Origin of the sequence: Mesorhizobium sp. M0998, assembly GCF_040318885.1 — a bacterium.
Taxonomy (GTDB): Bacteria; Pseudomonadota; Alphaproteobacteria; order Rhizobiales; family Rhizobiaceae; genus Mesorhizobium.
In genome coordinates this window covers 1-53,442 of sequence record NZ_JAMYND010000001.1, presented here as the reverse complement: position 1 = coordinate 53,442, position 53,442 = coordinate 1, and the positions used below count along the sequence as shown (strand labels likewise).

Annotated in this window: 61 protein-coding genes and 1 pseudogene; 33 read left to right on the top strand and 29 right to left on the bottom strand. The window is 63.8% G+C overall.

The features are described from left to right. Positions 1-126: 126 nt before the first annotated feature. Both NKH59_RS00310 and NKH59_RS00305 read right to left on the bottom strand, forming a co-directional pair. On the bottom strand, positions 127-348 hold the full coding sequence (locus NKH59_RS00310; protein ID WP_023675660.1) for an alkylphosphonate utilization protein: 222 nt from the start codon (positions 346-348) through the stop codon (positions 127-129). A 316-nt stretch (positions 349-664) separates the two neighbouring features. Beyond that, positions 665-952 (bottom strand): hypothetical protein, encoded by a 288-nt coding sequence (locus tag NKH59_RS00305; protein WP_352501220.1) that lies wholly within the window; start codon positions 950-952, stop codon positions 665-667. 260 nt (positions 953-1,212) lie between these two features. Between NKH59_RS00305 and NKH59_RS00300 the strand changes: the two genes are divergently transcribed. Next, positions 1,213-3,210 (top strand): AI-2E family transporter, encoded by a 1,998-nt coding sequence (locus tag NKH59_RS00300; RefSeq protein WP_353020489.1) that lies wholly within the window; start codon positions 1,213-1,215, stop codon positions 3,208-3,210. A 124-nt stretch (positions 3,211-3,334) separates the two neighbouring features. Here NKH59_RS00300 and NKH59_RS00295 read toward each other — a convergent pair whose 3' ends face one another. From NKH59_RS00295 to NKH59_RS00255, 9 genes are all read right to left on the bottom strand, one after another. Continuing rightward, on the bottom strand, positions 3,335-4,270 hold the full coding sequence (locus tag NKH59_RS00295) for a phosphatidate cytidylyltransferase (protein WP_353020699.1): 936 nt from the start codon (positions 4,268-4,270) through the stop codon (positions 3,335-3,337). Positions 4,271-4,292: 22 nt separating this feature from the next. Continuing rightward, positions 4,293-4,955, bottom strand: coding sequence for a lysophospholipid acyltransferase family protein (locus tag NKH59_RS00290; RefSeq protein ID WP_353020487.1), 663 nt, complete (start codon positions 4,953-4,955; stop codon positions 4,293-4,295). 8 nt (positions 4,956-4,963) lie between these two features. Then, positions 4,964-5,392 (bottom strand): hypothetical protein, encoded by a 429-nt coding sequence (locus tag NKH59_RS00285; RefSeq protein ID WP_352501219.1) that lies wholly within the window; start codon positions 5,390-5,392, stop codon positions 4,964-4,966. After that, the gene (locus NKH59_RS00280) at positions 5,389-6,732 is read right to left on the bottom strand and encodes a phosphatase PAP2/dual specificity phosphatase family protein (protein WP_353020485.1); all 1,344 of its coding nucleotides are present in this window, start codon (positions 6,730-6,732) and stop codon (positions 5,389-5,391) included. Before NKH59_RS00280 ends, NKH59_RS00285 begins: the two co-directional genes overlap by 4 nt. Positions 6,733-6,734: 2 nt before the next feature. Continuing rightward, a complete protein-coding gene (locus tag NKH59_RS00275) occupies positions 6,735-8,522 on the bottom strand; it encodes a bifunctional alpha/beta hydrolase/class I SAM-dependent methyltransferase (RefSeq protein WP_353020483.1) in 1,788 nt (595 codons plus the stop codon). A 26-nt stretch (positions 8,523-8,548) separates the two neighbouring features. Next, positions 8,549-9,151, bottom strand: a complete 603-nt coding sequence (locus NKH59_RS00270; protein ID WP_353020481.1) for a CDP-alcohol phosphatidyltransferase family protein — start codon at positions 9,149-9,151, stop codon at positions 8,549-8,551. Positions 9,152-9,260: 109 nt separating this feature from the next. Further along, entirely contained in the window at positions 9,261-9,938 is a 678-nt protein-coding gene (locus tag NKH59_RS00265; protein ID WP_352775650.1) for a hypothetical protein, read from the bottom strand. 63 nt (positions 9,939-10,001) lie between these two features. Continuing rightward, complete coding sequence (locus NKH59_RS00260; RefSeq protein ID WP_353015520.1) at positions 10,002-10,523, bottom strand: Hsp20/alpha crystallin family protein; 522 nt, start codon at positions 10,521-10,523, stop codon at positions 10,002-10,004. A 29-nt stretch (positions 10,524-10,552) separates the two neighbouring features. Next, a complete protein-coding gene (locus NKH59_RS00255; RefSeq protein ID WP_353015518.1) occupies positions 10,553-11,029 on the bottom strand; it encodes an Hsp20 family protein in 477 nt (158 codons plus the stop codon). A 344-nt stretch (positions 11,030-11,373) separates the two neighbouring features. Here NKH59_RS00255 and NKH59_RS00250 point away from each other — a divergent pair, with 344 nt between their 5' ends. Beyond that, positions 11,374-11,586, top strand: coding sequence for a hypothetical protein (locus NKH59_RS00250; RefSeq protein ID WP_245274651.1), 213 nt, complete (start codon positions 11,374-11,376; stop codon positions 11,584-11,586). 137 nt (positions 11,587-11,723) lie between these two features. Next, positions 11,724-11,993: a DUF982 domain-containing protein gene (locus NKH59_RS00245; RefSeq protein WP_352541165.1), complete on the top strand. Its 270-nt coding sequence runs from the start codon at positions 11,724-11,726 to the stop codon at positions 11,991-11,993. Positions 11,994-12,108: 115 nt separating this feature from the next. On the opposite strand, the gene NKH59_RS00240 is transcribed toward NKH59_RS00245, so the two are convergent. Further along, positions 12,109-12,378 carry an usg protein gene (locus NKH59_RS00240; RefSeq protein ID WP_352457304.1) on the bottom strand — a complete coding sequence of 90 codons (270 nt, stop codon included), beginning with the start codon at positions 12,376-12,378 and terminating at the stop codon, positions 12,109-12,111. Positions 12,379-12,717: 339 nt separating this feature from the next. Between NKH59_RS00240 and NKH59_RS00235 the strand changes: the two genes are divergently transcribed. The 4 genes from NKH59_RS00235 (at position 12,718) to NKH59_RS00220 (ending at position 15,665) form a co-directional block, all read left to right on the top strand. Then, positions 12,718-13,032, top strand: a complete 315-nt coding sequence (locus tag NKH59_RS00235; RefSeq protein WP_352457303.1) for a co-chaperone GroES — start codon at positions 12,718-12,720, stop codon at positions 13,030-13,032. 57 nt (positions 13,033-13,089) lie between these two features. Continuing rightward, positions 13,090-14,721 (top strand): chaperonin GroEL, encoded by a 1,632-nt coding sequence (gene groL / locus NKH59_RS00230; RefSeq protein WP_353020479.1) that lies wholly within the window; start codon positions 13,090-13,092, stop codon positions 14,719-14,721. Between the two features lie 103 nt (positions 14,722-14,824). Then, positions 14,825-15,040, top strand: a complete 216-nt coding sequence (locus tag NKH59_RS00225; protein ID WP_353015515.1) for a hypothetical protein — start codon at positions 14,825-14,827, stop codon at positions 15,038-15,040. Between the two features lie 292 nt (positions 15,041-15,332). Then, positions 15,333-15,665 (top strand): DUF982 domain-containing protein, encoded by a 333-nt coding sequence (locus tag NKH59_RS00220; protein WP_352501430.1) that lies wholly within the window; start codon positions 15,333-15,335, stop codon positions 15,663-15,665. A 196-nt stretch (positions 15,666-15,861) separates the two neighbouring features. On the opposite strand, the gene NKH59_RS00215 is transcribed toward NKH59_RS00220, so the two are convergent. From NKH59_RS00215 to NKH59_RS00195, 5 genes are all read right to left on the bottom strand, one after another. Next, positions 15,862-16,359: a GNAT family N-acetyltransferase gene (locus NKH59_RS00215; RefSeq protein WP_352457301.1), complete on the bottom strand. Its 498-nt coding sequence runs from the start codon at positions 16,357-16,359 to the stop codon at positions 15,862-15,864. A gap of 90 nt (positions 16,360-16,449) precedes the next feature. After that, positions 16,450-16,818, bottom strand: a complete 369-nt coding sequence (locus tag NKH59_RS00210) for an endonuclease domain-containing protein (protein ID WP_352472114.1) — start codon at positions 16,816-16,818, stop codon at positions 16,450-16,452. A gap of 241 nt (positions 16,819-17,059) precedes the next feature. After that, positions 17,060-18,076, bottom strand: a complete 1,017-nt coding sequence (locus NKH59_RS00205) for an ABC transporter permease (RefSeq protein ID WP_353015513.1) — start codon at positions 18,074-18,076, stop codon at positions 17,060-17,062. Then, positions 18,073-19,647, bottom strand: coding sequence for a sugar ABC transporter ATP-binding protein (locus NKH59_RS00200; protein ID WP_352541163.1), 1,575 nt, complete (start codon positions 19,645-19,647; stop codon positions 18,073-18,075). Before NKH59_RS00200 ends, NKH59_RS00205 begins: the two co-directional genes overlap by 4 nt. 228 nt (positions 19,648-19,875) lie before the next feature. Further along, a complete protein-coding gene (locus NKH59_RS00195) occupies positions 19,876-20,826 on the bottom strand; it encodes a substrate-binding domain-containing protein (RefSeq protein ID WP_352472200.1) in 951 nt (316 codons plus the stop codon). Positions 20,827-21,143: 317 nt separating this feature from the next. Between NKH59_RS00195 and NKH59_RS00190 the strand changes: the two genes are divergently transcribed. The 6 genes from NKH59_RS00190 (at position 21,144) to NKH59_RS00165 (ending at position 27,785) form a co-directional block, all read left to right on the top strand. Next, positions 21,144-21,368 carry a hypothetical protein gene (locus NKH59_RS00190; RefSeq protein WP_352472112.1) on the top strand — a complete coding sequence of 75 codons (225 nt, stop codon included), beginning with the start codon at positions 21,144-21,146 and terminating at the stop codon, positions 21,366-21,368. Positions 21,369-21,455: 87 nt separating this feature from the next. Then, entirely contained in the window at positions 21,456-23,954 is a 2,499-nt protein-coding gene (ligD, locus tag NKH59_RS00185) for a DNA ligase D (protein ID WP_353015511.1), read from the top strand. Positions 23,955-24,172: 218 nt separating this feature from the next. Beyond that, the gene (gene ku, locus NKH59_RS00180) at positions 24,173-25,087 is read left to right on the top strand and encodes a non-homologous end joining protein Ku (protein WP_353015509.1); all 915 of its coding nucleotides are present in this window, start codon (positions 24,173-24,175) and stop codon (positions 25,085-25,087) included. Continuing rightward, positions 25,084-26,178 carry a tetratricopeptide repeat protein gene (locus tag NKH59_RS00175; protein ID WP_353020474.1) on the top strand — a complete coding sequence of 365 codons (1,095 nt, stop codon included), beginning with the start codon at positions 25,084-25,086 and terminating at the stop codon, positions 26,176-26,178. The genes ku and NKH59_RS00175 overlap by 4 nt, the downstream gene beginning before the upstream one ends. A gap of 182 nt (positions 26,179-26,360) precedes the next feature. Next, positions 26,361-27,005, top strand: a complete 645-nt coding sequence (locus tag NKH59_RS00170) for an alpha/beta hydrolase family protein (RefSeq protein ID WP_352541160.1) — start codon at positions 26,361-26,363, stop codon at positions 27,003-27,005. Between the two features lie 9 nt (positions 27,006-27,014). Further along, a complete protein-coding gene (locus tag NKH59_RS00165) occupies positions 27,015-27,785 on the top strand; it encodes an exodeoxyribonuclease III (RefSeq protein ID WP_352472106.1) in 771 nt (256 codons plus the stop codon). A gap of 39 nt (positions 27,786-27,824) precedes the next feature. On the opposite strand, the gene NKH59_RS00160 is transcribed toward NKH59_RS00165, so the two are convergent. Beyond that, on the bottom strand, positions 27,825-28,289 hold the full coding sequence (locus NKH59_RS00160; protein WP_352541159.1) for a GFA family protein: 465 nt from the start codon (positions 28,287-28,289) through the stop codon (positions 27,825-27,827). 65 nt (positions 28,290-28,354) lie between these two features. Here NKH59_RS00160 and NKH59_RS00155 point away from each other — a divergent pair, with 65 nt between their 5' ends. From NKH59_RS00155 to NKH59_RS00145, 3 genes are all read left to right on the top strand, one after another. Further along, the gene (locus NKH59_RS00155) at positions 28,355-28,726 is read left to right on the top strand and encodes a WD40 repeat domain-containing protein (protein ID WP_352472104.1); all 372 of its coding nucleotides are present in this window, start codon (positions 28,355-28,357) and stop codon (positions 28,724-28,726) included. A 363-nt stretch (positions 28,727-29,089) separates the two neighbouring features. Next, positions 29,090-29,641: an isochorismatase family protein gene (locus NKH59_RS00150; RefSeq protein WP_352541157.1), complete on the top strand. Its 552-nt coding sequence runs from the start codon at positions 29,090-29,092 to the stop codon at positions 29,639-29,641. 161 nt (positions 29,642-29,802) lie between these two features. Next, positions 29,803-31,425: an ABC-F family ATP-binding cassette domain-containing protein gene (locus NKH59_RS00145; protein WP_352472101.1), complete on the top strand. Its 1,623-nt coding sequence runs from the start codon at positions 29,803-29,805 to the stop codon at positions 31,423-31,425. Positions 31,426-31,486: 61 nt separating this feature from the next. Here the strand turns inward: NKH59_RS00145 and NKH59_RS00140 are convergent, their stop codons facing one another. Continuing rightward, the gene (locus tag NKH59_RS00140) at positions 31,487-31,918 is read right to left on the bottom strand and encodes an SAM-dependent methyltransferase (protein WP_023675692.1); all 432 of its coding nucleotides are present in this window, start codon (positions 31,916-31,918) and stop codon (positions 31,487-31,489) included. Between the two features lie 491 nt (positions 31,919-32,409). Between NKH59_RS00140 and NKH59_RS00135 the strand changes: the two genes are divergently transcribed. The 3 genes from NKH59_RS00135 (at position 32,410) to NKH59_RS00125 (ending at position 35,131) form a co-directional block, all read left to right on the top strand. Beyond that, a complete protein-coding gene (locus NKH59_RS00135) occupies positions 32,410-33,531 on the top strand; it encodes a KamA family radical SAM protein (protein ID WP_502904297.1) in 1,122 nt (373 codons plus the stop codon). Positions 33,532-33,726: 195 nt separating this feature from the next. Beyond that, complete coding sequence (locus NKH59_RS00130; protein WP_352472098.1) at positions 33,727-33,981, top strand: exopolysaccharide production repressor protein; 255 nt, start codon at positions 33,727-33,729, stop codon at positions 33,979-33,981. Between the two features lie 325 nt (positions 33,982-34,306). Further along, a complete protein-coding gene (locus NKH59_RS00125) occupies positions 34,307-35,131 on the top strand; it encodes a hypothetical protein (protein WP_352490956.1) in 825 nt (274 codons plus the stop codon). Positions 35,132-35,350: 219 nt separating this feature from the next. Here NKH59_RS00125 and yghU read toward each other — a convergent pair whose 3' ends face one another. Further along, on the bottom strand, positions 35,351-36,238 hold the full coding sequence (gene yghU / locus NKH59_RS00120) for a glutathione-dependent disulfide-bond oxidoreductase (RefSeq protein WP_352453698.1): 888 nt from the start codon (positions 36,236-36,238) through the stop codon (positions 35,351-35,353). A 248-nt stretch (positions 36,239-36,486) separates the two neighbouring features. Between yghU and NKH59_RS00115 the strand changes: the two genes are divergently transcribed. Continuing rightward, positions 36,487-37,392 carry a S1C family serine protease gene (locus NKH59_RS00115; protein WP_023675699.1) on the top strand — a complete coding sequence of 302 codons (906 nt, stop codon included), beginning with the start codon at positions 36,487-36,489 and terminating at the stop codon, positions 37,390-37,392. Positions 37,393-37,407: 15 nt separating this feature from the next. Here NKH59_RS00115 and NKH59_RS00110 read toward each other — a convergent pair whose 3' ends face one another. The 5 genes from NKH59_RS00110 to NKH59_RS00090 form a co-directional block, all read right to left on the bottom strand. Then, a complete protein-coding gene (locus NKH59_RS00110; protein WP_352472095.1) occupies positions 37,408-38,019 on the bottom strand; it encodes a hypothetical protein in 612 nt (203 codons plus the stop codon). A gap of 41 nt (positions 38,020-38,060) precedes the next feature. After that, the gene (locus tag NKH59_RS00105) at positions 38,061-38,243 is read right to left on the bottom strand and encodes a hypothetical protein (protein WP_352638122.1); all 183 of its coding nucleotides are present in this window, start codon (positions 38,241-38,243) and stop codon (positions 38,061-38,063) included. A 224-nt stretch (positions 38,244-38,467) separates the two neighbouring features. Next, entirely contained in the window at positions 38,468-38,650 is a 183-nt protein-coding gene (locus NKH59_RS00100; RefSeq protein WP_023675702.1) for a DUF3606 domain-containing protein, read from the bottom strand. 11 nt (positions 38,651-38,661) lie between these two features. After that, the gene (locus NKH59_RS00095) at positions 38,662-38,970 is read right to left on the bottom strand and encodes a hypothetical protein (protein WP_352472092.1); all 309 of its coding nucleotides are present in this window, start codon (positions 38,968-38,970) and stop codon (positions 38,662-38,664) included. Continuing rightward, the gene (locus NKH59_RS00090) at positions 38,967-39,326 is read right to left on the bottom strand and encodes a hypothetical protein (protein WP_352541155.1); all 360 of its coding nucleotides are present in this window, start codon (positions 39,324-39,326) and stop codon (positions 38,967-38,969) included. Before NKH59_RS00090 ends, NKH59_RS00095 begins: the two co-directional genes overlap by 4 nt. 226 nt (positions 39,327-39,552) lie before the next feature. Here NKH59_RS00090 and NKH59_RS00085 point away from each other — a divergent pair, with 226 nt between their 5' ends. Next, positions 39,553-40,512 carry a prohibitin family protein gene (locus NKH59_RS00085; protein WP_352465360.1) on the top strand — a complete coding sequence of 320 codons (960 nt, stop codon included), beginning with the start codon at positions 39,553-39,555 and terminating at the stop codon, positions 40,510-40,512. A gap of 52 nt (positions 40,513-40,564) precedes the next feature. Here NKH59_RS00085 and NKH59_RS00080 read toward each other — a convergent pair whose 3' ends face one another. Next, positions 40,565-41,131, bottom strand: a complete 567-nt coding sequence (locus NKH59_RS00080; RefSeq protein WP_352541154.1) for an RBBP9/YdeN family alpha/beta hydrolase — start codon at positions 41,129-41,131, stop codon at positions 40,565-40,567. Positions 41,132-41,243: 112 nt separating this feature from the next. On the opposite strand from NKH59_RS00080, the gene NKH59_RS00075 reads away from it, so the two are divergent. Next, on the top strand, positions 41,244-41,717 hold the full coding sequence (locus NKH59_RS00075; protein ID WP_352472087.1) for an Lrp/AsnC family transcriptional regulator: 474 nt from the start codon (positions 41,244-41,246) through the stop codon (positions 41,715-41,717). Between the two features lie 5 nt (positions 41,718-41,722). Here the strand turns inward: NKH59_RS00075 and NKH59_RS00070 are convergent, their stop codons facing one another. After that, on the bottom strand, positions 41,723-42,199 hold the full coding sequence (locus tag NKH59_RS00070) for an Lrp/AsnC family transcriptional regulator (protein ID WP_352541152.1): 477 nt from the start codon (positions 42,197-42,199) through the stop codon (positions 41,723-41,725). 156 nt (positions 42,200-42,355) lie between these two features. Here NKH59_RS00070 and NKH59_RS00065 point away from each other — a divergent pair, with 156 nt between their 5' ends. Both NKH59_RS00065 and NKH59_RS00060 read left to right on the top strand, forming a co-directional pair. After that, on the top strand, positions 42,356-43,108 hold the full coding sequence (locus NKH59_RS00065) for a tryptophan 2,3-dioxygenase family protein (RefSeq protein WP_352541151.1): 753 nt from the start codon (positions 42,356-42,358) through the stop codon (positions 43,106-43,108). Positions 43,109-43,260: 152 nt separating this feature from the next. Further along, on the top strand, positions 43,261-43,692 hold the full coding sequence (locus tag NKH59_RS00060) for a DoxX family protein (RefSeq protein WP_352541150.1): 432 nt from the start codon (positions 43,261-43,263) through the stop codon (positions 43,690-43,692). 39 nt (positions 43,693-43,731) lie between these two features. Here NKH59_RS00060 and NKH59_RS00055 read toward each other — a convergent pair whose 3' ends face one another. Further along, entirely contained in the window at positions 43,732-44,037 is a 306-nt protein-coding gene (locus NKH59_RS00055; protein WP_352472199.1) for a hypothetical protein, read from the bottom strand. Between the two features lie 713 nt (positions 44,038-44,750). Further along, on the bottom strand, positions 44,751-45,578 hold the full coding sequence (locus tag NKH59_RS00050) for a class I SAM-dependent methyltransferase (RefSeq protein ID WP_352472084.1): 828 nt from the start codon (positions 45,576-45,578) through the stop codon (positions 44,751-44,753). Positions 45,579-45,952: 374 nt separating this feature from the next. On the opposite strand from NKH59_RS00050, the gene NKH59_RS00045 reads away from it, so the two are divergent. The 9 genes and pseudogenes from NKH59_RS00045 to NKH59_RS00005 all read left to right on the top strand — a co-directional run bounded on the left by NKH59_RS00045 (position 45,953) and on the right by NKH59_RS00005 (position 53,230). Further along, positions 45,953-46,357 carry a hypothetical protein gene (locus NKH59_RS00045; protein WP_352541149.1) on the top strand — a complete coding sequence of 135 codons (405 nt, stop codon included), beginning with the start codon at positions 45,953-45,955 and terminating at the stop codon, positions 46,355-46,357. 3 nt (positions 46,358-46,360) lie between these two features. Then, positions 46,361-46,765: a hypothetical protein gene (locus NKH59_RS00040; protein ID WP_352541148.1), complete on the top strand. Its 405-nt coding sequence runs from the start codon at positions 46,361-46,363 to the stop codon at positions 46,763-46,765. Next, a pseudogene (locus NKH59_RS00035) lies at positions 46,731-47,360 on the top strand (terminase large subunit domain-containing protein); the annotation flags it as partial. The gene NKH59_RS00040 and the pseudogene NKH59_RS00035, both read left to right, overlap by 35 nt. A gap of 433 nt (positions 47,361-47,793) precedes the next feature. Beyond that, positions 47,794-48,270 carry a hypothetical protein gene (locus NKH59_RS00030; RefSeq protein WP_353020468.1) on the top strand — a complete coding sequence of 159 codons (477 nt, stop codon included), beginning with the start codon at positions 47,794-47,796 and terminating at the stop codon, positions 48,268-48,270. Positions 48,271-48,456: 186 nt separating this feature from the next. Then, on the top strand, positions 48,457-49,212 hold the full coding sequence (locus NKH59_RS00025) for a phage terminase large subunit family protein (protein ID WP_352541146.1): 756 nt from the start codon (positions 48,457-48,459) through the stop codon (positions 49,210-49,212). Positions 49,213-49,293: 81 nt separating this feature from the next. Continuing rightward, positions 49,294-50,385 (top strand): methyltransferase, encoded by a 1,092-nt coding sequence (locus NKH59_RS00020; protein WP_352541145.1) that lies wholly within the window; start codon positions 49,294-49,296, stop codon positions 50,383-50,385. Positions 50,386-50,421: 36 nt separating this feature from the next. After that, positions 50,422-50,673 carry a hypothetical protein gene (locus NKH59_RS00015; RefSeq protein ID WP_352770657.1) on the top strand — a complete coding sequence of 84 codons (252 nt, stop codon included), beginning with the start codon at positions 50,422-50,424 and terminating at the stop codon, positions 50,671-50,673. 438 nt (positions 50,674-51,111) lie between these two features. Then, on the top strand, positions 51,112-51,705 hold the full coding sequence (locus NKH59_RS00010; RefSeq protein WP_353020466.1) for a hypothetical protein: 594 nt from the start codon (positions 51,112-51,114) through the stop codon (positions 51,703-51,705). A gap of 361 nt (positions 51,706-52,066) precedes the next feature. Next, the gene (locus NKH59_RS00005; protein ID WP_352541143.1) at positions 52,067-53,230 is read left to right on the top strand and encodes an acyltransferase family protein; all 1,164 of its coding nucleotides are present in this window, start codon (positions 52,067-52,069) and stop codon (positions 53,228-53,230) included. Positions 53,231-53,442: the final 212 nt, after the last annotated feature.

Here is a 53,442-nt window from a genome sequence, read left to right as displayed (position 1 = left end):
ACAAATCTAACGCAGTGCAACATAGGGGGAGGGCGCGGCTCCTCCAGTTCCTCGCGTGGGCGGTTCACTCACACGAGCGATTCGAGAGCCACTGATATGGAAGCGAAGCGAAGGGTGCCGAGGCGATCACGCCTTTTTCAAAAACTCGGTCTTCAGCACCAGGCCCTTCACCTGCCTGGTGCTGCATTCGATCTCGCCGGGATTGCCGGTGAGGCGAATATTCTTCACCAACGTGCCGCGCTTGATCGTCTCCGACGTGCCTTTGACCTTGAGATCCTTGATCAGGGTCACGGAATCGCCCTCGTGCAGCGCCGTGCCATTGCTGTCTCTTATGATCGCGTCGGTCATGGCAGGTCTTTCGTGGGACTCCGGTGGGAGGTGGTCGGGCCAGTCCCCGGCCTATCCCACGCTCGGCGACAAGGTCAAGCGTCAAGCGGGGTCAAGCGTCAAGCGGGCCGTCCGCCAATACTATGCGGGAACGGCCGACCGGAAAACCCAGGTTGCAAGCAGACGGTGCCCCTGGACCATAATGTCATTGCCGCTCCGGCCGGCGTCGCGATTTCAAATGGCTAGGCACCCGCCGGTATGAGTGCGGACTGGAAGGTCGCGAAAGGGCCGCCCGCCCTTTCGCTTGGCCCCATTTCGCTTGGCAAGAAGCCGACGGTTACTTGTTGAGCTGCTTGGCCATCTTGCAGAAGTCGGCATGCATCTTGGCAATGCCTGCGTCGCTGCATTCCTTCAACATCATGGCCCGGTCGCTCGTGGACATGGCCATCCATGCCGCCTTGAATTCGGCTTCCGACTTCATGGTCTTCATGCCGGCGTCGGTGAAGAAGGGCGTCATTTTCTGCGGATCGTCGAGCGCCGAAGTGCCAGTGGCACCGGCGGCAAGCGCTGCGCCGGTCATCATCGAAAGGGCCATCGCGCCCATGCAAAGCGTCTTGAAGTTCATGATCATTCCTCCTGAGCTGCTGCTTTGAGGTTGTCCATCAGCGATCTACGAAGGAACGGTGTTTTGACCCAAAAGTTCCACGTTCTGGCGCAGACATGGAACAGGATTGCCCGTGACGTCATTAATGCAAAAAATTCTACCATGACTGAATTTGCCGCGCTGCCGACCAGGGCAATCGGCGTCCAGCTGGGTGAGACGCTGCGAAGTTGCAGGCCGGCTCAATATGCCCGATCATGGCGACGGCGGAGCGGAGGTATCAAGTGGCGGCAAATCGTCGAAACGACGCGCACCTGTCGGAGCCCCGGCGGGCGGGCATCGTTTCCGCGGCCAGGGCGCTTCCGCGCACATCGTTGCCCAGCGTAGCGTCGGTCGTGACGGCCGTCGCGGCGCTCTATTTCGGGCGCGAGGTCTTTCTGCCGATCGCAATCGCGCTGCTGCTTACCTTTGCGCTCGTGCCCATGGTGTCGGCACTCAAGCGAGCCGGCATTCCGCGTCTTCCGGCCGTGATCGCCAGTGTGCTCGGCGCATTCACCGTGCTGGCGCTGTTCTCCTTCATCGTCGCCACGCAGGTCAGTGAACTGGCGCAGAACATTCCGCTCTACCAGGCGAATATCCTGACCAAGGTCCGGTCGCTCAAGGAAACCGGCGTCGGCGGCGGCATCGTTTCCAGATTGAGCCGGGTGATCGAACGCGTCGGCCAGGAACTCGACAGACCCGAGCCCGTACAACCCGCCGCCGATCAGCCTCCGCGGGAACCGATCCCGGTCGAAATCGTCGCGCGCGAACGACCGCTCGAGGTCCTCCAGAATCTGATCGGCCCGCTGCTGAGCCCGCTGGCATCGGCCGGACTGATCGTCGTGGTCGTCATATTCATGCTGCTCGAGCGGGAGGACCTGCGCGATCGCTTCATACGCCTCGTCGGCTATGGCGATCTGCATCGAACCACCGAGGCGCTGCAGGATGCCGGCAAGCGCGTCGGCCGCTATCTGCTCATGCAACTGGTCGTGAACATCGTCTATGCCGTCCCGATTGCAATTGGACTTTGGCTGCTGGGCATACCCAATCCATTGCTGTGGGGTTTGCTGGCGCTGGCGCTGCGCTTCGTTCCCTATATCGGCCCGGTCATCGCGACGCTGTTGCCTCTGTTCCTGGCGCTTGCCGTGGCGCCCGGCTGGTCGCTCGTGCTCTGGACCGCAGGGCTTTTCGTCGTGGTCGAACTGATCACCGGCAACGTGATCGAACCCTGGCTCTACGGCTCGCGCACCGGGCTGTCGCCATTGGCCATCATCGTTGCGGCGATATTCTGGACCTGGCTCTGGGGGCCACTGGGCCTGGTTCTGTCGACGCCGCTCACGGTCTGCCTCGTCGTGCTCGGCCGCCATGTGCCGCAGTTCGAATTCCTCGACGTTCTGTTCGGCAACGAACCCGTGCTCGAACCGCACGCCCGGCTTTACCAGCGGCTGTTGGCCGGCGATCCCGAGGAAGCGACGGACCATGCCGAGGAGATGCTGGACGAAGAATATCTGGTCGAGTTCTACGACAAGGTCGCGATTCCCGCACTTCTGCTCGGCGAGCAGGACCGGGTGCGTGGTGTGCTGAGCGACGAGCAAAGACAGCAGGTCGCGGGCAGCGCGCTGACGATGGTGGCGAACCTCGACGACAGCGCGCAGGAGGAGGCGGAAGCGGACGACACGGCCGCGGCCGAGGACAACGGCTCACGCGAGGACAAGCACGTTCAGGGGGAGGTTCAGGGCGAGGAGTACACCGAACTGCCGGATGGCACGGGCATGTCGGTGCTGTGCGCCGGCGGGCGCGGCGAACTCGACGACGCGGCGGCCGCCATGCTGGCCCAGGTGCTCGAGGTCCAGGGCGCTACGGTGTTGAGAGCGAGCTTCGCCGAGATGGAACCGGGGAGCATTCGCCGCCTTGAGTTCGACGCCGTCGATAGTGTCGTCATCGGATTTTTGAACCGGGATTCCGTCAAGCACGGGCGGTTCCTGGTCCGTCGGCTGAAACGCACCAAACCAAGGTTGCGAGTGGGCATCGTGTTGTGGTCGGAAGCCGACAGCGACAACCAGGAGGCAGATGCCAGATTGGCCAACGAGATCAACGCCGATTTCGTCGCACATGGCATGGTAGACGCGGTGCTCGGTGCGTTGTCCAGCGCTCCGCCGGTGGCGCTGAAGACCACCGCCAAACGCCGCATGCGCCGCCTGACGCCGGCGCGCAAGAAAGAGCCGCTCCCCGCGGCAAAATGAGTGCGGCGAAGACTGCGGCAGGTCGGGTTATTACCGCTTTCGCGAAAGTGGTAATAACGAAACGGATCAGGTTATCTTCGCAAGGTCGCCCTGAACCATCCGCCACTGCAAACGGCGCCAACCTTCATACAGTCCAGAAATAGCGCACCGTATGGAAGAAGACCGGGGCGGCGAAGACCAGGCTGTCGGCACGGTCCATCATGCCGCCATGGCCTTCGATCAGATGGCCCCAGTCCTTTACGCCCTGATCGCGCTTGATGGCGGAGGCGACCAGCCCGCCAAGGAAGCCCATCAGGCAGGCGATGAAGGCGACGCCGGCTGCCTGCAGCGGCGAGAACGGCGTCAGGAACGACAGCAGCGCGCCGAGCAGGCTCGACGCCGCCAGCCCGCCGACCAGCCCCTCCCAGGTCTTCGACGGCGAGACCGTCGGCGCCAGGAGATGCCGGCCGAACAGCTTGCCGAAAATATATTGCAGCACGTCGCTGCCTTGCACGGTGATGATCAGGAAAGCGATCAGCAACAGGTTGCGGCCTTCGAAGCCTGGCACCTCGAGCGTCAGCAGCGCCGGCACGTGGCTGACGCAGTAGACCGAAATCATCACCGCCCATTGCTGCGCCGAGACGCGCTCGAGAAAGCGTTCGGTGTCGCCGTGCAGCGCGGTGATCGCCGGCATCAGCAGGAAGCAGTAGACCGGGATAAAGATGGTGAACAGGCCATACCAGGCGGTCCACACCAGCCAGTACTGGAACGGGACGACGATGCCGAACATGCCGAGCAGCACCCAGTGGTCGCTGCGGCGGCTGTGCGTCAGCGTCACGAATTCGCGCAGCGCGGCGAACGAAATCAGCGCGAACAGGATGGTCATGCCGGGGCGGCCGAAGAAGAAGGCGACGGTGATCGCCACCACCATCACCCACCAGGCATTGATGCGCTGGGTGAGGTTGACCAGCGTCGGCGACAACGGCTTTGGCGCGCGCCATGACAAGACGCCGGCGACGACGCTGGCACTGATCAGCACCGCCAGCAGGCCGACAATCAGAATGAGGGTTTCGTGCATCATCGGCAGCATTTTGCCTTGGTCCTCAATCGTCTCGCTGCGGCCGGGGGTTGAGCGCCAGCAGCGTTTCGCGGGCGCGGTCGAGAAAGGCGCGGCGTTCCTCACCCGGTTGAATGGCGATCGGGGCGCCGAAGACGACGCGGCAAAGCAGCGGCACCGGCACGAATTGGCCCTTGGGCAGCACCCGCGACATGTTCTCGATCCAGCACGGGATGAGCTCGACATCGGGCCGCGCCATCGACAGATTGTAGAGGCCAGAGCGGAACGGCAGCAGCGGTTCGTCGGTCATGTTGCGCGTGCCTTCGGGAAACAGGATCAGCGAGTGGCCCTGGTCGAGCACCGACAGCATGATCGAGATCGGGTGCTGCGTTTCATCCGTCCACTGCCGGTGGATCAGCACGGAAGACAGCATGTCCTCGGCAATGAAACGGCGCAGCCGCGACTTGCTCCAATAATCGGCGGCCGCCACCGCATGGGTACGGGCGCGTTCCTTCTCGCTGAGGCAGGCCGACAGCAGGATGAAATCGCCGTGGCTGGCATGGTTGGCGAAGTAGATACGCTGCCGGTCCGACGGCTGGCTGCCGTTCCAGATCGGCCGCACGCCGGTGACCACCCAGGCCAGTGCCGACAGGCCGATCGAGGTCGCCGTCTGCAGCAGGGTATAGGTGCTGACGCGAAGCTTTGTCATGGACGGGCTCAAAAGAATGCCGCGACGACCGAGGCCGCCGCGAACAGGCTGAAGGCGATACGCTGCTTGGCGAGCAGACGGCGCGTGCCGGCCATCCGCTGGTCGAGCGAGCGGCCACCGGCCGCCGTGGGTTTCAGCCGCATGCGCGCCAGCACGTCGTCGATCGCCGCAGCGCCGCCTGCTTCGCTGGCGTGGCTGGCCATCAGCCGGAACAGCAGCGCGTCGAACAAAAGCAGGGCCGAGAGAATGATTGTGGCTATGGCACCCGCGGCGGCGATCAGCCAGGCCGCCGCGGACAGCGACGATGTTTGCGGCGCAGTCGCCAGGCCGATGACCGGCGCCGCCAGCAAGGCAGCAGCAATCAACAGCAGCGGCCACGCCACCTGCACCATCAGTCCGGCGGCGAACGTCTCGGCCTTATCTCGAAAGGCGGTCATGTCGCCGCGTCCATGCCAAGATGCACAGGTCGGCCCACGGCGGCGAGCTGGCCTCGCGCCTGATCCGGCGTGGCGGCCCGGCCGCTGGCGACCAGCCATTCGGCGACGACGGCGGCGCTGCGCTGGAAGCCGAGCGCACAGCAGACCAGCACCGTGCCCTGGCTCTGCGCCGTCTCGATCGCGGCCACCGCTTGCGCACGTGCCTCGCGAGACGGCGGCAAAAGGTCGACCATGGGCAGGCTCAACCAGCGGATCGAGGCGCCACGCGGCCGTTCCAATTCGCCGGCAAGGTCGATCACCGTGCCGAAGGCGTCGGCCTCGGCGGCGGTCGGAAAACGGCCAAGGGAAACACCGTCGGCGATGACGATCTGCGCCGGGAGCTTTCGCGTCCATGCCCACACATTGACCTTGGCGGCAACCCGGTAGGGCCACAGCAGAAGACGGCTGGCCAGCGACACGCCGCCATCGGCTGTTTTCTGGAACACCTTGGCGCCGGCGCCGGCATAGGCCAAAGCGACTATGGCCAGCGCCAGTGCCGGCCACAACAGGATGAGCCACAGCGCCGAGACCAATGCGCCGGCAGCAGCGCCGGCCAGCGCAAAGGCTGCGCCAAGCGCATAGAACAGCGCCAGGAGCCGCGCTTTCGGGTCCGCGGTCAGGCGGAAGCCGGCGAAAGGCAAGGCGCCGTCGCGCGGAAACAGCCACAGCGCGAAAAGGCCGAGCAGCGCGCCGGTCGGTATGTCGATGAAATGGTGCTGCCACGTCGTCAGCACCGAGGCGCCGATCAGGAAACACCAGACATGCCAGGCGACGCCGGCGATGCCGGTCAATCTGTGACGCCAATGGTCCCAGATGATGACCAGCAGCGCGATATGCAGCGACGGCGCCTGGTTGAAGGGTTTGTCGAAGCCGCCGAGCACGGCGAACATGAAGCCGGGCAGGCCGCTCGTCTGCGGGCGCACGAACGTGGCAGTCAGCGGGAACAGGATGAAGCAGGCGACGGCAACGATCTGTGCCGTCAGATACCGGCCGGCGAGGCGGTCGACGCCGCTCTTCGAGTTGTTCAACAGCAGCGACAAGCCGTAGAACAGGTTGATCGACCAGTAGGGCACGATCGTCCAGGCAAGGAACGGGATGCCGCGCTCCCAGCCAAAGACGATGCTGCCGACGTCGTCGCGCCGCGACGCCAGCCAATTGGCGAAGCCGTAGGTGGCGTAGAAGAACGGCGCCAGAAATGCCAGCCACAATGCGGCGCGCAGGACGATCCCGGGATACGGCTCGCGTGGCAAGGCCGGAAGGGCAGCGGCACCGCGAGGTGAGGCACAGGCAGGCAGGTCCATGCTCAGACGCGCCGCGCGACCGAAACGGTGAAGATGCCCCACTGGTCGATGCGCTGGTCGAGCTTCTCGAAGCCGGCGGCCGCCACCAGCTGGTCCATCTCGGCCTGCGTGCGGCGGCGCATCACCCAGGCCTGGCCGCCGCGGTGCGAGGTCAGGCTGCGCGCGATCATCTCGAGCTGCGGATGCCAGGGCTGGTTGGTGTAGACCAGCAGGCTTCCGGGCTGCATGGCGCTGGCCAGTCCACCGAGCGAGCGGGCGATCATGGCATTGTCGGAAAACAATTCGTAGAGCCCCGAGACGATGGCGAGATCCGGCGCCGGGTCGAGCCCGGCCAGCATCGTGGCGTCGAAGGCGTCACCTTGATGGAACGAGACGGTCGCCGGCAGCTTGCGCTCGGCGATCAGCTTGCGGCCGAGCGAGACGTTCAGCTCGGAGAAATCCTGCAGCCGTACGCTTGCCGGCGGCGCGGCGCCTTTCTGCACGGCATCGAGCACGTAGCGGCCATGGCCGGCGGCGATATCGACGATATGGACCGGCCGGCCGGCGGCCTTGAGCGAGGCGGCGGCGCTGCCGATCAGCTCCTCCAGATGCAGCTTGCGCTGGCGGATGCCGCGCCAGCCGACGGCATCGAGAAAGGTGCGGTCGATCATGCGGCCGATGGGGCTGATGCCGCGCGCCTCGTTCTCATAGACATAGTCGAGCGTCGAGCCGGAATCGAAGCCGGTGGCAATCCCCGTCTTCATGCCGGACGACAGCCAGGCGCCCATGCGGATCGAGGCGCGGCTCATTGCCCAGTAGAGCCCCCTGGGAGACAGCAGCGGCAGCGGCGAGGCCAGCCGGTCGGCCTCGTCGCGTGTGTAGCCGGCGCGGTCGGCCCAGGTCAGGTCGACCGGCTCTTCCGGCGCCGCGAACTGCTTTTCGAGGAAGGGCCTGATCAGGTCGAGTGCCTTGTGGCGGTCGCGCTCGCCCAGCGTGTCGTGGAAGAAGCCGGGCAGCACGTGCCGCTCCTTGGCCGGGCTCGCCAGATTGACGAAGAATTCGTGCTGCGGTCCATGCCGCACCACCCAGTCGCTGCCGGAGATCAGAAGCTGTGTCGGCACGGTGATTGCGCGGGCATCGGCGACGATGCGCGCGGCATGATCGTAGAGCTCGACCAGGATGTTGGAGGCGATCGGCCGGGTGATCAGCGGGTCGGCGTCGAAGGAGGCGATGCGCTCGGGATCATGCGTCAGGAATTTCGCCTTGACGTAGGAATTGACGAAGAAGCGGCCCTTCAGCTTCTGCCACAACGCAATGCCTTGCTTGGCGAAGGGCACGTAGAGCTTGACCGAGAACGCCGGCGAGGCCAGCACCAGGGCGCGAATGTCGGGCGCGTAATCGTGCACCCAGGCGGCGGCAAGCACGGCGCCGAAGGATTGCGCGATCAGCGCGATATCGCGCTGGGCAAAGCCGTCGCTGCCGATCTCGCGCACGAAGCAATCGATGTCGCGCACCAGCGCGGCAAACGACGGCGCATAGCCGCGTTCGCCGGCGGAGCGGCCATTGCCGCGCGCGTCCCAGGCATAGAAGGCGTGGTCGAGCATCTGGAGCTCGTCGACCAGATGCGCCATGCGGCCGCCATGCTCGTGGCCGCGATGGAACAGCAGGATGGCGCCCTTGCGGTTTTCCGACAGCCCCGGCCAATAGCGGTAGAAGATCTCGGTGCCGTCATGGCTCTTGAAGCTGCGCTCCTGCGCCACCCGCTCGATATTGGCTGAAGCCACTGCGGCAACCGTCTGTTGGTGAAGCATGTTGTTCTCCCTGGCGAGACCGGAATTCAGCTGCCGCTCCCGTTAAGACCGCTGCGTATCCGGTTGATGGCGGTCGCCAGCGAGAGTGTAGCCATGGCCGGAAACACGAGCGGCGTGAGCGCTGGGACCCACAGGCCGGACGCGATAAGCACGGCGAGGATGCCGAGCGCCAGCGCCCGGTCGCTTTTGCCGAACGGGCCGGCATAGTTGCGCCCGGTTCCGGCGGCGATGCCGAGCACGCCGGCGAATTCCGCGATCATAGCCGCGATAGCGAATGCAACGACGCCCCAGGCAGGAAAAATGACGGCAAATGCCAGGATCAAAGCGAGGTCGGAGATCATATCGCAGAGCTCGTTGAGATACATGCCGAGCTTCGAGGCCTGGCCATGTTCCCTTGCGAGCATGCCGTCGATCGCATTCAGCGCCATTCGCGTAAACAGCACGAGCGGCATCAGCAGAAAGACCACGCGGTGGCCGGCAAGGGCTGCCACCGCAAGGCCGGCGGCGAGCGAGAGGGCAGCGGCCAGGAGTGTGATCTGGTTGGCGGTGACGCCGGCCCTGGCCAGGCCGTCGGCAAGCGGCCGCAGCCTGGCCTGGAAGGCCGGTTTCAGCGCATAAAGCGTCGGCATATGCGAACCCCCCGGCCGCGGTGCAAATGATGTTGGCGAGGATGGTCAATTGGCGCGCAAGACGCAAGGGCGGCGCCCTGCCACTTTTCGACATCCGGATATGTCGGCGCTAGCTTTCCCTGCCATTGTCGCCCGGGAACCGTGCGGGCAAGCTTTCTTCGGCCGCCGCCCAGGCGCGACTATGATAGCGCCGCAGGATGAGAATGCATGTCGCGAAGACCGCCAGCCCGCAAATCACGCCGGGCGACATGCCCCCGCCGAAAGCGGACTTAACAACGATGCCGGTGAAGACGCCGGCAATGGCGCCGTTGATCGTGCCCACCATCCCCGCGGTGGTCATGAAATATTGCAGCGGCGAGGGTCTGAGGCCCTTGTCGACCAGCACCGCCGAGGGGTCGTCATGCGTGGAATTGACGAGGTATCTTTGCAGGACCGGCGCCAGTTCGACGAAATAGTGGCGGATCCTGGCCATGCCGCGGGCATGCACCATGTCCTCGATGGCAACCTGCACCGCGCGCACAAAGGTGACCAGTCCGATGAAGAAAAGGCAAGGCAGCAAGATCAGGCTGAACAACACGAACGGCCTGCCCATCTCCGTGACCTGCGCGACGAAGGACAAGGCAATCGTTGCGCTTGAGACCGAGGTCAGGAACAGATCGGCTCTCTGGTTCGCTTCCTGAATGGTCGCGGCGCGAGCGTTTTGCAGCACGAAATGCTCGGTCGTCAGGCACTGCAGGGCGTGCTGCGCCTGGTCAGGCGGAACCGGAGCGTCGGGAGAACGGGTCATCGACATTTGCCCGCTTCTGCCCGCCGGAACCGACAGGCAGAAGGGACGTCGTCCTACGAGCCGTCAGGACTTGCCGTCGCCGCCGGTGATGGCGATACGCTTGGCCTTTGCCTGGGCGCGCTCCGTCTTGGGCAGCGTCACGCTGAGCACACCGTTCCGGAACGCGGCGTTCACCTTGTCTTCGTCGACTTCGTAGCCGAGCGGGATACGCCGCTCGAAACGGCCATAGAAGCGTTCGGAGAACTGCCTGTCCTTGTCCTCGGTCTCTTCGCGCTTCTCGCCGCGCAGCGTCAGCACGCCGTCATCGAGCAGCAGCTCGACGTCTTTCTCGTCCATGCCGGGGATCTCGGCGGTGACGCGGATCTCCTTTTCGCTATCGGAGATTTCGACACTCGGCCAGCTGGCGCGGGCAGCGGAGAAGCCACCGAGCGACGGCATCCTCGTGTCGAAGCCGCGGAACGCCTCGTCGAACAGGCGGTTCATTTCGCGATGCAGCGTCAGGAAGGGATCGCCGTCGCCGTTGCGGAACAGGCTGGGGGGCTGATTGTTCTCCCGGCCCCACGGAATGAGATCACGAATAGCCATTGCATAGTCTCCTTTCTCGACTGGTGCATTCAGGCAGCCTGCTTGTTTGCTTCGCCCTGCGCGACCTTCGGCCCGGTCTTCGGCGAGGCGACATCGGTCGCGATGGCGATGCGCCGAGGCTTCATCTCCTCGGGCACCTCACGTACCAGATCGACGCTGAGCAGGCCGCTGTCGAGCGAGGCGCCTGCGACCTTGACGTGATCGGCAAGCTCGAAACGGCGGGTAAAGGGCCGTGTGGCGAGGCCATGATGCAGATACTCCGCGTTGTCCGGCTCCTTGTGCTGGCCGGAGACAATCAGGAGGTTGGGTTCATGGGTGATTTCGAGGTCGTCCTCGGAAAACCCGGCTACGGCGATGGTGACGCGGTAGTTGTTCTCGCCGCTGCGCGCGATGTCATAGGGCGGCCAGGCGTCGAAGGCCTGCGGAGCATTTTCCAGCAGGTTGAAGACGCGGTCGAAGCCGATGCTCGACCGATAGAGCGGGGAAAAGTCGAATGCGGTTCTCATAGCTACATCCTCCATCGAGCAACATAGATACGAGGGGCGCCAAAGAGCTGGCGCTCCCTGGTTCCGCCGGCCCCATTTCGGCGACCGGTGCCTTCGATCTGGTTATTGTCCGCCGCAAGTCAAGACCCGGTGGCTCTCGCGTTGCCGGTTTTTCGGGCCGGTTTTCGGTCGGTTCGGCGAGGCTGCCAATCTCGCCACAAGTGGGGAGATGTCCGGCAGGAGATTGCCTGTTGGTTTCAATTGCCAACGCTGACTTCCCCGGCCGGTTATTGTCTGCAGCAGGTCAAGACCCAGATTTCTTGTGTTGCCGGGCCCGTTCCCGGCACTCGCAGATGGAGCTGACCATGACACGCGACGAGATCATTTCTGTGCTGGGCCCGGTCGACGAAGCCGTGATCGCCGACATTGCGGCGACGGACGGGACGGTCCAGGAATTGCGCGAGGCCCTGGCCTGGATCGCCGCCGACGAGGCGCTGGTGAACGAGGGCCGACCGCTGCCGACGGCAAGGGTAGCGACGCTGATCGAACTGCTGCAAGGGCCGGACGAGGAGGAATAACCGGCTGCTGCCGCGATGCTCTTGAACCGCGCAAAGGGACGAACCATGTCCTTCAGCGGCGCCGGCCGGCCGCCGGTGCCGCCAGCATAACGTTGCTTGCTCAAACAAGAAGACGATCAGAAAACAAGGAGGAAGTGATGGACGACGTCCGCTTCGCCGAGCCGATCACGTTGAAATTCCAATCCAGCGAGCGCAAGGTCGCCAGCAGTTGGGAAGCCATCGAATGCATGCGCCAGCAGTGGCCGGACCGTGCACGCGGCCGGAGCTGGCGCGCCGCCTATCGGACCTGCCGCGACGCGCTCGACGGCTGGCGCACCGCGCGTGATGCGCGCAAGGCCTTCGTCAGGGCGGCGCGCAAGGCTGGATTGCTCGCAGCGGCCCGCAAGCCTGTCGACCACGCCGGCTAGTCCGGACGCCCTCCGATATTGTGAGATCCAAAACAAAGTGGGGGAGAGTCAGCTACCCCTCTCCCCCGCTTCGGAGGCACTTTGTTTGCTGTCTGGCGGCAGATCGGCTTGCTCCTCAGTGGACGGTGATAATGCCATTTACGGCCCGCCATTCGGACGGTTGGATCAGACGGTGATGAGCCACGCGCACCGAATGCAGCGGGCCTTCGATCTCGCGCTCCCAGAAATCGAGGAAATGCTTCAGCGTCGGGAAATCAGGGGCGATATCGTATTCCTGCCAGATATAGAGCTGAAGCAGGCTTCGATGATCGGGCAGGCGGTAGTGGATCTCCGCCGTGGTGAGGCCAAACCCTTGCATCTGGAGCTGAAAGTCCCTGCTGGTCATGCAATCCTTCCTTTCCCAATGAACCTCGGTCTGCAAAACGCCTCGCCTTCCACATAGGTTCCAGCCGCCGGCAAGCGGCTCAGGAGACGGACAGATTTGGAAATCCGGCCGGGTCATCGCGCCGGAAACGGCGAATGTGCGAACAATTACAGCGTATTGGCACTCTCAGGTGTCGAGTGCTAAAATTTTTGCATGATCCTCTTGAAAGCTGAAAAAAGCGCGACTAGTTCGTATGCGCGCGATGCCTTAAGAAGAGATCGCGCACCCCGTGCCGGGCCGATATTGCCGGTCCGGTCAGGAGGATGTTCGAAAATCTGTTTGTCCCGAGAGGAGAACGACATGGCGTTCCGTCCATTGCATGACCGCATCCTGGTCCGCCGCATCGAGGTCGACGAAAAGACCGCGGGCGGCATCATCATCCCCGACACCGCCAAGGAGAAGCCGCAGGAGGGCGAGGTCATTGCCGCCGGTCCGGGCGCGCGCGACGACAGCGGCCAATTGCAGCCGCTCGACGTCAAGGTCGGCGACCGCATTTTGTTCGGCAAATGGTCCGGCACCGAGATCAAGCTCAATGGCGAGGATCTGCTCATCATGAAAGAGAGCGACGTGCTGGGCGTGATCGAAGCCACGGGCGAGATGAAGAAGGCTGCCTGAGCGGGGCCTGAACAAGCATTCCAGTCAACGAAAAGCTGCCTATCGAGGAGTGTTCCAATGGCTGCCAAAGATGTGAAATTTCATACCGAAGCCCGCGAGAAGATGTTACGCGGTGTCGATATGCTTGCCAATGCGGTGAAGGTGACGCTTGGTCCCAAGGGCCGCAACGTTGTCTTCGACAAATCGTTCGGCGCGCCGCGCATCACCAAGGACGGCGTGACGGTGGCAAAAGAGATCGAGCTCGAGGACAAGTTCGAGAACATGGGCGCTCAGATGGTCCGCGAAGTTGCTTCGAAGACCAGCGACACCGCAGGCGATGGCACCACGACCGCGACGATTCTTGCTCAGGCCATTGTCAGGGAAGGGGCCAAGGCGGTCGCTGCCGGCATGAACCCGATGGATTTGAAGCGCGGTATCGACAAGGCGGTCGACGCCGTGGTCGCCGACCTGAAATCCAATGCCCGCAAGGTGACCAGGAACGACGAAATCGCTCAGGTCGGCGCCATCTCTGCCAATGGCGATGCCGAGATCGGCCGCTTCCTCGCAGAGGCGATGGAAAAGGTTGGCAATGAGGGTGTCATCACTGTCGAGGAAGCGAAGACCGCTGAGACCGAGTTGGAAGTGGTCGAAGGCATGCAGTTCGACCGTGGCTACCTCTCGCCCTATTTCATCACCAATCAGGATAAGATGCGCGTCGAACTCGAAGAACCCTATGTGCTGATCCACGAGAAGAAGCTGTCCAACCTGCAGGCCATGCTTCCTGTGCTCGAAGCCGCCGTGCAATCCGGCAAGCCGCTGTTGATCATCGCCGAGGACGTCGAGGGCGAGGCGCTGGCGACGCTGGTCGTCAACAAGCTGCGCGGCGGCCTGAAGGTCGCGGCCGTCAAGGCACCGGGCTTCGGCGATCGCCGCAAGGCCATGCTGGAGGATATTGCCATCCTGACCGGCGGCACGGCGATTTCGGAGGACCTCGGCATCAAGCTCGAGAACGTCACACTGGAGATGCTCGGCCGCGCCAAGAAGGTGCTGATCGAGAAGGAGAACACCACCATCGTCGACGGCGCCGGCCGCAAGGATGAAATCCATGCGCGCATCAGCCAGATCAAGGCGCAGATCGAGGAAACCACCTCCGACTACGACCGCGAAAAGCTGCAGGAGCGGTTGGCCAAGCTCGCCGGCGGCGTCGCCGTCATCCGTGTCGGCGGCTCGACCGAGATCGAGGTCAAGGAGCGCAAGGATCGCGTCGACGACGCCATGCACGCCACACGCGCGGCGGTTGAGGAGGGCATCCTGCCCGGCGGCGGCGTGGCGCTGCTGAGAGCGGCGAAGGCGCTCGATAACGTCGTCGTCGACAATCCCGATCAGAAGACCGGTGTCGACATCGTGCGTCGCGCCATCGAAGCGCCGGTGCGCCAGATCGCCGAGAATGCCGGCGCCGAAGGTTCGATCATCGTCGGCAAGCTGCGCGACACGGGCGAGTTCGGCTATGGCTGGAACGCGCAGACCAACGAGTTCGGCGACCTCTACAGTCAAGGCGTCATCGACCCGGCCAAGGTCGTGCGCACTGCTCTCCAGGGTGCCGCCTCTGTTGCCGGCCTGCTGGTGACGACCGAGGCGATGGTGGCCGAGAAGCCGAAGAAGGAAGCTGCCGCGCCGGCCATGCCCGGCGGTGGCGGCATGGACTTCTAAGGCCAGGCTTCCAAAGCGCGACTTCGAAACGGCAGATGGACCGTGTCCGCCAAAAGCGGGCACGGTCTTGCCGGTCCGGGACTAATGCTGAGCAGGTGTTGCCATGGATATGATGGACAGTTTTGGAAAGATCGCGGCGCCGACCCGCCCGAAAAACGATTTCAACTATGAAGCCGACTGCAGGGCGGCGCTGGCGCCTTTGGTCGACGGCTTGCTGGATATGGCCGAGTCGGCCGGCTGGGACCGCGGCAAGGCGGCCTACACGCTGATGTTTCTGTCGGCTCAACGCGTGGGGGCCGGCACGGAGGAGCGCAAATGATCGCGGCGCGGATGCGCGAATGCCTGCGCCTGCTGCGTTGGTCGGAAACCGATTTCGCCGAAGAGGCGGGTTACCCGCTCGCCAAGGCAAAGGCGTGGCTCTACGGGCGCGAACATCCGCCGCTGGGCGTGGCGGCCTGGCTCGAGCGCTGGTCAAGGTGCATCGGCTGCTGCCGCGGCCGGGCATGCAAGCCGTATTGCATTCGCCGATCGACGCCGTCCTGCAGGCGGATCGAAGCGCCCGCGCGGTTGAGTTCCGAAAGGAGCCGATTGAGCCAGGAAAGGAGAGTGTCATGGATCGTGCTTCGTTCGACAAGCCGGTTACCATCCTCACCGGCCTCGGTACGCCGACGAAGATAGAAAGCGCGGCTGAGGCTTATGCACTTTTGGCTGAGTGGCCGGCAACGAGCCGGACGGCCGCGCATGACATCGCCGCAAAAGCGTGCCGTGCAGCACTGGAAGGAGAGATCGACGCCGAGACGGCGCGCGCCACCTTCGTTGCCTTCGCCCGCCGCAACGACCTGCTTGCGCCGCAGACGAACGGGACGGTTGCCGGCGAGAGCGTTGCTGGCGCGACGGTTGCCGACTGGGCAACGCGCGCACAGCGCGTCAACGCCCCGGCCTGAGCGGTTGGAGAAGTCGCCAATCTCCCCCCTTGAGGGGGAGATGTCGCCGAAGGCGACAGAGGGGGTCGGTACGTCCTGGCGCGACGCCATGTTGGACGAAAGAGAAAGTTGGCGCCTCACGCGCGGCTACCCCCTCTGGCCTGCCGGCCATCTCCCCCTCGAGGGGGGAGATTACGCGCTCAGCCGCTTTCGCCTACTAAGCCATCGGTAGCAGCCGGCGCATGATCAGCGAGGCATGGCCGCCCACCCCGTGTGCAGCCGGCCGGCGCTCGACGACCTCGAAGCCGTGCTTGCGATAGAAGGCGATTGCGCGGTCGTTGCCCTCGATCACTTCCAGGGCGATGCTGGGAATACCCGCATGCGCGGCAAGAACGGCATGCAGCAGGTCGGCGGCAAGGCCGGTGCCGTACTCGCTTTTGTCTATATGGAGCCGCTCGAGCATGACCTCGCCTTTGTCGTCCATCGCGGCCATCGCATAACCGGCGAGCGAGCCGTCAGCCCGCTCGGCGACGAAGGACATCTTGCTGTCGTCCCTGAGCTCGGCCGCCAACCGCTCCGGCGCGTGCCTCTCATCCGACAGCCGTGCCGTCGTCTCGGCACCCAGGATCGGCGAATAGGTGTGTCGCCAGGACCCTCCAAGCAGCCGCGACACCGCCGGAACGTCCTGTTCGGTCATGGTTCTTATTTGGGTCATTGGCACCTCGCCCCAGAAACCTGCCCCTTTTGAGCGGAGATGTCCGGCAAGACAGAGAGGTACTGTCCCGCCGGCCCTGCACGGCTGAGTTCAGCGCACATCCGCGCCGGCCACCATGACTATGTGCTGGCAGACATTGTCGATATCGCGAATGACGTCGTCGTTCCAGAACCGCAGGATAGTCCAGCCCAGCGCTTCAAGCCGTGCGCTTCTGGTAGCGTCCGATATTGAGGCATCGGCCCGGGCATGCTGGGAGCCATCCAGTTCGACAATCAGCTTTTTGTCCGGGCAGGCAAAATCGACAATATGGCCTGCAATTGGCATCTGCCGCCGAAATGCCAGCCCCATGAGTCGATGCGCCCTGACCTCATTCCAGAGCTTCAGCTCGGCATCCGTCATGGCCTTGCGCATCTTGCGCGCATTGCCGCGGTTACGGGGAGGTACGGGATAGTGATTCACTACTTCTATTCCTCAGCGCGAACCTTGCCCATCTTCTCTATGCTGCGCTTGAACACCCCCCTCTGTCCTGCCGGACATCTCCCCCTCAAGGGGGGAGATTGGCAGCTTCGCCGAAAATTCTCCCTTCTTTAGAGATTGGCGAAAGCTGGAGCGACGTCCAATCTCCCCCCTTGAGGGGGAGATGTCCGGCAGGACAGAGGGGGGTGCTGGCCCGCCGACCTGGATAGGCATGGCACCTGTATCACCGCCTTACCCGCGATTTCAGCCAGCGGTCGAAGGCCACGGCGAGGATGAGGATCAGGCCGATGACAATGCTTTGCGTGTAGGACGAGACATTGTTGAACTGCAGCCCGTTCTGCAGCACGCCGATCAGCCCTGCACCGACCACCGTGCCGCCGACGCTGCCGATGCCGCCGAACAGCGAGGTGCCGCCGATGACGACAGCCGAGATCACTGTCAGCTCGTAGCCGATGCCGGCGACGGCTTCGGAGGAGTTGAGCCGCGCCGACAAAACGAAGGCGGCAAGGCCGGCGAAGAAGCCGACGATGATGTAGACCGAGATCAGGATGCGGTCGACACGCAGGCCGGAGAGTCGTGCCGCCTCGGCATTGCCGCCGACGGCATAGACCGCGCGGCCGTAACGTGTGTAGCGCAGCACGATATGGCAAAGCATCGCGGCAATCGCGAAGATGATCGCCGGCACCGGAACCGGGCCGATCAGGCCGGTACCGAACCAGCGCATCGAGGCGTCGAAGCCGGAGATCGGGCCGCCATTGGAAATCGTCAAGGTCAGGCCGCGAAACACGGTGAGGCCGCCAAGCGTGACGACGAAGGGCGGCACTTTCAGCCTGGTGATGGCAAAGCCCTGGACGCCGCCGGCCACGGCACCGACGACGACGGCCGCGAGAAGGGCGGCGAACCAGCCATAGCCCTGCGTGCCCGTTGTCGACAGCGACAGCGTGTTGGCGGTGCCGCCCTTGGCCACCACCGCCGCGACCATGCCGCAGAAGGCGAGCAGCGAGCCGACCGACAGGTCGATGCCGGCGGTGAGGATGACGAAGGTCATGCCAAGCGCGATCAGGCCGGTGATCGAGATCTGGCGCATGATGTTGAACAGGTTGATCGGGTCGATGAAGCTCGGCTTCAGCACGGTGAAGACGACGATCAGCAACGCCAGGAACATCAGTGGGCCGAAACTCATCAGCAGCCGCGCAATATTGACACCGCCGCGCTGGCTCCGTTCGGTCGTGCTGGTCATTGCGTTGCTTCCTGCTTCTGGTCGAGCGCCATCAGTTCCATCAATTTCTCCTCGGTCGCCTCGACGCCGGGCATCTCGCCGGTAATGCGCCCGCGCCGCATGGTGACGATCCTGTCCGACACCGCAAGCACTTCGGGCAGCTCGGACGAGATCATCATGATGGCGATGCCGCGCGCGGCGAGCTCCACCAGGATCTGGTGCACTTCCGCCTTGGCGCCGACATCGACGCCGCGCGTCGGTTCATCGACGATCAGTACCTTGGGATCGCGCGCCAGCCAGCGGGCAAGGATCACCTTCTGCTGGTTGCCGCCGGACAGGCCCTCGATCGCCTGCTCGGGCGAAGCCATGCGGATCGACAGCATCTTCCTGTAGTTCGCCAGCGCCTCGCGTTCGCGCCGCTCGGCCATGAAGCCGACACTGGAGTAGCGGTCGAGCGCGGCGATCGAGAAATTGGTGAGGATGGCGAGTGCTGCGAAGATTGCCTGGTGCTTGCGGTCTTCCGGAACCAGCCCGATGCCGAGTTCGATGGCGTCGGCGGGTGAGGCGGGCGCGATCGGCTTGCCGTCGAGCCTGATGGTGCCGGCTGCAATGCGGTCGGCGCCGAAGATGGCGCGGGCGAGCTCGGTGCGGCCGGAGCCGACGAGGCCGGCGACGCCGAGGATTTCGCCCGCCTTGAGGTCGAGATCGACGCCTTCGAGCACGATGGCGTGCGGCGCCTGCGGATCGCGCACCGTGCGCAGGCCGCGCACCGAGAGCCGGACGTCGCCGGCGACGTCGCGCTGCGTCGGCCTGGCATAGAGCTCGGAAGCGGCGCGGCCGACCATCTTCTCGATGATCTTCGGCAGTTTGATCGGCCCGCCTTCGCGGTCGAGATGGCCGGCCAGCCTGCCGTCGCGCAGCACCGTCATGCGATCGCAGATCGCCGAGGCCTCCTCCAGCCGGTGGGTGACGAACATGATGGCGACGCCATCCTTGCGCAGCCGGTCCATGATCGACATCAGCCTGTGCACTTCGGTTTCGGTCAGCGCCGAGGTCGGCTCGTCCATGATAATCAAGCGGCTCTTCAGCGACAGCGCGCGGGCGATCTCGACCAGCTGCTGCTCGGCCACCGACAGCGCCGACACCGGCGTCGCCGGGTCGAGGTCGAGGCCGACGCGAGCGATGATCGCGCGTGAGTCTTCCACCATCTTTCGCCAGCTGACCAGCCCGAACCGGCCGAGCGGCGCGCGACCGATGAAGATGTTCTCCGCTACCGTCAGCGTCGGGATCAGGCTCAGTTCCTGGTAGATTGTTACGATGCCGTGGCGCTTGGCATCCTGCGGATTGTGCGGGCTGAATTCGACGCCGTCGAAGACGATGCGGCCGCTGGACGGCGGCATCACGCCGGAGAGGATCTTGAGCAGTGTCGACTTGCCGGCGCCGTTCTCGCCGAGCAGGCCGAGGATCTCGCCGGGGCGGACTTCAAGCGATACGTCGTTCAGCGCGGTGACGCCGGCAAAGCGCTTGGTCACGCCCTCGACGGTGAGCAGGGCGGGAGAGGGTGAAGGCGCTGCGGCTTCGGCTGCGGGCAAAGGTTGCTCCCAATTTGCGATTGATGGCGGGACAGCGCCCCCTCTGTCCTACCGGACATCTCCCCACGAGGGGGAGATTGGATGTCTTTCGCCAATCTTCCTGCGTTGCAGAAAAGGCGCCATCGGCGAAGCTCCCGATTTCCCCCCAAGTGGGGGGAGATGCCCGGCAGGGCAGAGGGGGGGCGCGACAGAATGCTACTTTTGCCGCTGCGCGCCCTTTGTGCAACCTTACTTCGTCTCGCCCAGCCTCTCCGCCTTGTCGAGATTGTCCTTGCCGATGACGATCGGCGTCAAAAGCACCAGCTTTTCCTTCGGCTCGGTCTTGTCCCTGGCGTAAGCGACCGCGATCTGCACCGCAGTGCGCGATTGTTCGCCGGGGAATTGCTCGACCGTTCCGGCCAGCTTGCCGTCGCGCACGGCGACCAGCGCTTCGGGAAGCGCGTCGAAGCCGTAGATCTTGACGTCGGTGAAGTTGCGCGCCGCGCAGGCTTCAACCGCGCCAAGCGCCATGTCGTCATTGGCGCAGATGATCGCGTCGGGCTTGCCGTTGGCGGCAAGGCCGGCCTCGGTGACGGACAGCGCCTCGGCGCGGGCGAAGTTGGCGGTCTGCTCGAAGATGATCTGGTACTTGTCCTTCATCGGATCGAGGACGTTGTGCACACCCTTGTTGCGGTCGATCGCCGGGCCGGCACCGGGCTGGCCCTGCAGATGGAAGATCTTGGCGCCGTTCGGGAATGCCGCCACCATGGCCTTCGCTTCGGCCTCGCCGCCCTTGACGTTGTCGGCGCCGACATGGGCAAGGATGCCCTCGACGCCTTCGACACGGCGGTCGATGGTGACGACGGGAACGCCGGCCTTGACCGCTTCCTCGATGGCTGGGGCCAGCGCATTGACGTCGAGCGGCGAGATGACGATGGCGTTGACCTTCTGCACGAGCGCCGCTTCGATATCGGCGGTCTGCTTGGGCGCCGAATTCTGGCCGTCGCTTTCGACCAGGTTGACGCCCTGCGCCTGGGCTTCCGCCTTGATCTGGTTCAGCATGTGCACGAAGAACGGAAAGCCGAGGCTCGGCACCGAACCCAGGATGGTCAGCTTGTCCTGGGCAAAAGCCAGTTGCGGAGCGGCCAGCGCCAAAGCGCCCATCGCCGCGGTCGACAGCAGGAATTCACGTCTGTTGATCAATTTAGTCTCCTCCCAGATGAGCGCACGACCCCGAAACCGGAATGGGTTTTCCGGAAGGTTCCTTGCGTCGATTCAAAAATGGAGTGTCCTTCGAGCGCCCAACTCGTGTTTGAAGGGACGCAACGGCGCTCCAGCCGGTCCACCGCGACGTTCTCCTCCGCTCGGTGCCTGCCGGCGGATGCTAGCCAAGGCCGGAGCTTTGCGCAAGAACGCGCTACCGCGCGCGGCTCGCAGCGACCGCCAAATTGACAGCCGACACGCTCTCGGCCATCCTTAAGGCACGCCGCCTTGCGGCTTGTGCGTGAGTAACCAGCATGGCCAGTTCCGTCGCCAGTCAGAAATCCAAGCGCGCCGCGGTGCGGAACGCGCTCGACCGCCACAAGGTGTACATCACCGCGCAGCGTTTTTCGGCCGGCAGCTACAGCGCGCGGGTGCTGGTCAACGGCGAGGCCTATTGGGTCGACGAATTCCGGCTCAGCCAGCTGCAGCAGGGCCTGTCGCCGGCCGAGCTCGAATTGACGCCGGCCACCGACGATTGAGCGGCATGACGCCGACCTGCCGCATGCTGACAAAATGATTCAAGACATGCGCATCAAGCCGTTGTTTTTGCGCAAGAGCATGTGGCCGTGACCGCCCCGCCAAAGCTCAAGGCCTATCGCGCCAAGCGCGAGTTCACGAGGACGCCGGAACCCGCCGGCGGGCTGGTTGCCGGGGAAGGCAACCGCTTCGTCGTTCACAAGCACCACGCCACCGCCGACCACTACGACCTTCGCCTGCAGGTCGGCGACGTGCTGAAGAGCTGGGCGGTGCCGCGCGGCCCGTCGCTCAACCCCGCCGACAAACGGCTGGCGGTCGAGACCGAGGACCATCCGCTCGAGTATATCGACTTCGAAGGTGTGATTCCCGAAGGCGAATATGGCGGCGGGCCGATGATCGTCTGGGACACCGGTGTCTGGGCGCCGATGGACGATGTCGAGAAGAGCCTGCGCACCGGTTCCTTCAAGTTCCGCCTCGCCGGCGAAAAGCTGAATGGCGGCTGGATGCTGACGCGGCTGAAACCGAAGCCCGGCGAGGATGCGGGCAAGAAGAACTGGCTGCTGTTCAAGGAGCGCGATCTCGCCGCCGACGCCAAGCTCGACATACTGGAAGCCCGGCCGGAAAGCGTCAAATCCGGACGCCGCATCGAGGAACTGGCGGCAACGCCGAAGCCGGCCGCCAAGCCTGCCAGGCCGGTGGTGCTGAAGCCAGGTGCTTTGCCGGGCGCCGTCAAGGCGCCGCTGCCCACCCGCATCGAGCCGCAACTGGCGACGCAGGTTTCGAAACCGCCGGGCGGCGATGACCCAGCGGCCCGAACGGGCGAAGTCTGGCTGCACGAGATCAAATTCGATGGCTACCGCACCATGGCGCATCTCGGTAACGGCGCAGTCAGGCTGATCACCCGCGCCGGCCTCGACTGGACGAAGCGCTATGGCGACCTGCCCCTTGCCTTCGCCAGGCTGCCGTGCCGCGAGGCGATCATCGACGGCGAGGTCGTCGCGCTCGACGCCAAGGGCATCAGCCGCTTTGCCCTTTTGCAGAATGCGCTGGCCGAAGGCGCCGGCAACAAGCTCCACTTCTACGCCTTCGATCTTCTGTATCTCGACGGCTGGGACCTGAGACAAGCGCCGCTCCGCCGGCGCAAGGCGCTGCTTTCGCAATTGCTGTCCGGTCTCGGCGCCAATTCGGCCATCCAGCTCAGCGATCATGTCGAAGGAGACGGCCAGGCACTTTATGACCAGGCGTCCGAGATGGGGCTCGAGGGTGTCGTCTCCAAGCGCGCCACGGCAATCTACCAGAGCGGCCGTACCAAGACCTGGACCAAGACCAAGGCGCTTCAGACCGGCGACTTCGTCATCGCCGGCTACACAGTTTCCGACGCGGCCGAGGGGCTGGCTGCACTTGGCCTCGGCGAATTCGAGGACGGCGAGCTGCACTATCGCGGCAAGGTCGGCACCGGCTTCGATGCGGGAACCGCCGGCGAATTGCTGGCCAGGCTGGAGCCGCTAAGGGCGGGTGCATCCGCGCCAGAAGGCGTTCCGCGCGAAATCATGCGCGAGATGAAATGGGTGCGGCCGCTGCTTTCGGCGCATATCCACTACGCCAACCGGACCACCGACAATGCGCTGCGCCATGCGGTGTTCCGCGGCCTGCGCGACGTCGGCCTGTCGACGCCGGTTTCGGCCAAGCGCAAGCGGCTGATCGCCGAGGCCGACCTCGCCACCATCTGGGTGACCAATCCGACGCGACGGCTGTTCGGCAAGACCGGCCCGACCAAGCTCGACATTGCCGTCTATTATGCGCTGGTCGGCGATTTCATGCTGCCGCACATTCTCGGCCGGCCGGTGTCGCTGGTGCGCTGCCCGACCGGCAGGCCGCAGGACTGTTTCTTCCAGCGCCACGCCTTCACCGGCATGCCGTCATCCGTGGCGACTTTCGAAGCGACCAATTCGGAGGGCGAGACCAAATCCTATCTCTCGGTGGAAGACGCCAAGGGCTATCTGGCCCTGGCGCAGTTCGGTGTCGTCGAGTTCCACACCTGGGGCACCCATCGCACGCGGCTCGACAAGCCGGACCTGGTCGTTTTCGACCTCGACCCGGGCGAGGGGATCGCCTGGCGCGAGGTGGTTGAGGCGGCGGTGCACATTAAGGGCGAGCTGGAAGCGCTAGGGCTGGTGCCGTTCGCCAAGACGTCCGGCGGCCACGGCATCCACATATCAGTACCGGTGACGCAAAAGCAGAACTGGAAGAAATTGCACCAGGCGACCAGCGCCATCTCGACGCATCTTGCCGCCACCGCGCCCGACACTTTCACCACCACCATGGGCAAGGATAACCGCAAGCGGCGCATCTTCATCGATTATCACCGCAATGCGCGCGGCCACACCTCGGCGGCTCCCTATTCGCTGCGCGCCCGCACCAATTTGCCGGCCTCGACACCGGTGAGCTGGAGCGACCTGGCGACCATCGATGCCCCGCAGGATCTGAATTATTCGTCACTGCCGGGCCTGCTGGCGACGTCAGGCGACCCTTGGGCCGACATGGAAGATTTCGCCCGGGATTTGCCGGTGATGGGCACTGCGAGATAGTCCCGCGGGCGCGGCCCCAGACTCCATCGACGCTCCGGAAAATTTGAATTATTCTTCGCCACGGACCTCTTACCTGCAGGGGCTCCGGCGGAGGAAGATTTCGCTAGGGATTTGCCGGTATTGTAAGGGCAATGTAGGATTTCGGCAGCCGCATTCGTCCTCCGGACGAATGAACGCTGCGAACAGTTCGACAGCACAAGGCCGCGTAGGAGTATTTCATGGCGCCCAGGGCAAGTTGGAAAGGTTACCTCAAGCTCAGTCTGGTCAGCTGTCCGGTCCGGCTCTATCCGGCGACGAGCGCCAGCGAGCGCATCAGCTTCAACCAGCTGCACAAGAAGACGCACAACCGCATCAACATGAAGCCGGTCGACCCCGAGCTCGGGCTGGTCGAGCGTTCGGACCTGGTCAAGGGCTACGAATACGAGGAGAAGCAGTACATCATCATCGAGGACTCCGATCTCGATGCGGTGCGCATCGAATCCAACCATACGATGAACATCGAGGCTTTTGTCGACGAGCATTCGGTCGACGTCATCTATCAGGACGCGCCCTATTACCTGGCGCCGGACGGCGCAATGGCCGAGGAGACCTTTGCCGTGTTGCGCGAAGCGATGCGCAAATCCGGCAAGCTGGCGATCGCCCGCCTGGTGCTGTCCAGCCGCGAGCGCGTGGTGACGATCGGCGCGCGCGAGAACGGCATGTTCGTCTGCACCTTGAGGAATCCGAACGAAGTGCGTGGCACGGCTGAATATTTCGGCAATATCCCGGCCGGAAACCCCGATCCCGAAATGCTGCAATTGGCCGAAGCGCTGATCAAGCAGAAGGAAACCACCTTCGATCCGAAGAATTACGAGGACCGCTACGAGATCGCGCTGATGGCGATGATCCGCGAGAAGCTGAAGGGCCATAAGCCGATCATCGCGGCGGCCCCCGAGCGCGGCAATGTCATCAATCTCATGGATGCGCTGAAGGCGAGCCTGTCGCAATCGGCCAAACCGCCGGCCAAGTCGAAGAGCAAGGCCGATGAAACGGCCAAACCCGCGGCGAAATCCGCCAAGGCCGGCGCCGCCGCGGTCAAGGAAAACCCGCTCAAGGCGAACCTTCTCAAAGCCGTCGGCAAGAGCAAGGCGTGACGGCTCTCGCCGGCACGGTCTTCGGCATCGTCGGCGCGCTGGCGGCCTTTCCGCTCAGGCTGGCGGCGCGCGAGGTCGAGCGCCAGCACGGCCAGTTGCGGCGCGGCGTCACTCGGCGCACCACACATGTCGTGTTGGGCCGCAAGTTGCTCGCCAAAGCCGGCGATGGCGAGATCGAGCGTCGGGCTGCTGCGGAGCGCACGGTGGGGCGCAAGCTGGTCAGCGAGAACGGCTTCCTGCGCCTGCTCGGATTGATGAAGGCGCCGGAGGCTTCTGCGCTGTCGCGGCAGTCGCTGATCGACCAGTCGCGGCTGACCGGCGAGGATCTCGACCTTTTGTCGCTGTTCGATGCCTTCGAGCATGATTGCGAACCGTATTCCTTTCGCGACCTGATCCTCGCCCGCAAATATGCCGGGCTGGTTGCCGGCGGCGCCTCGTGGGGGGCGATTGCGCGCTCGGTGCACCGCTCGGGCCCGGTCGCCTCGCTCACCGCCAAGTCGCTCGCCGTCGGCTCGCAGCACGGGCGGGCCGATGCGATCTATCTCGAAGGCGGCCAGAGCGAACTCGACGGCCAGCTGCTGTTCGATCTGGGAACGCAGGATGACGACACGCTGGAAGAGCTGTTCGCCGATGCCGAGGCGGCGGAAGGGGCTGAAGAGCACGAGCAGGCGGCGGCGCTCTACCAGCGCTGCCTGGCCATCGACCCAAGCGATGCCATCGCCGCCTTCAACCGCGCCAACTGCCTGCGCGCCGCCGGCCAGGCGGCCGAGGCGGCGCACGACTATGCCCGCGCCATAAAGCTCGATCCCGGCTTCGTCGAGGCCTGGTTCAATCTCGCCGGGCTGATGAGCGAGGAGGGGCGGGTAGCCTCGGCGCGCCGCCATTTGCTGAAGGCGATCGCACTCGATCCCAATTATGCCGACGCGGTGTTCAACCTTGCCAGGCTGGAGTTCGACGCCGGCAATCTCGCCGAGGCGCGGCGTCGCTGGGTGCGCTACCTCGAGCTCGACGCCAATTCCGAATGGGCGCGCACGGCGGCCAAGGGGATACAGTTCGTGGATTTGCAGCTGGCGCGGATGTCGGCAGGGTGAGGTAGTAGCGCCTCCTTCTCCCCTTGTGGGAGAAGGTGGATCGGCGCGCAGCGCCGAGCCGGTTGAGGGGTGTTGGAAGAAATGAGGCGTCGGCGTTCCCTGGAACACCCCTCATCCGACCGAGCTTCGCTCGGTCACCTTCTCCCACAAGGGGAGAAGGGGTCACCAGCGTTGGAGTCCCCATGACAACCTTCCTCTTCGACGGCCCCGACACCGCCGCCATCATCATCCTGCTCGCCCATGGCGCAGGCGCTCCTATGGACTCGCCCTCGATGACCGCCACCGCCAAGGCGCTGGCCGCAGCCGGCTTCCGCGTCGCGCGCTTCGAATTCCACTACATGGCGGCTCGCCGCTACGGCCACCGCAAGCCGCCGCCGCGCGCCGAGACGGTTAACCCGGAATACGTCAAGGCGATCGCCGACCTCCGGGCGAAGGGCGTGAAGGGTCCGCTGATCATCGGCGGCAAGTCGATGGGCGGACGCGTCGCTTCGATGATCGCCGACGAGATGTTTTCGAAGGGCGAGATTTCAGGGCTGCTTTGTCTCGGCTATCCCTTCCATCCGCCTGACAAACCGACGCAGCTTCGGACAAAACACCTGGCCGATCTCAAGACGCCGACATTGATCTTCCAGGGCACGCGCGACGAGTTCGGGACCAAAGACGAGGTCGCGACCTATGCTCTGTCCGACGCAATCGAGATCTTCTGGCTGGAAGACGGCGACCATGATCTGAAGCCGCGCAAAAACATCTCCGGCTTCTCCACCGCCGATCATCTGAAGACGCTCGCTGATGCGGTGAAGGCGTGGACCGAACGCATCGTGCGCTGAAGCAGGCCGATGAAGATCGCCACCTTCAACGTCAACAACATCAACAGCCGGCTGCCGAACCTGCTCGCATGGCTGGCTGCCGCCAAACCCGACATCGCCTGCCTGCAGGAGCTCAAGGCGAGACAGACGCAGTTTCCGCGCACTGCGCTGGCGGCGGCCGGCTACGGCGCGGTTTGGGTCGGGCAGCCGACCTGGAACGGCGTCGCCATCCTTTCGCGTGGCGCAGAACCCGTTCTGACCCGCGAGGCGCTGCCCGGCGACGATAGCGACCAGCAGGCGCGCTACATCGAAGCGGCGGTCAACGGCATCGTCGTCGCCTGCCTCTACGCGCCGAACGGCAATCCGCAGCCCGGCCCGAAATTCCAGTACAAGCTCAACTGGCACGAAAGGCTGGAGGCGCATGCGGCGCAGTTGCTCGACACCGGCCTGCCGGTGGTGCTGGCCGGCGACTACAACATCGTGCCCGAGCCGCGCGACATCTACCCGACCCGCTCCTATGACGACAACGCGCTGGTCCAGCCGGAAAGCCGCGCATCGTTCCAGCGGCTGCTCGACCAGGGCTGGCTTGACGCGCTGCGCAAGAAGCACCCGAACGAGACGCTCTACACATTCTGGGACTATCGCCGCAACCGCTGGCCGCGCGATGCCGGCCTGCGCCTCGACCATATCTTGCTCAGCAAGAAGCTGTCGCGCCGGCTGGTAGCGGCGGGCATCGACCGCGACGTGCGCGGCGAGACCGGCGCCAGCGATCATGCGCCGGTCTGGGTGGAGTTGAAGTGAGGCACGGAGGCTGGCGCCGCCTTTCCGGGCGGCAACCAGTCAAGTTGGCCGCGCCGCTTCGCGGGCGAACGCCTCGATCAGAGGTGCGTATCCCTCAAGGTCGGGCTGCGTAGCGAAACTGTGGCTAGCGGCGGTCGAAGCCCAGGGCAGCTTTTCCGACGTGAAGACTTCGACGAAAGGCACGTACCATTGGTGCTCGTCCAGCATGGTCGCACGAATGTTGACGAAAAAGTCCAGGCCATGCGGGCGCGTGAACATCCAGTTCTTGCAATGCGGGCAATAGAGCTGGCGATGCGGGCCGTGCAGGCCGCCGACCACCGGCTCGCCTTGCGTTATGGCAAAACCGTCGCTCGGCACGGCGATGGTCAGGGAATACGCGCTGGCGCTCAGCTTCTGGCAGCCGGTGCAGTGACACGCCATCGTCAGCAAGGGCGGGGCGCTGATGCGAAAGCGTATTCCGGCGCACAGGCAACCGCCGTCCCAAGGGAGCTTCCAATCGTCCATTGCTGGCCTCGCCTTAGCCTCTGCCAGCGATCTAGCGCGCGACCGGCCTGCCGGCAAACGCGGCGATGCCTGCGGCTGCTGGCGCCGACGGGCACCATGTCATCACCGGCAGCGGCGATTACACGATCAAGCTGTGGGATCTGGACAGCGGCCGCGAGGTCCGCCGTTTCGACGGCCATGAAGGCACCGTGTACGCCCTGGCGCTCTCAGCCGACGGCGAGCGGCTGCTCTCAGGCTCGCTCGACGGCACGGCGCGGCTGTGGGACATGGAGACCGGCAACCAGCTCGCCATGTTCGACAGCCAGTCCGGCCCGATCTATGCGGTTGCCTTTGCCGCGGGCGGCACGGTGCTGACCGGCGGCTACGACCGCAGCATCAGGGACTGGCCGGCTGGCGGCGCCGATAGGATGGTGCTTTTCGCCGGGGCGCCGGATTGATTGCGGGATATCCAATTTCGTCGCCGGGGCTTGGACACCCCCACTGTTGCGCTGGGCAATCGCATTTGGATTCTTGCGAAGATGGACCCCCACCCTAACCCTCCCCACAAGGGGGAAGGAATGCTGCCGCGCGCCCTTACTTCCCCTTTGGCGCCGAAAGGCAGGCAATTTGCCGAGGTCAGTGCCAACGGAAGTCTCCCTCCCCCTTGTGGGGAGGGGTTAGGGGTGGGGGTCCATCGTAGAGCGAAAGCCTCGGCTTTCCACCTGCGATAGCCCTGCCCCACGAGGGGGAGATCAGCAGCTCCAGCGTCGGCTTCGGCGCGTATACTTGACCCGCCTACCATCAACGCTATGTTCGCGTCCATGTCAGAGACCAGCCCCGCGGCCGCTGCGCCGCTCATCGTGATTGACCTTCAGACCGGCATGTTCGACGGTGTTGCCGAACCGCCGATCCATGATGCCGACGGCATCGTTGCCCGCACCCGCGCGCTGATCGAATGGGCACGGCGCAGCGGGCGCAAAGTCGCCTTCATCAGGCATGACGGGCCACAGGGCGATCCTCTGGCGCCGGGTGAGCCGGGCTGGCCGGTGTGGCCGGCGCTCGGCCAGGCCGCGGACGAGCCGACTTTCGCCAAGTGTGTCGGCGATGCGTTCAGCAATGCCGCCCTTGCAGAATGGGTGGCCGGCCAGGGCGCCGGCGAGGTCGTTCTGATCGGCGCGCAGACCGATTTCTGCGTGGCGGCCACGGTGAAGGGCGCCTTTGCAGCGGGCCTGGGCGTCACCGTGGTTTCCGACGCCCACAGCACGCTCGACGCGGCCAGCGAGACCGCCGCGGAGATCATCGCCCGGCACAATGCGGCATTTGCCGCCGCCGGGGTCAAGCTGGCGACGACAAAAGCCCTGACCGATAGCTGATCCGCCGGCTCATCCCTACGCCGTCAAAGCCTGATCCAGCCGGGAAGCGACTGGCGGGTTCAGACAATTTGGCGCGGGGCGCCTCACTACTGCGGGCTTCCGCCGGCGCGGTCTATCGCGTATTGGCGCAGGAACTCTCCTTTGGCCTTCCCCGGAAAACCATGATTCGTCTCGAAAGCATCAGCAAGCAGAACGGCAGGCAGATCGTCTTCATCGAAGCCTCCGCCGCGTTGCAGAAGGGCGAGAAGGTCGGGCTGGTCGGGCCTAACGGCGCCGGCAAGACGACGCTGTTTCGCATGATCAACGGCGAGGAGCAGCCCGACGAAGGCCAGGTCTCGGTCGATCGCGGCGTCACCATCGGCTATTTCAGCCAGGATGTCGGCGACATGGAAGGCCGCAGTGCGGTGGCCGAAGTGATGGACGGCGCCGGACCGGTCAGCGAAGTGGCGGCCGAGATGCGCGAGCTCGAGCACGCCATGGGCGACCCTGACCAGGCCGACCAGATGGACGAGATCATCGCCCGCTACGGCGAGGCGCAGCACCGCTTCGAGGAGCTCGACGGCTACGCGCTGGATGGCCGGGCGCGCGAGGTGCTGGACGGCCTCGGCTTCAGCCAGGAGATGATGGACGGCGACGTCGGCAAGCTGTCCGGCGGCTGGAAAATGCGCGTGGCACTGGCCAGGATCCTTTTGATGCGGCCCGACGCCATGCTGCTCGACGAGCCGAGCAACCATCTCGACCTGGAAAGCCTGATCTGGCTGGAGCAGTTCCTGAAGAACTATGACGGCGCGCTGCTGATGACCTCGCACGACCGCGAGTTCATGAACCGCATCGTCAACAAGGTGGTCGAGATCGACGGCGGTTCGCTGACCGCTTACTCCGGCAACTACGAATTCTACCAGCAGCAGCGGGCGATTGCCGACAGGCAGCAGCAGGCGCAGTTCGAGCGCCAGCAGGCGATGCTGGCCAAGGAGATCGCCTTCATCGAGCGCTTCAAGGCGCGTGCCTCGCATGCCGCCCAGGTACAGAGCCGGGTGAAGAAGCTGGACAAGATCGACCGGGTCGAGCCGCCCAAGCGCCGCCAGAAGGTATCGTTCGACTTCCAGCCGGCGCCGCGCTGCGGCGAGGACGTGGTGACGCTGAAGAACGTGCACAAGGGCTATGGCAGCCGCTCGATCTACGAGGGATTGGATTTTCAGGTGCGCCGCCGCGAGCGCTGGTGCATCATGGGCGTCAACGGCGCCGGCAAGTCGACGCTGCTGAAGCTGGTCGCTGGCGCTTCCGAGCCGGACAATGGCACGGTGGCGCGCGGGCCCAGCGTCAAGATGGGCTATTTCGCCCAGCACGCCATGGAAGTGCTGGAGGGCGAGCGCACCGTGTTCCAGACGCTGGAAGATGCGTTTCCGCAGGCCGGCCAGGCGCCGCTCAGGGCGCTGGCCGGCTGCTTCGGCTTTTCCGGCGACGAGATCGAGAAGAAATGCCGCGTGCTGTCGGGCGGCGAGAAGGCGCGGCTGGTGATGGCGCTGATGCTGTTCGATCCGCCCAATTTGCTGGTGCTGGACGAGCCGACCAACCACCTCGACATCGCCACCAAGGAGATGCTGATCACGGCACTGTCGCAGTACGAGGGAACCATGCTGTTCGTCTCGCACGACCGCCATTTCCTGGCGGCGCTGTCGAACCGGGTGCTGGAACTGACGCCCGAGGGCATCCACACCTATGGCGGCGGCTATACCGAATATGTCGAGCGCACCGGGCAGGAGGCGCCGGGGTTGCGGAGCTGAGGCCGGCTCTGCCGCGCACGGTCACGTAGACGCTCGATTCCGGGGGCCAAGCACGAGGTGCTCAGCCATGTATCGCAATTTCGCGCAGCGGATCGCCGCCGTCGATGAACAGCCGGCCTTGCGCGGTCAACGCCGCCTTGAGCCGTCGCAGGGCAATTTTTCCTGCTTCGGGATGACGCCCGTCCAACGCGCCGACGCGCACGGCAACGGCAATGTCGAAGTGCTTCTCATCGGCCTCCAACTCGAAGTCCTCGATGGCGATCTGGCGAAGGCTCAGCCGGCCTGCCGCAATCTCGGCGCGCGAGGCGGCCCCGGCCTGCGCGATGGCCTTGGCCGAGCGGTCGATCGCCAGCACGTGCCCGCCGCCGATCCGGCGCGCGATCTCGCGCGCTGCAGCACCCGGTCCGCAGCCAATCTCCAGCACTCGCATGCCCTGCCGCAAAGGCAGCGCATTGACGATCTCCAAAAGCCTTGGCGACAAGTCGTTCGCCATACGCTGTTCTCCAGCTTTTTCACAATCCGAGATTAGCGACCGCGGCCGGCGACGGGAAGGCCGAGAGACGCGGGCATCGCCGATGTGTTCAGCTGGCATGTTCAGCTGGGTGCTGCTTGAGCAGGGGGCATGATCGACATCGAAGAGGTCGACGATCCGGTCTCGACCGCGGGCGACCGGGCGGGCCCGAGCGGCCCGGCGTCGTTGACCTGAGGGGTAGGGAGGGAACTGGCGCCGAGCCTAACCGGTTGGGGGGTAGATCACCGGCCGTTTATGTGTATACGCTCAAGCTAATATAAGAGCAAGCTAATGTTTTGCGTCAGCGATGTTGGACGATTGTTCTGATCATGGCCGGTTGTGGCTTCCTGCCGCGCCCTCCAATCCGGCCAAACACCGCTTATTGCCTTCAAGTCCTGGCTCCAATGCTGTACCCCGGCCCGAAATTCAAGGAGCCTGCGATGACCTCACATCCCGACATCCCCGACGCCAGCATGGCGGTCGATGCGGCCGGCGTGGCAGCCGATGACCGGCGCGCTCGCGAGGCGGATGCCGCATGGCGCGACGATGTTCGCGAGGGCGTGCGGCAGGTAGGCGATCTGGATTCGCTGCCGCTGTCGCCAGCCGAGCGGGCGGCGGCCAAAGCCGCGGCCACGCGCCACAAGGTTCGCATTCCCAAGGCCTATCTCGACCTGATCGACTGGAACGACCCCGCCGATCCGATACGGCTTCAGGTCATCCCGTCGCCCGACGAACTGGCAGAGCAGGAGGGCGAACTCGACGATCCGATCGCCGACCACGCCTTCAGTCCCGTGCCTAGATTGACGCATCGACATGCCGACCGGGTTCTGTTGTTCCCGACCTATCAATGCGCGGTCTATTGCCGGTTCTGCTTTCGCAAGGAGCAGTTGACCTCGATCGGCCGGGGTTTTTCGCGCGAGGCGCTGGAGCCGGCCTTCGCCTATATCGCGGCCCATCCGGAAATCCGCGAGGTGATCCTGACCGGCGGCGACCCGCTGTCGCTGCCGGACAGGGCGCTGGCGGAAATCCGCGCCCGTGTCGAGGCGATCCAGCATGTGCGGCTGTTGCGCATCCACACGCGCGTACCCGTCGCGCTGCCGTCGCGCGTCACCGGCGGGTTGATTCAAGCCTTGCAGGGCCGGCTGATGGTCACTGTCGTCACCCATTTCAACCATCCACGCGAAATCACGGAGGCGACCGAGCGGGCCTGCCGCACGTTGCGGCAGGGCGGCTTCGTGCTGCTGAACCAGAGCGTTCTGCTGAAAGGCGTGAACGATACGGTCGAGGTGCTGGAAGAGCTGTGCCGCGAGCTGATGTATCGCCTTGGCATCAAACCCTATTACCTGCACCACGGCGATCTCGTGCGCGGCATGGCGCACCGGCGCACCACGATCGCCGAGGGCCAGGCGCTGGTCAGCGCCTTGCGTGCGCGCCTGTCGGGCATCTGCAATCCCGTCTACGTGCTGGATCTGCCGGACGGCGGAGGGAAAGTCCCGCTCGGCCCGTCCTATCTCGAGGCGCGCGAAGGGGAGACGTGGCGAATACGTGGGCTTGATGGGGCGGTGAGGGCGTATAGGGAGGTTGCTGGGGAGTAGGGGACGCGCAGCCGCTGTCCAAGCCAGCCCACCTTGGTGACCTGACATGCAGCCCTTGATCACGGAAGCATGCGTTAACTGCTGTTCTATTTGGTGCTTGCGCAATTGCTAAAATAGTGAAAACGTTGGCCTGGGGTAATGGGTTAGGGGAGTTCGTCCCGGCTGTTGCGAGTTTCGGGGCGGCGCAGAAAAGTCATGAACTTTCCACAGTTCCTGGTGGGGCTGACCACCACATCGTCCATCGTGGCGATCTCGACTTACTTTGCGACGGGTTCAATCTGGAAGACGCTGGCCTGGACGATCTTGACCTTGATCGTCATGCAGGTTGGATATTTCCTGTTCGTCGTCCGGTTGATCTACGGATCCGGGGCGAAAGGCGCGGCGGCAAAGCCGCGGCGTCTGAGGGCTGTGCCGCCGAACCGTCGAGGTCGCATTCAGCTTATGCAGTAATGTCCCATATAGATATCATGGTCTAGACAGGACATGTTCGGTTCTGGGAATGTGCGTTGGACGTTCCGCTAGTTTAGCCAACTAATATATATCGCCCAACTCATATCGTCGTTTTTGGGCTAGCGGGAAAACCTGCCTGCTGCTTGTACGACTGTGCCTAAGGCCACATTTTACAACCGGCTGGCAAGCTCCCTTTCGTTGATGCAGCCTAAATCCGGCTGGTGTTTTCGATGGGCGGTTGAGGCTATAAAGCCGTTCAACCGGGCGGCATCGGGATGCATTTCGGCCGGTCGAGAGGGTTGTGGTGATCGACGGAACGCCAAACGTGATCTTACTGATCGGCAGCGCCCCCGATGTGGTGCGCTGCGCCGCCTGGCCCAAGCAGGCCTTCGGCAAGATCGTCGCCATCAACAACGCCTGGCGCGTGCGGCCCGACTGGGATTTCCTCGTCCATGCCGGCGATTTCCCGGCGGAGCGGATGCCGCAAGGCGGTCCCCTGCAGCAGGCGCAGATCTTCAGCGCCTCGCATTACGTGCCGGCGCAAAACAGCTTTGGCGGCTTCGTCTATGCCGGGGGCACCATGTCGATGACGGCGGCCTACTGGACGATCCACAGTCAGAAGCCGGACGTGCTGGCATTCCTTGGCTGCGACATGATTTACGACCAGCCCGGCAACACGCATTTTTACGGCGTCGGCCGCGCCGATCCGCTGCGCAACGACGTCACCCTGCGCAACCTCGAGGCGAAGTCGGCCCGCCTGCTCATCCATGCGCTTCGGCGCGGCTGCCTGTGCGTCAACCTATCCGACCTGCCGCGCAGCCGGCTGGTCTTCCCGCGGCTGACGCTCGATGAAGTCGGCGCGCTTTCTTCCTCGCGGCTTTCGGAAATGAAGGCCGAGATGCTTGCCGGCCTGCGGCTCGATCAGGCGGAGGAGGCCGACAGGATCGAGAAGGAACTCGGCTATTTCTTCGAGGACGGCATGTACTGGAAGCACCTCGAAAAGCTCGACGAGAAATTCCTGGCCAACATCGACCGGCTGTGGATGGCGGCGGTGAAGGCGAGCTTGAGCAGTCGGCCGAAGCTGCCGATCTCCCCCCTTGTGGCAGGGCAATCGCATTTGGATTCTTACGAAGATGGACCCCCACCCTAACCCTCCCCACAAGGGGGAGGGAATGCTGCCGCGCGCCCTTACTTCCCCTTTTGGCGCCGAAAGGCAGGCAATTTGCCGAGGTCAGCGCCAACGGAAGTCTCCCTCCCCCTTGTGGGGAGGGGTTAGGGGTGGGGGTCCATCGTAGAGCGAAAGCCTCGGCTTTCCATCTGCAATAGCCCTGCCCATTGTGGGGGGAGATCAGCAGTTTCAGTCGTCCGCTTAGCTTTTGGCCGCCGCGAGCTTGTCTTGCGTCTTGGTCTCGAAATCGCTGGCGTCATGGCGCTCGTGCAGTTGCATCGAAGGCTCGCCGAAGGTGCGGTTGACCATGCGGCCGCGCTTGACCGCCGGCCGCGCGTCGATGGCGTCGGCCCAGCGCTGCACGTTCTTGTACTGCTCCACCTGCAGGAACTCGCCGGAATCGTCATACATACGGCCCTTGGCCAGCCCGCCATACCAGGGCCACACCGCAATGTCGGCAATCGTATAGTCGCTGCCGCCTAAATACTCGCTTTCGGCGAGGCGTCGGTCGAGCACGTCCATCTGCCGCTTGGTTTCCATGGCGAAGCGGTCGATGGCATATTCGATCTTCGTCGGCGCATAGGCGTAGAAATGGCCGAAGCCGCCACCGAGATAGGGCGCCGAGCCCATCTGCCAGAACAGCCATGACAGCGTCTCGGCGCGAGCCGGCTGCTCCGTCGGCAGGAATTCGCCGAATTTTTCGGCGAGGTAGAGCAGGATCGAGCCGGATTCGAAGATGCGGACCGGCTTTTTCCCACTGCGATCCATCATGGCCGGGATCTTCGAGTTGGGGTTGACCTCGACGAAGCCGCTGCCGAACTGGTCGCCGTCGTTGATCCTGATAAGCCAGGCGTCGTATTCGGCGCCGCTGTGGCCGAGCGCCAGAAGTTCCTCCAGCATGATCGTCACCTTGACGCCGTTCGGTGTCGCCAGCGAATAAAGCTGCAGCGGATGCTTGCCGACCGGCAGTTTCTTGTCGTGCGTCGGGCCGGCGATCGGCCGGTTGATGCTGGCGAAAGCGCCGCCATTTGCCTTGTTCCAGGTCCAGACTTTTGGCGGCGTGTATTGGTCCGTTGCGTAGTCGTTCATTTGGGAGGCCTTTGGAAGGGTTGGGTTGGGAGGATATCAGATATCAACGTGGGCAATGGCGGAGGAACTTTGCATAGGGCAGCTTGGGATAGCCGTAGGTACAGATAGGGCTGCCGGCGCTGTTGCAAAACCCCGGCGCGAACGGCGCGGCGCCGGTCCACGCCAAAGCCGGCGCCACCTCTTGCGCCTGATCACCTGCGCCATACCTATAGCCCATATCAGCTGCGAACATTGCCAGGAACCAAAGCATGAATATCGAACCCCTTTTGCGATCCATCGTGGCCGTCCGCGCCACCGTGCCAGAGGACGCCTTCACGGCAAATACACTTGGCACCCGCCGCGAGGGCAGTGGCGTGGTCATCCGCGGCGACGGGCTGGTACTCACCATCGGCTATCTCATCACGGAGGCCGAGGAGGTCTGGCTGGCCGACCAGGACGGGCGCGTGGTTCCCGCCCATGCGCTCGCCTACGACCAGGAGTCGGGCTTCGGCCTGGTGCAGGCGCTGGCGCCGCTCGGGCTGCCCGCCATTGCGCTCGGCGATGCGTCCAGGGCCAAGATCGGCGATCCCGTCGTGCTCGCCGACGGCGTCGGCCGCTCCGTGCGGGCGCGGATCGTCACCAAGCAGGAATTCGCCGGCTATTGGGAATATCTGCTCGACGAGGCGATCTTCACGGCGCCGGCTCACCCCTCATGGGGCGGCGCCGGCCTCATCGGCGCGGATGGCAGGCTGCTCGGCATCGGTTCACTGCGCCTGCAGATGAGCCGCAACGGCGAGGTCGCCGACATCAACATGGTGGTGCCGATCGATCTTCTGCCGCCCATCCTCGACGATCTGCTGACGCGCGGGCAGGTCGCCAGGCCGCCGCGGCCGTGGCTCGGCGCCTTCTCGGCCGAGAGCGACGGCAAGGTCGTGGTGATGAGCGTCGCCGAGGGCGGTCCAGCCGCCCAGGCGGGCCTTCGCCAAGGCGATGTCATCTCGGATGTCCGCGACACGGCGGTCGATGGGCTTGCCGATTTTTATCGCAAGCTTTGGAAGAGCGGCCCGGCGGGTGCCGAGATCCCGCTCCGGGTGCTGCGCGATGGCCGCGAAACCTGGCTGCGCGTCAAGTCCGCCGATCGCAACAGCCTGCTGTGGAAGCCGCCGCTGCAGTGAGGCAACCGAAACCTCTCACTCTCCGCAAGCGCTGAAGCCAGTGCCCGGGGTCCATTCCGCAAATGGGATGACCTTGCCTTCGACCGATACGGTCGCTTGCCTGGTGCTGCCGTCCGCCAGCTTCTTGCTGCTTTTGCCCTTGCCGGTCAGCACATTGTAGTCGCAGTCGCCGGCAACATTGTCGTCCATGTAATCCCAATAGTCGTAGGCAAAACCGGCGACGACGAACGTGCCGTTGCGCCAGGCGAGCGTCAGCGTCTTATTGGTCCGCTCGCTGCCGATCTCCATCGCCGGAACATAGAGCTTGATCGAACCGTTGGGGAGCGCGGTGAGTTCGGGCTCGGTGTCGGATGTGGCGGGGCCCGGCCGGTCATAATCCTTCCATTCGCCGTAAATCTGTTCATGCACGACCCCGGCAGGTTTTAGAAAATCGCCATCGCGATCCTTGAGGAAAAAATACATGTCCATGGGATGGCCGGGCTCGGTCTCCACGATCATCGCCAGATCGGCGGCGCCGTCGCTGTTCCAGTCGCCGGTCGCCGCCGTGATGATCTTCTGCGTCTCGATCGGTTCTGCCAGGGCGGCGGCCGGCAGCAGCAGGACCAGACCGAATATTGTCGATCGCATGTAGATCCCCTCGCGCTTGGGCAGGCCTGAGAGCATGCTTCTCAGGAGGCCCGGCTCTGCCGCGTCTCGGAACGGCTCGTCTCGTTGAGCAGCCGGCAGAGCGAAACCGCTTCACGACGGCTCAGGCCGATCAGCGCGATTTGCGAAAATTGCGCCGGCAGATCGTGAACGATGTCCCACACCATCCATCGGCCGTTCGGCTCCATGACACATTCGTAGCGCAATAATTGTTCCTGCATCCGACCCCCCGGCTTTGCTCATCGGACTGGTACAGCGTCGAGGTAAATGAGTTGTTGCGCCGCGAGAGTATTCCGCGGCTGTCAAAACCAGGCGTTGAATCCCCACAGGGGCGAACCCGACAGGTCACGGCTGACGGTGCCGATACTCTCGACAAGGCGGCAGGGCAGGGACGCTTCCGGCGTGAACGGCGGCCACCGCTAGAATTGGATCAGGCGTTGCGGCTCGCCATATGCGCGTCGAGCTTCCTCCTCGAGGGGCCGTAACGCTTGATGATGGTCGCGGCCTCGCTTTGCGGTATGCCGTATTTGCGGGCAAAGGCAGCGACCTCGTAAGGCTCTTCGCCTGAGACCAGTTTGCGATCCTGCTTGGTCTTGGATTTGTCGTCGGCCATGGCGTCCTCCATCACATCTGGTCGTTATAGGGCTCCTTGGTCCGGCCGACCATCCTGGCCAGTTCGGCAAAGGACGGTACGCCGGTTTCACCCTGGGCATTGTTGGCCGCCTGCAGCAGCCTGAGCGGAAAGCAGACGGCGTCGCGGTTGGATGGCGACATGTCTTCATAGAGACGCTCCTCGCTGGTCATCGCCGCCTCGGCCCGGCGCAACGCCATGTCGACCTCGTCGACCGACAGCAGGCCCTTGTGGACCAGCGCGTTGTTGACGGCCGCGATCGCCATCATCAATCCTTCGAGCTGGAGATTGGCGACGTTCATCGTCTTGTGTCCTTGCCGGGCTTCTTGGCGGTGGCCTTGCCGTCTGGCCGGATCGCTGCGCGCGGCGGGTTCTGGCCCTCCGAATGCAGGGTCCTGTCATCGAAATCGTCAGCCGGCCTGGTCAATCCCATGCCGCCGGGAGGTGGCTTGTTGCCGGCCGCATCCTGCGAAAATTCGTCGGCCGCGTCGCGGCTCGTCTTTGCCGGATATTTCCTCGCTCCGGTCTCGTAGCGGTTCGGGTCGTCGGCCATGTCCTGTGCTCCCGTTGCAATGAGCAGATAACTTTCATGCGGCGGCAGCGGTTCCGTGGCGAAATCGACCTTGCCGGTGCGCAAGCCTTCGCAATCTGCGACCACGACTACGAGGATTGCCCGAAGCGCAGAACCGATGCCGGACGGCAGAAGCAGACGCCAGGCAACGCGTCCCAGCCCGCAGCCGCGGCTGCAGGGGAAATCGGCTGGCCACCCTGAACCACCCGCCGGTCCGGCCGGCTGCCTCGAAGGTCTTTCCATATCCAGAGGATTGCAATGCCGCCACTATTGTGGGCAAAAGCAGCACGGGCAATCAGGTTGGGGTGGGGTGATGACCGAAACGCAAGGCAATTCAAGCCGTCCGCAGGGCAAGCCGGGGATGGCATCGGGGTCGATCGGTTCCGGCCTGATCGCACTCGTCATCGTGGCGCTCGGCGTCTTTGCGCTGTTTGGATCCTGGTACACGATCGATCAGGGCGACCGCGGCGTGCTTTTGACCAACGGAGCGCTGAGTTCGGTCGTTGATCCCGGACTGCATTTCAAGCTGCCGTGGTTACAGCGTGTCGAGAAGATCAGCCTGCGCCAGCAGGTGCTCAAATGGGGCTGCGAGAACCAGAACGATTGCAGCGGCCTGCCGGCCATGCAGGCCTATTCGCGCGACCAGCAGCCGGCCGACATGCGCGTCACCGTCAATTTCCACGTGCCGGCCGCCGAAGTCAGCAACGTCTACACCAATTATGGATCGATCGAGGCACTGGCCGACCGTGTCATTGCCAGGAAGGCACCGCAGGAGATCAAGACGGTGTTCGGCCAGTACGACGCGGTGTCGGTTATCCAGAACCGGGCGAAGTTCAACAAGGACGTCGCCGAGGCCATCGCGGCGGTAACCGACGGGCCGGTGATGATCGACAGCGTGCAGGTCGAGAACATCGACTTCTCCGATGCCTACGAGCAGGCGGTCGAAGCCAGGATGACGGCGCAGGTCGAGGTGCAGAAGCAGGAACAGAACCTGCAGCAGGAAAAGATCAAGGCCGATATCGCCGTCACCCAGGCCAAGGGCCGCGCCGACAGCGTCAAGGCCGAAGCCGAGGCCAGCGCCTACAAGACCAGGGTCGAAGGCGATGCGACCGCGGGCGCCATCAAGGCTCGCGCCGCCGCAATCGCCAACAATCCGCTGCTGGTCGAACTGACCAAGGCGGAGAGGTGGAACGGCGAATTGCCGAAGTCGATGATCCCGGGCTCGACCGTACCGTTCCTCGAACTCAGCACGCCTGCCGCAGCATCGAACTGAGGCGCGGCGCAAGCCAGATCAGGGCGCCGGCGCGATAGCCGTCCTGGTGCGGTTACGGCTGAAGCACGGCGCCTCGGGCGATTGCCTGCGTTTGACTTAGAAAAGCTGTCAGCAGCTCCATTCCCGCCGGCCAGTCGCCGAGCCCGCTGTCGCCATTGATGTGGCCAAGCGGTCCGGCGATATGGAGATCGCTGCCCCATCGCTCGGATTTCGCCCTGGCATAGTCCAGCGAGCCGTAGGGATCGTTGGTGCTGGCGACAATCAGCGACGGAAAGCGAAGCCGTTGTTGCGGTGCGTCGGCGAAGGCCCGGGCGGAGGAGGGGAAGGCCGGCGACGCAGGGTCCGGAACCGCGACCAGCAACGCACCGCCGATAGAGCGGGGGGAGATCCGCTGCCAGTGTACGACGAGCAGACAGCCGAGGCTATGGGCGACGAGCACCGGCGGTGTCCTTGCCTGGCATACAGCGGTTTCCAGCGCGGCCACCCAGTCGTCGACGTCCGGCGCGTCCCAACTCGCCGGGTTGAACCGCCGCATCGCCGGGTTTGCCTGCTGCCAACGTGTCTGCCAGTGGGCTTCGCCCGATCCGCCGATGCCCGGCACAATGATGAAGTCGGTCATGCGAAGCCCTTCTTTCCTGATGCAGCGCGTGCAATTCTAGGTCTTCTCCCAGGTGGCGGAATGAGAGATCATCGGAAAGCAGCGACGAAATCCGATGGATTAAAGGGCGATCATGCGGAACGGCGATTATCGGCCAAGGCTCGATCCCACCGATCTGGCGATCATTGAGATCATGCAGGAGGATGGCCGCATCGGCATCTCCGAGCTTGGCCGCCGCGTCGGACTGTCCCAGCCCGCCACCTCGGAACGGGTGAAGCGGCTGGAGGAGCGCGGCGTCATCACCGGTTACAAGGCGGTGATCAATTCGGCAGCGCTCGGGCTCGGCACCATGGCGGTCATCCGCCTGCGCACCACGCATGAGCATATCCAGGCCTGCCTGAAGAAGTTCGCCCAATTGCCGGAGGTGGTCGAGGTGCTGCGGGTGACCGGCGAGGATTGTTTTCTGGTCAAGGTCGTGGTCCCGTCACCGCCCGATCTTGAAAGCATCGTCGACAGCATCGGCCGGTACGGCACGGTGACGACAAATGTGGTTCTGCGCGCCGAGCAACCGAAGCGGCTGGGACGCGAATTGATGACCAGGGCCTGACCGGTCTATCGCTTGGTCTGCGTATGCCCGACGGCATTGGCGAACGAGATGCCGCCCTTGATCTCGCGCATCGCCATCGAGGTGATCGTGCGCCGCACGCCGGGCAGCCGGCTGAGCTCCTCGCGCAGCATCCTGTCGAGCGCCATCATGTCGACGGTGACGATCTGCAGGAGATAATCGGCCTCGCCTGTCGTGGCGTGGCAGCGGCGGATCAGCGGATGCTTTTTGACCGCCGCCTCGAAGGCGTCCGACAGTTCGAAATCGATCGACACCTGGATGAAGGCTTCGATGCCGAAGCCGAGCTTGGCTGGGTCGATCAGGGTCGAGTAGCCGCGGATGACGCCGGCGTCCTCAAGCGTCTTGACCCGCTTCCAGCACGGCGTCTTGCTCAAGCCGACCTCGTCGGCGAGCGCGGCAAAGGAGATGCGGGCCTCGCGTTCGAGCGCAGCTATGATCTTCCGGTCGATCGCATCCAGCATCATTCGTTCTTCCTATCCGCTTCAGACGCAGTGTTTGTCCTTCATTTTGCGCTAATCGAATAACAGAAAGGGACAATGTTCGGCAAGAAAGCGATTAGACTCAGGGACCGGGATCCAACAGGCGCCTGCGGCCCAACGGCCGGGGCAGGGAGCATGGCCATGGACAAGCAGGATTATTATGCCCGCATCGAAACGCCTGAGATGCGCGACTATGGCGTCTACCTCAAATGCGACAGGCTGCTTGCCTGCCAGAAGCCGCTGGCCGAGATGGTCAATGCCGACGAGCTGCAGTTCCAGATCGTTCATCAGGTCGAGGAGCTGTGGATGAAGCTCATCGCCTATACGCTGGTCGATGTCGTCGATTTCCTGGAAAAGCAGGATACGCATCGCATCGTCACGCTGATGGCGCGCGTGCACCGGCTGATACGGCTGATGACGGCGCAGCTCGACCTGCTCGAAACCATGTCGCCCAAGGAATACCAGCAGATCCGGCTGCAGCTCGGCAATGGCAGCGGTCAGGAATCGCCGGGTTTCAAGCAGCTGCTGCGTCTGCCGCCCGATCTGTGGCGGGCCTTCAAGGCGTCGTACCTCGACGACCGCGGCCTTTCGGTCGAGGATGTCTACGATACCGGCTACGATCACGGCGACAGCTATGTCGTTGCCGAAGCGCTGATCGAGTTCGACGAGCTGTTCCAGAAATTCCGTGCCAACCACCTCTATCTCATCCACCGCACGATCGGCCTCGGCGCGAAATCGCTGAAGGGCCGGCCGGTCGAATTGCTGGAAGCCGGCGCCCGCCACCGCTTCTTCCCGGAACTCTGGGACATACGCTGGGCGATGACCGACCGCTGGGGCAGCCAATATGGAACGGTACGGGAGCCGATCAGCAAGCCGGGGGTCAAGTTGGGGTAGCGCAACCTTTCTTCTCCCACAACAAGGGGAGAAGGGAAGGCGCCACTTTGGTGCCGGCGCTTGTATCTCTCAGGTTTTTCGGGGGATGATGTCGGGCTTGCGGCTGGTGGTGCGTCCTTGGGGCACAACCATCGCAACTCTGGGAGGACATCATGACCTTGGAAACCGCTCAATCATCCGTTCAGTCGCCGTGGCAGACCGCGGCAATCCTTATCGCCCGCCTGATCTTTGCCGCCGTCTTCCTGATGGCCGTGATCTTCAAATTCGTCGATATCGGCGCCACCGCCGGCTATATCGCGGCGGCCGGGTTTCCGTTCCCGCTGTTCCTGGCCTGGTGCGCAGCCCTGCTCGAGGTCGTCCTCGTTCTATGCTTCCTGACCGGCGCCTTCTTCTCATGGGCAGCACTCGTCGCCGCCGCCTATGTGCTGTTCCTCGGCTTTGCCTTCCACGGGCCGTCGCACTGGGCCGGCAACCAGGCGGAGTTCGGCTTCTTCGTCGATCACTTCACCTTCCTGGCCGGGCTGCTGTTTGCCGCCGTGCACGGGCCGGGCCGCGTCTTGGCGCTGAGGCTTGGCAGGGGGTGATGCCAAAGCTTGCTGCGGCGGTCATCCTCGGTCGCCGCGTCACATCTGGTCGTTGTAAGGTTCCTTGATCTGACCGACCATGCGCGCCAGTTTCGAGAAGGACGGCATGTCCGTCTCCGGCTGACATTGATTGGCCAACTCCAGCAACCGGATCGGGAAGTTGACGGCATCGCGGCTCGACGCCGACATGCCTTCGGACCTTTCCTCGTTGGTCTCGCTGGCTTCGGCCTTGCGCAAGGCGATGTCTATCTCCTCGACGGAGACCACGCCCTTGCGGACCAGGACCTGATTGATCGATGCGATGGCCATCAGCAGGCCTTCGAGTTGCAGATTGGCGACGTTCATGGCTTTTGCTCCCATTGGCTGGGGTTCAAACGCGCGAATGCCTGTTCTGATCCGCGGCTGCGGCTGCTCGTCGGCCGGTGAGATGCCTCGGCAAATGGAGGAAGCGCCAATTGCCGACGCTGCGTTCGCGCCCACAAAGTGGCTGGCGGGCAACGCGAGGCGCCGAAGAGAAATTCGGTTTTTTGTCGCCGCGCCACATTTTGTTCTTGCTTTGTGCCGGCAGCTATGCTACTAATTTGGGTATGGTGCCAATTGGCTCCAACGACCCGCCCGCCGAGGCGGGTTTTTGTTTTCAGGCTTCTTTTCGATCGAACGTTGCTTGTGTTGCCGGCTGTGAAGTCGGCGGGACAGCGCTCGGGACAGTACCCCCCTCTGGCCTGCCGGCCATCTCCCCCTCAAGTGGGGAGATTGGCGGTTTCGGCGCTGCGCTCTTCCTGCAACGTTGGAGATTGGCGAAAGCCGGCGCGAAAGCCGATTTCCCCCCAAGTGGGGGAGATGTCCGGCAGGACAGAGGGGGCCGCGAAGGAATGCAGCCTAGCGGTCTTCTTGGAAGGTCAATCGGGAGGCGGACAAGGCGAGGCGCTGAACGGAATTCGCATTTTTCTGCCGCCGCGCCACATTTTGTTCTTGCTTTGTGCCGGCAGCTATGCTACTAATTTGGATATGGTGCCAATTGGCCCCAACGACCCGCCCGCCGAGGCGGTTTTTTTGTTTCAGGCCGGTTTGGAGACGATCACGGCGAGCGACGCGAGTTTTCCGTCACTCAGGCTTCGGATGTAGTTGCGGCGGCGCTGCAGGAATTCCGCGCCCATGACGACTTCATTTGCCTGCTGCTGCGCCGGCGAGGGCACGATGCCGGAATTGGCTCTCTTCAGCGCCAGCTCAACATGTTCGCCGGTTTCGTCGACGATTTCGTCGATGCGAAATCCGGCATCGACAAACAGGGTTTTCAATTTTTCCCGATCGGCGAGGTGGCTGGTCGCCGCAGAAACCGCCCAGGGCATGGGATAGTAGGGCTCGCCGCCGGCGAGCACGGCTTCGGTCCAGATCAGCCTGCCTCGCGGTTTCAGCACGCGCCAGGCCTCGTCGATGACCGCGGCTTTGTTCTCGATGTTCATGCCCACATAGAAGCAGATCGCCGCATCGAAGGTGCTGTCGCCAAAAGGGAGTTTCGTTGCGTCGGCCTGATGGAAGCGAACTTTGTCTGCCAGTCCGCTGAGTGCGGTCAATCGGCTCGACGCGGCGACAAAGGCTGGTGTCAGGTCGATGCCGTCGACCTCGCAGCCATAGGCCGAGGCCAGAAACCTTGCCGGCCCGCCAATGCCGCTGCCGATATCCAGGATTCGATCTGTCGGCGAAGGAGCAAGACGGGCCGCATGCTCCTGCGTGGCGGTCAGTTCGCGGCCATGGAACTGATCGAACGGATAGAGTTGCGCGGCCGCGAGTTTGCCGGCCGGGTCGGCGTCCGGGATCGCGGCCAATATGCGATCGACGATGCCGTCGCTGCCCTCGCTGCCGTAGTGACTGGTGACATTGCCCATGACGCGTTCCCCTCAAGCGCAACCACCATCCCATCAACGCAAGTCTCACGCAATGCCCCGCCTTTTTCGCCCCTCTTTCCATCCGTTCACCGACGGGGATGCGAGGTCGGCAGCGCATTTTTCTGCCACCGCGCCACATTTTGTTCTTGCTTTGTGCCGGCAGCTATGCTACTAATTTGGGTATGGTGCCAATTGGCTCCAACGACCCGCCCGTCGAGGCGGGTTTTTCATTTCGGGCTCCTGTTCGACCGAATGTTGCGTGTGCTGCCGAGGTATGTCGGCGCGAATGAACGCGACCGACTATCCCGGTCCGCAACCACCTATCGTCCATAGATTTCCCAACGCGCCCGTGCGCCCATTTCAGAGAACACCCCATGTCCAACCGTTACGCCACCATCATCACCGACGATGACGGCCGAGAGGTCGTCAGCGCTATTGGCGAGTTCGCCGGCGCCGCACCCTATGCCCGCCATGGCCGCTTCGAGCAGGTCGCCGCCGGCGTGCGGATCGGCATGGTGCGCGGCGGTACCGTCGATGCGGTCGGCGGCTTTGGCTTCCCGTCGGGAGCACTCGACGGCAACGCGGTGGCAATTCTCAGGGCAAGGCTGAATGCCTTGCCCGACGCCGGTGCGATGAAGCCCGGCACGACGACTGATGCGAAACCGGCAAGCCAGCTGCGGAAGCCGAAGTCGGCACGGGCCGGCAAGAAGGCCAAGCCGCGCAAGCGCATCGTGCGGCCAGGCAACAAGAAGCCGATGTCCGCCGGGACGGCGGAGTAGGGCATGGCCAAGGCTCCTTCCGCCGGCGATCCGCAGCCGCACGATCAAGCACCCGGCAAGCCCGGCCGAACCAGGCGGCCGAAGAAGACGCTGGCCGACGGCTTTCTCGAAGCGATCCGCGCCGATTTTCGCGCCCATGGCGCCGGCGTCATCGCCGAGGTGCGCGCCGAAAAGCCCGACCAGTACCTGAAGCTCGTGCTGTCGGTGCTGCCCAAGGATATTAGTGTCAACATCAACAATCTGGATGCATTGAGCGATGACGAAATCAGGCAGCGCATCCGCGGCCTCGAAGCCGTCCTCAGGCCGTTCCTCGAGAAGCCGGGCTTCGCAAAAGGCCTCGCAGAGCCGGGCGGCAAGGACGGAATATCTCAGCCTGCTGGCGGAGCTGGACCGCAGGCGCCGCACTAACCAGCTTGCCGCCTATCGGCCTTATCCCCGACAGGCCGAGTTCCACGCCGCCGGCGCGACCAATCGCGAGCGCCTGTTCATGGCCGGCAACCAGCTCGGCAAGACCAGGGCCGGCGGCGCCGAATGGGCGATGCACCTCACCGGCCGCTATCCAGATTGGTGGCAAGGCAAGATTTTCGATTGTCCGGTTCGAATATGGGCGGCCGGCGTCACCGGCGAAAGCACGCGCGACAACCCGCAGCGCATCCTGATCGGCCCGCCGCAGCAGCAGGCGGCCTGGGGCACCGGCATGATCCCGGCCGACGCCCTCGTCAGCACGATGGCGGGACGGGCGCCGGGCGCGCTCGACAGCGTCGTGGTGCGCTGGGGCGGCGGCGGCGATGTCCAGGCCGACGAATCGGTGCTGTCGTTCAAGAGCTACGAGAAGGGTCGCGAGAAATGGCAGGGCGAAACGCTGCACGGCGTCTGGTTCGACGAGGAACCGCCGCTCGACATCTATTCCGAAGGGCTGACCCGCACCAACGCCACCGGCGGCATCACCATCGTCACCTTCACGCCGCTGCTCGGCATGTCGGATGTGGTGCTGCTGTTTTTGTCTGCGGAGCAGGTGGGAGGGATGGGGAGGTGACATCGCAGGACTTGGGTTCCTCGCCCCACAAAGTGGGGAGAGGTGGCCGCGCAGCGGCCGGAGAGGGGACTTTGGCAAGCACCAGACGCTGGCTCCCTCGATTGTTGTCTGCACAGGTCGGCGCCATTCCCCCTCTCCGTCTCGGCTTCGCCGAGCCACCTCTCCCCACTCCGTGGGGCGAGGAACCCAAGCCTTTTGAGCGAGCGCGTAAAGTTTCTTTGCCGAACAACACCATGCGTCCGGCGCCTGCCAAAACGATTCAATGCGGACAAGGTGAAACACGTCACCTTCATGACCATCGACGATGCCGGACACTACACGCTGCGCCGAGATCATCGCGGTTGCCAAGTCACGATCCGGAACTAGACTGACTGCGTTGGGCACGACTATGAATAGGCGGATGGTGTTCGTCGGCGGCCTGTCTTCAATTGCAGTATCATCAGCGGGCAGAGCCGAGATGTCAGCGACCTTTCCTCCCGTTCCGAAATGGCGGCCATCGTTTTCGCAGCCCATCGATCGCATCGAAGAGCGCTTTGGCTACTACTTCAACCAGGAGCGTGACTTTGCCATCCTTGAAAACGGCACCTGTGTGCTGACGGAGGCTGGTCTTTCCGATGGCGCTGCATCCTTGGCAGCCATCCAGACGCTTGCCGAGATCTACAACTACCACCCGGACATGAAACCGTCTGATATGGACGATGGCAATTTGTTGGTCAGTTACAATCATCCTGCCTTCAACGTCGTGCTGACCGACATTGCCAAGGCGCATTGGCCAGAGATCGAGGCTCGCCACCAGGACGGACTGACGACCGACGAGGTGTTGTTCACGCCGCTCGGGCAGAACGTATTCGATGATTTTGGCAAAAGGCGCTGCTAGGCCGGTGCTACATGTTCATGGATGCACAGGCGCCGAAAGTCGTGCGCATCAAACGTCGGGCGATCTGATCCCGACTTTTCGACCGGCTCCGTGGCAGGTGTTCCGAGCGATGCAAACGGAGCCGCGAGGCGGGGCGTTGAAGCGCGCACCCGCCACCACGATTCAATGCCGCGAGGGTGAAAAACAATGACCCGCCACGTCACCTTCATGACCATCGACGATGCGGGGCATTATACGCCGCAGCAGCGCGCCGAGATCATTGCCGCCTATCCGGCGCATGAGCGTGAGGCGCGGGCCAAGGGCATTCCGGTGCTCGGCTCCGGCCGCATCTTTCCGGTGGCCGAGGAGCTGATCGCCTGCGAGCCGTTCCCGCTGCCGCGCTATTGGCCGCGGCTCGGGGCCCTCGATTTCGGCTGGGACCATCCCTCGGCGGCGGTCGAGCTCGCCTGGGATACGGAGGCCGATGTCGTCTATGTCACAAAGGCCTGCCGGGCTTCGCAGCAGACGCCCGCCATGCAGGCGCTGACCTTGAAACCATGGGGCGAATGGCTGCCTTGGGCATGGCCGCGCGACGGCCGCCGCGAGACGCTGGAAGGTGCCGGCACCGCACTGGCGAAGCAATATTCCGCACACGGGCTGAACATGCTCGCCAGCCATGCGCAGTTCGCCGACGGTTCGGTCTCGGTCGAAGCCGGGCTGATGGAGATGCTCGACCGCATGCATTCAGGCCGCTTCAAGGTGTTTGCGACGCTTTTGCCGTGGTTCGAGGAGTTCCGGCTCTATCACCGCAGGGACGGCCAGGTGGTGAAGCTGCGCGACGATTTGATGGCGGCGACCCGCTACGGCGTGATGATGCTGAGGGAGGCGCAGGTCGACCCGGCGGTGTTCAAGGCCGCGCGGCGCAAGGCCGGGCAGGCCGATCCGCTGGGGGCGTTTCGGTGAGGAAAATCGGGAGGGAGGCAATGCGCTCCGGCTCCGATTGGAAAACTGTAGTGAACGTCCGTGGACGTGGTGTAGCATCGAATGATCCCGCTCAAGGGACGCATCGGCGTGGCCTCACGGGGGCGTTCGCCGATAGGGGAGGCTCAGATGCAAGACGGAATTTCTCCAGACCACATACTGCAAATTGGCTTTGGGTTCTGGCCAGCCAAGACATTGTTGAGCGCCGTGGAACTGGGACTCTTCTCGCTGCTTGCGGACGGCCCCAAAACGGGCCTCGAACTGCAAGGCGCGATGGGGCTGCATCCGCGCGCAACGTATGATTTTCTCGACACCCTCGTCGCGCTCGGATTGCTGCAGAGGGACGGCGCCGGTGAAACCGGCAAATACGGCAATACGCCATCGACCGCGCTGTTCCTGGTCAAGCGGAGCCCCCAATACATCGGTGGAATCCTTGAGATGGCGAACGCACGACTGTATCGGTTCTGGGGCGATCTCACACCGGCATTGCAAACCGGAAAGCCTCAAAACGAGATCAAGGAGACAGGCAAGTCGATGTTCGGCGAGCTCTATGCGGACCCGGCGCGCCTGGAGCAGTTCATGGACGCGATGAGCGGCATCTCCATGGGCAATTTCACGGCGTTTGCCGAGAAATTCGACTTTTCCAAATATAAGACGCTGGCCGATATAGGCGGCGCAACCGGGCAGCTTTCGGCCATCGTCGCGGCGCGGCATCCGCATATGCAATGCCGGACGTGCGATCTCGCCGATGTGCAGCCGATCGCCGAACGGCGCTTGAGGGAGCGCAATCTCGGCGGCCGGGTCATCGCCGAGACGATCGACTTTTTCGCGGACGAATTCCCCAAGGCGGACATCATCACGATGGGAATGATCCTTCACGACTGGAATCTCGAGAACAAGAAAATGCTGATCGCCAAGGCCTACCGTGCATTGCCGACCGGTGGCGCGCTGGTCGCCATCGAGAACATCATCGACGACGAACGCAGGCAAAACGGCTTCGGTCTCATGATGTCGCTGAACATGCTGATCGAATTTGGCGAGGCGTTTGACTTCACCGGCGCCCAGTTCACCGAGTGGTGCAAAGAGGCAGGGTTTAGTCGCTGCGAGATTATTCCGTTGGCGGGACCTGCAAGCGCAGCAGTGGCTTACAAGTAGAGGCTTGGCACCCGCGCGCAGTTCGCCGGCGGTTCGGTGGCGGTCGGGCCGATGCTTGGCCGCATGCAATCAAGCCGCTTCAAGATGGTTTCGACGCTTTTGCCCTGGTTCGAGGAGTTCCGTCTCTATCATCGCAGGGACGGCCAAGTGGTGAAGCTGCGCCACGATCTGATGGCCGCGACCCGCTACGGCGTGATGATGCTGAGGGAGGCGCAGGTCGACCCGGCGATGTTCAAGGCCGCGCGGCGGAAGGCCGGGCAGGCCGATCCGCTGGGGGCGTTTCGGTGAGGAAGCGCCGAAAAGCTTAGCCGGGCTCCTTAGCCCATTCGCCGCCGCTGCCATGATAGGTCTCTGCGGAGAGCAAGAAAACCTGTGCGCAGGTCGTGCAGCGAAAGCGGTAACGAAGCAGATCGTCCCATGGTCCATCCGGGTTGAGATCCGAAAGCGGGATGACACTCGACATAGGACCACCCGGTACTTGCTGCAGAATACCGTCGCGTATGGCCTCTTTGGCCATCGTGATCGCCGCCGCGAGACAACCGGTGCTAAAGATCGTACGGGTCTCCTCGATCGGCGCGCAGTTACTACAAGTCATGCGCTTGTTCCCATAGGTACATCCACAAGTCACAGGCCAAGGAAATCCAGACGGCAAAGAGAGTCAATCTAGCTTGGCGCCTCGTTTCTCTAGGGCTCTCCGCTTCGCAGCGTGCCGGAAAGTGACCCAACATGACCCTCCGCATCATTCCCGCCACCCTGCGCGACCTCTCCTACATCGCCGCCAACCTCCGGCCCGAGGACCGGGCCGAGATCGATTGCCAGTTCGATGCCTGGTCGCCTGCGCTGCTGGCGCTGACGGCGCTGCAAGGGTTTGCCTATGTCGCCGAGCTCGACGGCAATCCGGAGGCCGGCTTTGGCGCTGCCGAGCAGCGCGGCGGCTTATGGATCGCCTGGAGCTGGGACACGCGCCACATGAGGCGCTGCGTGCCTGGGATTACGGAGTTCTTTCATGCCGTGCTCGGGCCTGAAGTTGCCGCGCGCGGCGCCTGGCGTGTCGAGGCCCGCGCCTTGGCCGCCAATGATTTGGCGCTGCGCTGGCTAGGCCGGCTCGGCGCGACGCAACGCTGCCGCCTGCCGGGCTATGGCAGGAACGGCGAGGATTTTCTGCTCTACGACTGGACAAGAGCCTCTCACTTTGGAGAAAACTATGTGCCTTTTTCAAAAGCCGCCGGCGCTGAAGCCGTTGCCGCCGACACCGACCATTGCCGACAAGGACGTGCAGGCGCGCGAAGCCGCCTTGCGGGCCCAGCTTGCGGCCAATGACGGCACCGCAGGAACGGTGAAGACCGATCTGTCGCCCAGTGAGCTGACCGGCCAGCGCCGCGTGCTGCTGGGGGTGTGACATGGGCGCCATGAGAAGAGTGTTCCGCAACCGGGTGCTGGCTTGGTGGTACTGGCGCCGGCATGCAAGGTTGAAGATGAGATAGACGGGAGCTTGCCTGCCGGGATCGCGTAAGCCGCGATCCTTCGCGCCCCGGGTGTTCAAGTGCATGCCTCTACAATTGCCCTCAGGTGTTTCGCGTTTTCCGTAACAGCCCAGCGCAAATCGTGTTCCTTCCGCACGGTTGACATTCCTCCCTCAGCCGCCATGCTGCATTGCAACATGGCTATCGAGGAGTTCGGCATGACAGAAGCCCGGTCATCGCGCATCGAGTGCCTGGACGGGCTTCGGGCGCTTGCCGCGATCTGGGTGCTCATCGGGCACTGCTTGTTGTTGACCGGCTGGCAGATTCCTATTCTCGGCGAACCGGACCTCGGCGTCGATCTGTTCATCATGCTGTCCGGCTTCCTGATGGTGTTCCACTACCAGCTGCGCCAGGACAGGGAGCCTTGGCAAAGGCCGGAAACCTGGCTGAAATTCTGGACCCGCCGCTATTTCAGGATAGCGCCGCTGTTCTACGTCATGCTGTTCGTTGCCCTGGCGCTTGGCCCCTATCTCTACGGGTCGAGAATGGTCATCGACGAGTTCCTGCTGCGGTCGCCGCAGGCGCCCGAGCGTTATCTCGACAGCGGCCTCAAGAATATCGGCGCCCATCTGCTGTTCCTGTTCGGCCTGGTGCCGAATTTCGCCTATCGCACGCCGCTGCCCGACTGGAGCCTCGGGCTGGAGATGCAGTTCTACGCACTGTTTCCGGCCATCATGCTGCTGGTGCGCAGGCTTGACTGGCTATGGGCGGCCATGCTGGTCGCGGCGATCGGCAGCGCGATCGTGTTCTTGATGGGACAATTGTCGGTCCACTTTCCGATGCCGTCGTTCCTGCCGTTGAAGATGCAGATTTTCCTGTGCGGGATGCTGCTGGCGGGCGTCGTCCATCAAAGGCAGAAGCGGCCTTTCGTGCATCTGGCACTGGCCATGCTGCTGGCGGCGCTGCCCTTCGGCGGCGGCTATGGGCTGAGCAAGCTGTTGATGCGGGAAGCGCTCGTCCTGGGGTTCTTTGCCCTGGTTCTCTACCGGATGCTGCCGGGAACGATGGGCATCGTGGCCAGAAAGATCGCCATGACGCTCGCCAACAGGTTCTTTCATTTGATGGGTGAGCTTTCCTTCAGCATCTATTTGATCCATCTGCTGGTTCTCCAGCCGGTGGCGGCTCTGGTCATCACCCAGTTCGGCCACGAGCTGTCGGCGCCGTTGCGCTTCGCGGTCGTTGTTGTCGTCGTCTTGCTGGTGGTGTGCCTGCTGTCCTGGATCACCTACACGCTGATCGAAGTGCCCGGCCAGAAGATGGGCCGTTTCGTGGTGCAGCGCTTTGGGCGCAAAGCCGCGCTGGAGACGACGCCGGCGGAATAAGGCGCTGCCGATCTCCCCCCTTGAGGGGGAGATGTCGCCGAAGGCGACAGAGGGGGTCGCCGATCCACGCGAGACGACCCCCTCTGTCCTATCGGACATCTCCCCCTCAAGTGCAGGGGAATCGCATATGGCGATTTTGGGGTTGAGTTTAGGCTGAGAAAGGATTCTTTGGAGAGGCAGTTGAGCGAAGGAGCGACTGCCATTTCCTGCCT

What these genes read in the sequence shown, in the direction of transcription:
- NKH59_RS00060 (WP_352541150.1), top strand. Translation starts at nt 43,261, where the DNA reads ATGACCTTGGAAACCGCTCAATCATCCGTTCAGTCGCCGTGGCAGACC.
- NKH59_RS00070 (WP_352541152.1), bottom strand. Translation starts at nt 42,199, where the DNA reads ATGATGCTGGATGCGATCGACCGGAAGATCATAGCTGCGCTCGAACGC.
- NKH59_RS00020 (WP_352541145.1), top strand. Translation starts at nt 49,294, where the DNA reads ATGATCCCGCTCAAGGGACGCATCGGCGTGGCCTCACGGGGGCGTTCG.
- NKH59_RS00100 (WP_023675702.1), bottom strand. Translation starts at nt 38,650, where the DNA reads ATGGCCGACGACAAATCCAAGACCAAGCAGGATCGCAAACTGGTCTCA.
- NKH59_RS00130 (WP_352472098.1), top strand. Translation starts at nt 33,727, where the DNA reads ATGAACTTTCCACAGTTCCTGGTGGGGCTGACCACCACATCGTCCATC.
- NKH59_RS00030 (WP_353020468.1), top strand. Translation starts at nt 47,794, where the DNA reads ATGGTGTTCGTCGGCGGCCTGTCTTCAATTGCAGTATCATCAGCGGGC.
- NKH59_RS00005 (WP_352541143.1), top strand. Translation starts at nt 52,067, where the DNA reads ATGACAGAAGCCCGGTCATCGCGCATCGAGTGCCTGGACGGGCTTCGG.
- NKH59_RS00205 (WP_353015513.1), bottom strand. Translation starts at nt 18,076, where the DNA reads ATGACCAGCACGACCGAACGGAGCCAGCGCGGCGGTGTCAATATTGCG.
- NKH59_RS00150 (WP_352541157.1), top strand. Translation starts at nt 29,090, where the DNA reads ATGTCAGAGACCAGCCCCGCGGCCGCTGCGCCGCTCATCGTGATTGAC.
- NKH59_RS00215 (WP_352457301.1), bottom strand. Translation starts at nt 16,359, where the DNA reads ATGACCCAAATAAGAACCATGACCGAACAGGACGTTCCGGCGGTGTCG.
- NKH59_RS00045 (WP_352541149.1), top strand. Translation starts at nt 45,953, where the DNA reads ATGTCCAACCGTTACGCCACCATCATCACCGACGATGACGGCCGAGAG.
- NKH59_RS00095 (WP_352472092.1), bottom strand. Translation starts at nt 38,970, where the DNA reads ATGAACGTCGCCAATCTCCAGCTCGAAGGATTGATGATGGCGATCGCG.
- NKH59_RS00290 (WP_353020487.1), bottom strand. Translation starts at nt 4,955, where the DNA reads ATGACAAAGCTTCGCGTCAGCACCTATACCCTGCTGCAGACGGCGACC.
- NKH59_RS00225 (WP_353015515.1), top strand. Translation starts at nt 14,825, where the DNA reads ATGGATATGATGGACAGTTTTGGAAAGATCGCGGCGCCGACCCGCCCG.
- NKH59_RS00010 (WP_353020466.1), top strand. Translation starts at nt 51,112, where the DNA reads ATGACCCTCCGCATCATTCCCGCCACCCTGCGCGACCTCTCCTACATC.
- NKH59_RS00075 (WP_352472087.1), top strand. Translation starts at nt 41,244, where the DNA reads ATGCGGAACGGCGATTATCGGCCAAGGCTCGATCCCACCGATCTGGCG.
- NKH59_RS00055 (WP_352472199.1), bottom strand. Translation starts at nt 44,037, where the DNA reads ATGAACGTCGCCAATCTGCAACTCGAAGGCCTGCTGATGGCCATCGCA.
- NKH59_RS00025 (WP_352541146.1), top strand. Translation starts at nt 48,457, where the DNA reads ATGACCCGCCACGTCACCTTCATGACCATCGACGATGCGGGGCATTAT.
- NKH59_RS00255 (WP_353015518.1), bottom strand. Translation starts at nt 11,029, where the DNA reads ATGAGAACCGCATTCGACTTTTCCCCGCTCTATCGGTCGAGCATCGGC.
- groL (WP_353020479.1), top strand. Translation starts at nt 13,090, where the DNA reads ATGGCTGCCAAAGATGTGAAATTTCATACCGAAGCCCGCGAGAAGATG.
- NKH59_RS00135 (WP_502904297.1), top strand. Translation starts at nt 32,410, where the DNA reads ATGGCGGTCGATGCGGCCGGCGTGGCAGCCGATGACCGGCGCGCTCGC.
- NKH59_RS00040 (WP_352541148.1), top strand. Translation starts at nt 46,361, where the DNA reads ATGGCCAAGGCTCCTTCCGCCGGCGATCCGCAGCCGCACGATCAAGCA.
- NKH59_RS00170 (WP_352541160.1), top strand. Translation starts at nt 26,361, where the DNA reads ATGACAACCTTCCTCTTCGACGGCCCCGACACCGCCGCCATCATCATC.
- NKH59_RS00165 (WP_352472106.1), top strand. Translation starts at nt 27,015, where the DNA reads ATGAAGATCGCCACCTTCAACGTCAACAACATCAACAGCCGGCTGCCG.
- NKH59_RS00240 (WP_352457304.1), bottom strand. Translation starts at nt 12,378, where the DNA reads ATGACCAGCAGGGACTTTCAGCTCCAGATGCAAGGGTTTGGCCTCACC.
- NKH59_RS00220 (WP_352501430.1), top strand. Translation starts at nt 15,333, where the DNA reads ATGGATCGTGCTTCGTTCGACAAGCCGGTTACCATCCTCACCGGCCTC.
- NKH59_RS00285 (WP_352501219.1), bottom strand. Translation starts at nt 5,392, where the DNA reads ATGACCGCCTTTCGAGATAAGGCCGAGACGTTCGCCGCCGGACTGATG.
- NKH59_RS00115 (WP_023675699.1), top strand. Translation starts at nt 36,487, where the DNA reads ATGAATATCGAACCCCTTTTGCGATCCATCGTGGCCGTCCGCGCCACC.
- NKH59_RS00265 (WP_352775650.1), bottom strand. Translation starts at nt 9,938, where the DNA reads ATGACCCGTTCTCCCGACGCTCCGGTTCCGCCTGACCAGGCGCAGCAC.
- NKH59_RS00085 (WP_352465360.1), top strand. Translation starts at nt 39,553, where the DNA reads ATGACCGAAACGCAAGGCAATTCAAGCCGTCCGCAGGGCAAGCCGGGG.
- NKH59_RS00275 (WP_353020483.1), bottom strand. Translation starts at nt 8,522, where the DNA reads ATGCTTCACCAACAGACGGTTGCCGCAGTGGCTTCAGCCAATATCGAG.
- NKH59_RS00080 (WP_352541154.1), bottom strand. Translation starts at nt 41,131, where the DNA reads ATGACCGACTTCATCATTGTGCCGGGCATCGGCGGATCGGGCGAAGCC.
- NKH59_RS00155 (WP_352472104.1), top strand. Translation starts at nt 28,355, where the DNA reads ATGCCTGCGGCTGCTGGCGCCGACGGGCACCATGTCATCACCGGCAGC.
- NKH59_RS00190 (WP_352472112.1), top strand. Translation starts at nt 21,144, where the DNA reads ATGGCCAGTTCCGTCGCCAGTCAGAAATCCAAGCGCGCCGCGGTGCGG.
- NKH59_RS00065 (WP_352541151.1), top strand. Translation starts at nt 42,356, where the DNA reads ATGGACAAGCAGGATTATTATGCCCGCATCGAAACGCCTGAGATGCGC.
- NKH59_RS00245 (WP_352541165.1), top strand. Translation starts at nt 11,724, where the DNA reads ATGGACGACGTCCGCTTCGCCGAGCCGATCACGTTGAAATTCCAATCC.
- NKH59_RS00280 (WP_353020485.1), bottom strand. Translation starts at nt 6,732, where the DNA reads ATGGACCTGCCTGCCTGTGCCTCACCTCGCGGTGCCGCTGCCCTTCCG.
- NKH59_RS00260 (WP_353015520.1), bottom strand. Translation starts at nt 10,523, where the DNA reads ATGGCTATTCGTGATCTCATTCCGTGGGGCCGGGAGAACAATCAGCCC.
- NKH59_RS00110 (WP_352472095.1), bottom strand. Translation starts at nt 38,019, where the DNA reads ATGCGATCGACAATATTCGGTCTGGTCCTGCTGCTGCCGGCCGCCGCC.
- NKH59_RS00305 (WP_352501220.1), bottom strand. Translation starts at nt 952, where the DNA reads ATGAACTTCAAGACGCTTTGCATGGGCGCGATGGCCCTTTCGATGATG.
- NKH59_RS00160 (WP_352541159.1), bottom strand. Translation starts at nt 28,289, where the DNA reads ATGGACGATTGGAAGCTCCCTTGGGACGGCGGTTGCCTGTGCGCCGGA.
- NKH59_RS00145 (WP_352472101.1), top strand. Translation starts at nt 29,803, where the DNA reads ATGATTCGTCTCGAAAGCATCAGCAAGCAGAACGGCAGGCAGATCGTC.
- NKH59_RS00235 (WP_352457303.1), top strand. Translation starts at nt 12,718, where the DNA reads ATGGCGTTCCGTCCATTGCATGACCGCATCCTGGTCCGCCGCATCGAG.
- NKH59_RS00310 (WP_023675660.1), bottom strand. Translation starts at nt 348, where the DNA reads ATGACCGACGCGATCATAAGAGACAGCAATGGCACGGCGCTGCACGAG.
- NKH59_RS00250 (WP_245274651.1), top strand. Translation starts at nt 11,374, where the DNA reads ATGACACGCGACGAGATCATTTCTGTGCTGGGCCCGGTCGACGAAGCC.
- NKH59_RS00295 (WP_353020699.1), bottom strand. Translation starts at nt 4,270, where the DNA reads ATGATGCACGAAACCCTCATTCTGATTGTCGGCCTGCTGGCGGTGCTG.
- NKH59_RS00140 (WP_023675692.1), bottom strand. Translation starts at nt 31,918, where the DNA reads ATGGCGAACGACTTGTCGCCAAGGCTTTTGGAGATCGTCAATGCGCTG.
- ku (WP_353015509.1), top strand. Translation starts at nt 24,173, where the DNA reads ATGGCGCCCAGGGCAAGTTGGAAAGGTTACCTCAAGCTCAGTCTGGTC.
- NKH59_RS00270 (WP_353020481.1), bottom strand. Translation starts at nt 9,151, where the DNA reads ATGCCGACGCTTTATGCGCTGAAACCGGCCTTCCAGGCCAGGCTGCGG.
- yghU (WP_352453698.1), bottom strand. Translation starts at nt 36,238, where the DNA reads ATGAACGACTACGCAACGGACCAATACACGCCGCCAAAAGTCTGGACC.
- NKH59_RS00050 (WP_352472084.1), bottom strand. Translation starts at nt 45,578, where the DNA reads ATGGGCAATGTCACCAGTCACTACGGCAGCGAGGGCAGCGACGGCATC.